Origin of the sequence: Fulvivirga sediminis (assembly GCF_016757215.1) — a bacterium.
Lineage (GTDB): Bacteria > Bacteroidota > Bacteroidia > Cytophagales > Cyclobacteriaceae > Fulvivirga > Fulvivirga sediminis.
In genome coordinates, this window is the sequence record NZ_JAESIY010000003.1 from 173,015 (window position 1) to 230,685 (window position 57,671).

The following is a 57,671-nucleotide window of genomic DNA, read 5'->3' on the forward strand; positions in this document are numbered from 1 at the left end:
TCATCTTCTGCCTTCTTTCTTATACGTACCTGATCTTCCAGGTCAGCATTTACTCTTTCCAGCTGTCTGATGGTATTGTCCAGGTCCTGTGTTCTTTTCGTTACCCTCTTTTCCAGTTCTGCGGCATATACAATCAGTTGTTCTTCACTTTTTTTAAGTGCTTCTTCTATTTTTTTTCTTTCAGAAATATCAATCACAAAGGCGAGAGTATGGTATACATCCTCTATCTGCGCCATGTTAAGACTGATTTCAACAGGAAATTCAGAGCCATCTTTCCTTCTTCCAGAAAGATCTCTACCACGGCCCATTTGGCGGGGCGATGGATGAGCTTCATAAGCTTTCCTATCTTTTACATGAGTATGTCTTACACCCGGAGGAACTAATAATTCCACAGACAAACCGATTAATTCGTTCTCCTCATACCCAAATAATTTATGAGAAGCTCTATTGGCCATCACTATTGTTCCTTCTTTGTTTACCACAAAGATACCCTCTTCGCAGGCTTCGAAAACGGCTTTGTAGGGGTCTGGGTGTTCGTTTTTCACTGCTTAGTTAAGTTTAGAAGTTTAGTCAATTGACCCAAAAGTATGATAAAAATCAGTAAACCGCTTGATTCACATGGGTAATAACGCCCAAAAAACAATTTTACTTTAGTGAAAAAATTATATGAATGAATAGCCAGAGCTATGTTTAAAAGAATAATATACCCGACTGATTTCTCGGAGTCATCGATAAGGTGTCTTTCTGTGGCATTAGACATTGCTATAGCTCATGGAGGTGAGTTAATTATACTACATGCTTATCGATTGATTACTGGTAGTGCCCAAGAGAGTATAAAGAGTAAAATTCAGTTTAAAAGAGAGCAGGAGGCCGCAGCGAATATTAAATTTGAACGATTAAAGTCGTTTATGCCTGAAATAGAACAGGTGAATAATACCTTTCTGGCTGAAGTAGGATTCGTAAAAGAAAGGCTATTTTCAGCTATTGATACGTTTGATGTAGATCTAGTGGTTCTTTGTGAGGATATTCAAAAGAAGCTGCAGGAAAAGTGGGACTTGAATGAAGATAATGATTTTAACAAATTCAAATGTCCTGTTATGTTTATTCCTAGCTCCAAAGTACTTGTGAAGTGATGATGCTAGTAGGTCATAAAACCTGATTATATGATTTAAATTATCTCTGTTTGGGAGATGAATATTTCATTATATAAACCTATACCAAAAACATTTAATGATACCGGGCTATAATTCGTAGCCCGGTATTTTGATTTATTTTAGTTTTAGTATAGTTTCAAGGACTCAATTAATTATAACCTTTCAAGAGATGAAAGGGTCGAGAAACCATGATTATAAAGACTATGAATACTAAACAAACAAAACTCAGTCTGCTACTTATCTTATTTATGATGAGCACTTTAATAGCGGAAGCCAGGGTCAAATTACCTCGGGTGCTGGCTGACCATATGGTTATTCAAAGAAATCAGCCTGTCACCATCTGGGGATGGGCTGATAAAGGAGAAAATGTAACGGTAGAGTTTAATGGAGAAAAAGCTAGTACTAAAGCGGGAAAAAATGGTGAGTGGAAGGTGGAGCTTCCTGCTATGACTCACGGCGGCCCTTATACGCTTACTGTAAAAGGTAAAGATGAGCCTATTGTTGTTAATGACATTTTGATAGGTGATGTCTGGATCTGTAGTGGGCAATCTAACATGGAGATGCCAATAGATGGTTGGGGTACTGTTGATAATGCAGCCACGGAAATAAAAAATGCTAATTATCCTAATATACGTTTGCTTACAGTAGAGCAAGATAGAAGCTTTTCTCCCAAAAATAATATTAAGAAGGGTGAATGGAAGGTTTGTACACCTGAGAATATTCCTTCTTTTTCTGCAGCAGGTTATTTCTTTGGAAGAAAAATCAATAAAGAATTAGATGTGCCTGTAGGCCTTATTAGTACTAACTGGGGAGGAACTTACGTACAAGCCTGGACCAGCTGGGATACTATGAGTAAAGATCCTGAGTATAAAGACCTTGATCCTGCTGAGTTTGAAAAGAGGCTTAAGAAGTGGGAAGAAAACAGAGTAGCTTATTTAAAAGCGATTGAAGATGAGCCAGGAATAAAAGAAAAATGGTATGCTCCTGAAACCAATACCAAAGGATGGGATGAGATAAAAATGCCGCGTACCTATGAGCATTCTGTAATAGGCAATGTAGATGGTATAGTATGGTATCGTTATGATTTTGATATAAATGGAGACCCTACCAACCAGAAGGCCATTTTGAGCCTGGGAGCTATTGATGATTATGACAAAACCTATGTGAATGGAAGGTTAGTGGGAGACCAGGGCGGATGGAATACGCCAAGGTTCTATGAGTTGCCTAAAGGCTTATTGAAAAAAGGGAAAAACACCATTGTTATAAGAATGTACGATACAGGTGGTGGCGGAGGTACTACTGCTTCTCCTGAGGAGTTTTACCTTTCTTTAGATGGTAAAAAATTAAGTTTAGTGGGAGATTGGCAATACAGGGCTACCGTAACTACTGCCATGTATGATGTAAAAGACTCAGGGCCTAATTCGTTTCCTTCTCAACTTTATAATGCTATGATAGCACCTCTGCTTAATCTAAACATTAAAGGAGCTATTTGGTACCAAGGTGAGGCAAATACTTATGAAGCCTATCATTACCGTACTATGTTTCCTGCCATGATACGCAATTGGAGAGAAAAATGGGGTAATGATTTTCCTTTTATCTGGGCACAGCTAGCTAATTATATGGCTGCTAAGCCTAAACCTACGGATAGTGAATGGGCAGAGCTAAGAGAAGCTCAACATATGGCATTATCATTACCCAAAACAGGAGAGGCAGTTTTAATAGATGTAGGCTTGGCTGATGATATTCACCCTACAAACAAACAAGATGTAGGTCTGAGGTTAGCCCTGGCTGCATTATCGGTAGCGTATAATAAAGAAATAGTATATTCCGGGCCTACTTATGAGTCTATGGAAATAAAGGGAAATGAGGTTGCTTTGAAGTTTACGAATACAGGCAGCGGCCTTACAACTAAAGATAAATATGGCTACGTAAGAGGTTTTGCCATAGCTGGTGCTGATAAGCAGTTTCACTGGGCCAAAGCCAGGATAGAAGGAGACAAGGTGATCCTATATAGCCCCGAAGTATCAGAGCCGAAGGCGGTAAGGTATGCCTGGGCGGATAATCCAGATGATGCTAATTTATATAATGAAGAAGGCTTGCCGGCATCACCATTTAGAACGGATAGTTGGAAAGGACTTACAGAACATTAATTTCAAATACTATTAGAATTAAATAAAATATGTAAATAAATATAATTATATAAGAGGTTCTTATTGTATTATAACAAGATGTTGATTATTTTGATCTAGAAAATTTCAATAGTTTCTTGCTAAATAGATACAATGGGAAAAAATTTACTGAAAATACTAGTTGTTGAAGACTCCCTAGACGATTTTAATTTAATCGAAAGGGAGCTTCAAAAAGAAGAGTTGGGAGGTAATATAAAAAGAGTAATTACTAAAGGTGAGTATATTCAGGCAATTAAGGAATTTCATCCTTGTCTTATTGTCTGTGATCATTCTTTACCTCAGTTTACAGGGATTGATGCCTTAGAAATATGTAGAAATATGGGGACTAAGGTGCCTTTTATACTGATTTCAGGGGCAGTGTCAGAGGAGTATGCCGTGAGTTGTTTCAAAAAGGGTATAGATGATTATATTCTAAAGAATAGCCTATTTCGCTTACCCGTATCCATTAAAAATATTCTTAAGAAGTATGAGAATATAAGGCAGAAAAAGGAATACCAAAAATCACTTGTGCGACAGAATGAGCATCTAAAAAAAATAAATAGCGAGCTTGATAATCTGGTATATAGCGTATCTCATAAACTGAGAGGGCCACTAGCAACCATTGGAGGTATTATTAATGTAGCACAGCACGAAGTGGAAGAGGCTAATTCTAAGGGCGATTTAGAATTGTATTTTAACCTCATTAAAGACAGGCTAAGTCTCATGGACAGAACCATCAAACAAATCCTCGAATATTCTAGAAATTCTAGAACCGAAATAGAGATAGAAGAGGTAAGTATATCACAGTTAGTAGGAGAAGTATGGACCAGTATTTCTTATTTACCTTTATGGAATCGGGTGAAACTAGAGATGAACATTGACCCTGAGCTTTCATGGAGGGGCGACAAGCATCGTTTTATGGTTATCATTAATAATCTTTTGGTCAATGCAGTGAAATTTGCTGATCATAAAAAGGCAATGAACCGCGTGAAAATAGAGGCTTTAGAGGATGAAAGTCGGCTGAAGGTATTTATTGAAGATAATGGAATAGGCATACCAGAAGAAAATATATCTAAAATATATGACATGTTTTACCGTGCTTCTGAGCAGGGAGAAGGGGCTGGCTTAGGTCTTTATGTAGTGAAAGAAGCGGTTAAAAAACTAGAAGGTAGTATTAAAATACAAAGTGAGTACAGAGATGGAACCAAAGTAACTTTGAACTTACCTATTCATTACAAAACGATTAATCCCACTGAGGCGGTTTTTGAAATTATCAGGTAATCAGAAATGGTAGCTCTTTTTGTTTCGATAAAAGAGTTTCTAGAATAACACTGAAACTTTTGAGGTCAACAGGCTTCAAAAAAAAGTGAGATGCGCCTAATGATTGAAGTTCATGGGCATTTCTAGGCTCAGCAGAGCTATAGATTATACATACTGATGATTCCATGCCAGGGAAAGAACGTATTACCTGTAGGCAATCTCTTCCGGATAAGAAGGGCATATTATGATCTATGAAAATAAACTCAGGTGGAGGTGTGTTGGATTTCTCTAGGAAAGAAAAAGCCTCTTTTCCACTATTAACCCCATAAACTCTTACATCCAACTCAGGCGATACTTTCTCCAAAGCGAAAGAAAATAAGTCATGTTCATCCTGGTCGTCATCTATCAACAACAGACTTAAAACGTTTTGCATATCCTTTCTGATATTTTTCCCTAGTTTATGAAAGTACCCCTTTTTGAGGACAAGTGGAACTCTAAAATGTTCAAATAAACACAAGATGTTACATGGATTATAATTGCGTTAAATTGACATATTGTTATGATTCTAATCTCGTCTATCCAATCAATATTCCACTTGTTTTGGTTTAATTAATGAATAATGCTCTTCAAAAGGTTATAGTTGATTTTTTGGAGATCAATTTTAAGTATGAATAGCTTTTATGCTTACATACAAAGCTCATTTGGAAACAATAGGAATAGTATAGATCTGAAAATGAAATTAATAGCGGATTTGTTTATTTTATACTGTTAATAGCTCTCTGACTATGAGTGTGGAAGAACCACAAGTTTTAAGTTGAACTAGTCCTTCTTTTAATAGAGGATTCTTACTTTTGAGCATGGTTTCTAGTCAATTGTCAAAAGCAATTCATTATTTTTTTGATTGTTACAGGTCAGATAATCGCGAGCTTTCCATTTTTGATTTTTTAAATAATAAGGTAGAAAATCGCTTAGTGATTGAGCGGAGAGAAGAGCTATTAACGGGAGATGCTCCTATCATTCCACTTGAAGATGAAGTCGCAGCAAACATTCGCAAAAAGCTTGAAGTTTACCAAAAAGAAAAGGAGTTGCTATATGCAGCTTTCTTCGTTTGTGGGTATTATACTAATTCTAATGGCGAACAAAAAAGATTATGCTCTCCTTTAGTTTATTATAGTGCTGAAATAGAGCAGCGAGAAGACTTTTTTTATTTGTCTGTAAAGCCAGATTCTCGTAAAATAAATTATCCATTAGTAAATTTGCTTACAGAAACAGGAGCTAATGACCAGCTTTACGATCACTTGCATGATCGCCTGCCACACGACCTGATACCTTTTGACAAGATAGCAGGCATTATAGAGCTTTGTAATACTTTTTTTCATCAGGTAGATGCGCAGCTCCTTTATGGTTATCCTGATAACCTTTCTCTCACGGAGGTGAAAAAGGTCATTTCAGGATTAAAAAGAAGCAAGAAGGGTGATTTAAAGTTAGTACCTGCCAGTATGCTGGGGGTGGTGCCTAAATCTAGCAATACCAGGGGAGTGCTTAATGAGTTGAAAGAAATGATTACTAGTCAAGAGTATTCTATTCCTCTTCAACATATGCTTGATGAAAATCCAGTCATTTCTTCAGCTTCTCATAATTATTCTAAGGGCAGAATTCCGGTAATCCTTAGTGAGGCCCAGCAAGTGATATTAAAGTCTGGAGCAGAGCATCCCATGACTATGATTGTAGGGCCTCCTGGCACGGGTAAAAGCTATACCATCGGAGCCTTGGCCGTTGAACATATGAGCAGAGGAGAGTCTGTACTTATAGCCTCTAGAACGGATGAGGCGGTAGATGTCATTATTTCTAAGGTAGCAGGTCAGTTAGGTATAGATAGATGTGTGATACGAGGAGGAAGGAAGCGGAGGTATCTCACCCCTCTTATGAGGTTTTTGAAGACACTGCTTACTCGTGCTAATAAGCTTAAATACCTGATGGATGAGTTTGGTATGACAGGCAGAATGGATGAAATACAGTTATCTGAGCGTATTAAAGAGCTTGAAGAAGAGCTGCGGTTGTTGGATGATAACACAAGAGTACTTGAAGATCACTTTATTCTAGAGGTAGAAAATGAAATGCGTTGGGGAGATTATCTCAGCAAAAAGAGAGAGGGACTATGGCACTGGCTTAAAACAGAATATCTTGATCTTAGAAATAAATATCAAACACCAGTATGGGCACTTAGTGAGAAGCTAGGTAAAGCTGATGCGCAGAAAATAGATCAGACCCTGGAGCTGATAAAACTGAAATATGTATATCAGATTTTACAAGTAGTAAAACATAATTGGAATGAAATAAAAGTCTTTAGGGAAGGACTGGGCCTGGCCAGCGATACTGAAACGCTCAAGCTATTTTCTACTATAGATTTTAATGCTATCCTTAAAGCTTTTCCTATTTGGGCAGTAAAAATGGCGGATGTAAAAGATGTTTTGCCATTCAAAAAAGAAATGTTTGATGTAGTCATTATCGATGAAGCTACACAGTGTGATATTGCCAGCTGTCTTCCGTTAATGCAAAGAGCGAAAAGAGTGGTTTTTGCAGGAGATCCGAGCCAGCTGAGGCATGTCTCTTTTCTTTCAACGGAACTTCAAAATATTTTTAGAGAAAAGCATGGTTTGGGTGATATCAATCCTGAGCACCTCAACTATAGAGGTAAGAGTATACTAGATTTGGTAATGAGCAAGCTGCAGTCAGGCGAGCAGATAGCTATGCTCGACGAGCATTTTCGTAGTGTAGAACCTATCATAGAGTTTAGTAACCAGCACTTTTATGATAATAATCTCCATATCATGACTAGTCGCCCTGATCACCAGCCAGATAGTCTGGTGGTGGAGTTTTGCAAAGGCAAGAGAGAGAAGCGCGGATATAATGAAAAAGAGGCTAAACTTATAATTGAAAGAGTAAGAAAGCTGATTGATGATGAGGTAAGTCTGGAAGCCGGTATTGCTACTTCCATAGGTATATTATCTCCATTCAGAGGTCAGGTAGATTACCTCGGAGATCTCTTAGTAGAGGCATTTAGCATTGGTGAAATAGAAAAGCATCAACTAAGGGTGGGTACAGCTTATAGTTTTCAGGGAGAGGAAAGGGATATTATGCATTTGTCTTTTACGGTAGATAAGAATACCCATCATTCCGCCTTTATTCACCTCAATAAAGAAGATGTATTCAATGTGTCTATTACCAGAGCAAGGCAAAGGCAATATTTGTATCTATCTATAGAACCAGAAGAACTTAAAAAAGAATCATTATTTAGTCAGTATATTCAGTCTATAAATGAAAAAAGACTAAGAGAGAAGACTGAAAAGATAGAGCAGCACGATCGCTTTCTTGAGGAAGTTTCAGAAGCATTAGCACAAGAAGGTATTGAAGAAATGTGGCCGAACTATCAGGTGGCCGGTATGAGTATGGATTTGTTGTTAAAAAAAGATAATAAATACATAGGTATTGATCTGATAGGATATCCGGGTGAGTATGAAGCTGCTTATGGTGTGGAGCGCTACAGGATTCTTCATAGGGCAGGCATTCAGGTTTTTCCATTGCCTTATTCTGATTGGCATTTCGAAAGGCAAGAAACCCTTAAGGTACTATTTGGTTTTATATTAAAATAGCGGCAAAGGTTAGTATTGGCAAATAATTATAGAAGAATATTACTATGAAAGTATTAGTGGTGGAAGACGAGCCAGATATGCTGGAGAGCATTACCGAGTCTTTGAGGCAGGAGGAGTACACGGTAGAAAATGCTTCTGATATGAGCAGTGCTTTAGTTAAAATAGGTGCTTATGACTACGACTGCATTCTTTTGGATATCACCCTTCCAGATGGTAATGGACTTAACTTGTTGGAACATCTAAAAAAAGAAGGCAAGGGAGAGGGCGTAATTATCGTTTCTGCTAAAAATGCTATTGAGGACAAGATACATGGGTTGGATTTGGGAGCTGATGATTATTTGCCAAAACCTTTTCATATGGCTGAGCTACATGCCAGAGTAAAATCAGTACTTAGAAGAAGAAGGTTTGAAGGTAATAAAGCATTGAATTTTAAAGGATTGTGTATCCATCCTGAAGAACATACGGTTGATTATAATGGTGAGCAGATAGAGCTGAACCGAAAGGAGTTCGATATATTATTGTACCTGGCTATGAATGACAAAAGGTTAGTGTCCAAAATGGCCATAGCAGAACACGTTTGGGGAGATCATATGGATGAAGCGGATGATTATGAGTTTGTATATTCACAAATTAAAAATCTAAGAAAAAAGCTCAAATTACACCATGCTCCTGTTGCTATCAAGGCTATATATGGGGTAGGCTATAAGCTCGACGTATTATGAAATTACTTAATTATACTACCAAATATCTGGCGGGAGTATTTTTTTTGATACTGATAGTGTGGGCCGGTTTGCTATATTATGCCTTGTTAGATGAAATTTATGATAGCATGGATGATGGGTTGGAAAATCAGAAGTTGCTAGTGTTAGAAAAAGCCTCCAATGATAAGTCTGTGTTAGGTCAGAATGAATTTGAAGATGGTTATTATACGATCAAACCTATAGTAGATCCAGGAGATAGAGCCTATCGGGATATATATTCAGATACTACTATGTTCATGCAAAATGAGCAAGATTTTGAGCCAGTGAGGCTGCTTACTACTGTGTTTAAGAGAGATGGTAAATGGTATGAGCTGAGGTTGATTACCTCCATGGTAGAGGAAGATGATTTGATTGAAGATTTGGCTTTTGGCCTGCTGTGGCTCTATGTCGGAGTATTAGCCACTATTCTCATTCTTAATAATCTTTTATTAAAGAAAATATGGAAGCCTTTCTATAATCTCATAAAACAACTTTCTGGCTTTAGGCTAGACAAGCCCGAGCAGATAAAAGGAGATTCTAAAATTGAAGAATTCAATGCCCTATATGAGTCGGTGAACACTATGCTTAATGCTAATATAGAGGCTTATGCCGCCCAAAAGCAATTTATAGAAAATGCCTCTCATGAACTGCAAACACCCATGGGCATTATTCGCAGTAGATTGGAGCTTTTGCTTCAAAAAGGTGACCTTAGTGATAGCCAGCTTAAGGAATGGAAAGTAATTATGGATAATGTTAACCGTATGGGAAGGCTAAACCGATCGCTGCTCTTGTTGGCCAAAATTGAAAATCGTCAATTTGAAGAGGCTCAAAAGATAACAGTTAATCAAACAATAGATGATATTCTACTCAATCTGCAAGCATTGTTTGAGCATAAAGAAATAGAGGTTGACAAAATTTATGCTAATGAAGTTGTAGTACATGCTAATGCCGAGCTGGTTTATACGCTGTTTAATAATCTTATCAAAAATGCAATAAACCACAGTGATAAGGAGGGGCACGTGAAAGTGATGATCTCGGGTAATATTGTTACTATAGAGAATTCAGGAGAAGCACCTTTACCAGTTACTGAAATATTTAAGAGATTCTATAAATCTAATGCGGCCAGTCAATCTACAGGGCTGGGCCTATCTATAGTAAAAGCCATAGCAGACCGATATCATTATGAAATTAATTACCGATTTGCCAATCGGCATATTTTTGAAATTGTTTTGATCAAATAGTTATTCCCAATTCTTTCCGGTTTCTCATTTTATAATTGTGGCAGAAACAATTAATAATGAAACTATGAAGAATTTAATGATGATGTTACTTGCCTCTATGGCAATGGTGTTTATGTCTTGTGATAGCGATGATGGTGACGATGTGAAACCGCAAGAGGTACCAGAGGAAGTAAAAACCACCTTTAATAATGAGTTTCCTAAAGCAGCTAAAGTAGAATGGGAGGCTTTAGCAAGTATTTATGAGGTAGAATTTGAGATCGATGCGGTTGATTATGAGGCTCAACTATCTAGTGATGGAATATTGATCCGCTATAAGTATGAGATCACAGTGAATCAACTTCCCGAGCAAGTAGGTAGAGCTATTAACGAAAGTTATCCAGATAAAATTATAGATGACCTTGATGTACTCGTGCAAGGTGGGGCTAACTATTACATGGTAGACTTTGAAAATTCTACACCTGACCATTTTGTTTTTGATGAAGCCGGTAAGGAAACGGATAGTGTAGAGTATTGGGATTAATATAATAGCTATGCGGAAACCGGTATTGGTTTTTTGCTCTAGTGTGATATTGGTGGCAGTATTTTTATGGATGAAGTATATGCCTACCATAGCACAGAGTAAGCCTGAAAAGATAAAGGTGGAGCAGGAGTGGTTGCTTCCTGAAGAATTAGATGAGATTTCTGGATTGGCCTGGGTAAATGAGCGTACCCTCGCTGCTATCCAGGATGAAGATGGTATACTGTATACTTTTGATACAAAATCAGGAGAAGTGAAAAATAGAATCAAATTTGGAGGGAAGGGAGATTATGAAGGTTTAGCTTGTGATGACAACATAGCCTATGTGGTAAAGAGTGATGGCACTATTTATCAAATCACTGATTGGCAAAATGAGCGCCATAAAACTACAACCATTTCTACCTTTTTGAATGAAGATCACAATGTAGAAGGGATATCTTTTTCTGAAGATAAGCAACGCCTGTTTCTGGTAGTAAAAGACGAGGATCCTAATGGAGATGAATACAAAGGGGTTTATGCTTTTGATATTCAAAAAGGCGAATTATTGCCTCAGCCTGTAGTAAAGCTTTATTTTAACGATCAAGTTTTTGCGGGAGATCATGACGAGGGTAAGTCTAAAGTTTTTAATCCCTCTGGTATTGATATTCATCCTATCACGGGAGAGCTCTATATTGTGGATGGCAGAAAGGCGAAGCTAATAATACTGAATAAGGATGGATCTATTAAAAAGTTAGTGAGACTTAATCAAGATCAGTTTAAGCAAGCAGAAGGAATTGCTTTCAGTGCTGATGGAAAAAGTATATTCATTAGTAATGAAGGTAAAAAAGGAACGGCTAATGTTTTCATGCTGAGAAACCTTTAGTCTGTATTGTAAATTAAAAAGGGAATAAAAAAACACTCGGTCTTGTATAGGCCGAGTGTTTCCTTATTTGTTTTTTGCTTTAGACATTGGTATTAGTCTCCAGATTCAAAGGCTCTTTTGATATCTTTATTACTACCAAATACCACTAAGATATCATCTTTATTGAGCATTGTCTCTGGTGACACCACGCCCAATGCCTGTTTTTTATAGGTTTCATGACCTAGCATATTCTTTTTCTTCACCTTTCTTATAATAGTGATTACGTTAAGATTGTACTCGCTACGGAAATCGCTTTCCAAGATGGTCTTGCCTACATAACGCTCAGGAATTTCAATTTCCAGAATATTATAATCAGGAGAAAGCTCAAAAGAGTCTATAACATCTTTTAATTGTAGCCTTTTAGCCAGCCTGGTGGCAGATTCGCTTTCCGGACTTACAATCTCATGCACGCCAATAGCGTCTATTACAGTACGGTGAAGGTCTGAAATAGCTCGGCCTATAATCTTTTTGGCTCCTAACTCTTTCAGCGTGGCCGTGGCTAGCACGGAGGCTCCAAAATCTTCTCCAATACAAACTATTACAGCTTCGCACTCTTTTAGAGGCAAAGTTTCCATGGCTGTTTTATCTCCAGAATCCATACGCATAGTGTGAGAAATGCTATCCTTAAAAGCATTTACTCTATCCATGTCTTTATCTATCCCGATTACTTCAAACCCCATCTCTGTAAGTGCTACAGATAAGGTTGATCCGAAATTTCCTAATCCTATAACAATGTAGTTCATAATTAAATGCTATTAAGTAATAAATACACTTTCGTGCGGATATTGATAAGTATGTGTTTTAGCCTTCCTTATCAAAGCAACAAGTATGGTTAAGGTACCTACGCGGCCTATAAACATGGTTACTATAATTACTATCTTGCTGAACATGTGTAAGTCATGAGTAATGCCCAGGCTTAAGCCCACTGTGCTAAAAGCCGAGAAGCATTCAAAAGCTACTGCTATCAGTGGCATTTCAGGGTTATAAAGTGTAACCAGAAATACCGATAATCCTATTACTAAGAAAGACATAATGATTACAGAAAAGGCCTTTCTTACAGATTCATTGGTTATTTCTCTTCTAAATAACTCTACTCTTGGCCTATGCTTCGCTATACTCAATGTGTTCAATACAGCTACCGCAAAAGTGGTGGTTTTTAATCCTCCTCCGGTAGATCCTGGAGATGCCCCAATCCACATGAGTATCAGGTAAACTAATATGGTAGGCATGGCTAATTGAGTCATATCTACGGTGTTAAAACCTGCGGTACGAGGAGTTACTGAGCCGAAAATAGATACTATTATTTTTTCATACCACGATAATCCCGCTAGAGTATTGTGTTGCTCAGACCACAGATAAGCAGCAAATCCTACTACTAGTAACGCTGTGGTGGTGACTAAAACTATTTTGGTGTGTACCGTTAAATGCCTGCCCTTATGTCGATATTTACTCTCTCCACACCAGTCATAAAACCTTTGAGAAAAGGTATACTTAAAGCTATTGTATACATCAAATATCACAGGAAATCCTATTCCTCCTAATATAATAAGTGCTGAAATGATTAGGTGTAGTGAATAAACTTGTCTTACTACAGGGTCGTATAATCCTTGAGCAAGAGTAGAAAATCCGGCATTACAAAAGGCAGATATTGAATGGAAAACAGAAAACCACACCGCTTCTCCGGGCTCTGACATTTGCTCATTAATGGTTAGAAATATAAGTATAGCTCCCAAAAGCTCTAAGAAGAGAGTAAAACCAATGATTTTTAGGGTAGTCCCTACAATTTTACTCATCCGCTTTTCATTAATAAAATCTTGGATGAAAAGGGTGTTTTCTATGCTAGAATTTCGCTTAAAGAAAAAGCCAAAGAAGCTGGTAAAGGTCATTATACCTAATCCGCCCACTTGAATGAGTATAAGTATTATTACCTGACCAAAGTGAGTAAAGTCTTTAGATGTATCTAGCACAGCAAGGCCGGTTACACATACTGCGCTGGTAGATGTGAAAAGGGCGTCTATGAGAGAAATGCCATTATTGGTAGCCTTAGGCAGCATAAGCAGCAAAGTGCCTATCAAAATCAGTAATAAGAAACTACCTGTAAAAAGTACTGCTGGGTTAAGATCAAGCTTTTGAAACTGCAATGAGCGCTTGGAAAATTCGATAATAAAAAGCACTATAACATGAAACCTGATAATAGAAAGGTCTGATGCGATGCCTCCAATGATCAGCTTACTTTCCTCTCCTTCAGGCACTAACCAGTGAAAGAAAAGAATAATCACCAATATGGCGAATAAAAAATATTCAGAAAATAGTATCTTTTTTGTCGACTTACCGTACAGAAAAGTAGTTATTACCCTTACAGACAAGGTGGCAATAAAACTGAAGATACAGATTAAGTAATAGAATTGGATACTGTCAGTAGCCCATTCTGGTAGCTTAAAGCCTGCTTCTACTATCACACTAATAAAAGCGATGAGGCTAATAAAAAACAGTCCCTTGTCAAGCATCCAAGCCAAGCATCTGGAAAATATGCCCGTAGGCTTATCAATGTCGATGTTGTTAAACAACTTCAATGTATAGAGTTTCTAAATTGCGGGCGCAAATATCGAAAGATTTGGCGCATGGTACAAGGGATGTTCAATTAATTATAAATTCAGACATAGTGGATAATAAAAAAAGAGACTGTTTGTTGATGCAGTCTCTTTTTCAGGGTGATAACTATATTATGTTAGAGCTTAATAGTAGCGAATTTGCCAGAAACAGTTCCGGTAAGTTTTTTTCCATTACTTAAAGTAAGATTATAAACAAGAGTGTAGTTGTCACCACCGCCAGTTACTACAATAGTGCCCCCTGTGGCCGAATAGGTGTTATCGTCTTCGTTAATTTTACCGTTTCCATCACTGTCTATAGTAATAGATGCAGAGTAGAAGTAAAAATCATCAGCTTCAGGATCATCAAAAAAAGACATGTATGTGAAGGTGCCTGTCTGAAAAGATGTTCCTGGCGAATATAATTCAGAGTAAACTGTTACGGTGCCCGTTACTGTCTCATCGGCGATATTTGCTGTGCCATCGTGTGCTGTGAAGTCAATATTGTAATGCCCGTCTTCAGCGCCGTAATCAAACATGAATCCATTAGTCAGGCTGTAATCTTTGCCGTCGTAGGTTACGGTGCCATTGGCTGTTGCGGTATCTCCGTCATCATCGGAGCCACAGGAGAAGAGTAGGGGCAATAAAACTACATAGCTAAAAAATAATACCTTTTTCATAATTCGTTTTTGTTTAGTGGTATGTTTTAAAATTATTAAAAAGGGTAATTGGGTTGATTATTAATAAGTTAGTTAAAATTAGATGGTTTTTAAACTAAGAAAGCCTGGATAATCATATTGCTATTACTTATGTGATAAAATAAGTTAAAATCAATGATGGCTATTAAATTATCATGTTCAATAATTATGAATTATAATTTAGATAAACCTAAAAAATAAATTAATTTTATTTAAAAATAATTTAAGCCTATTATATGAAGTGGTATATTTTATGTTTTTCAACGCTAATTGGATTTAGTGGATTTTCTCAAAAGTCGGTTATCAATGGGCAGGTTCAATCTGATGGCAAAGGGGTGGCTTTTGCTAATGTATATATACAGTCAATAGCTCAAGGTACCGCTGCGGATGCCTCAGGTAATTTTACTTTGCGAAATATTCCTTTTGGAGAGTACAATCTTCGCGTATCCAGTATAGGCTATGAAACTTACATTATGAATTTGCAAGTGAGTAGTGCCGAAGTAGTGTTAATGATAGAGTTAAAAGAGGATAAGGCAACGCTTGATGAGGTAGTAGTCACAGGCACAATGAAAGAGGTAAGCAGGTCAGAGAGTCCGGTGCCTGTTGAGATCATTACGCCGCAACTTTTTAAGAAAAATCCTACTCCAAACTTATTTGAAGCCATAGGCATGATTAATGGCGTGCGACCTCAGCTGAACTGTAATGTGTGTAATACCGGAGATATTCATATCAATGGTATGGAAGGACCTTATACCATGATGCTGATTGATGGTATGCCAATAGTAAGTGCTTTATCTACGGTATATGGACTTAGCGGTATTCCTAACAGTATGGTAGAAAGGGTCGAGATAGTGAAAGGGCCGGCTTCATCATTATATGGCTCTGAAGCTATGGGAGGCATTGTAAATGTAATTACCAAAGAGGTGGATAAGGCTCCTTTACTGAGTACCGATTTAATGGGCACCAGCTGGCAGGAACTGAATTTAGATTTGGCCCTGAAGCAAACAATTGGTAAAACTCAGGGGCTGTTAGGCATTAACTATTTTCATTATCAAAATCCTATCGATAATAATGATGACAATTTTACAGATATGACATTGCAAAAGCGGCTGTCAGTGTTTAATAAATGGAATTTTAAAAGAAATGCGCAAAAGGAGGCTACTGTGGCTCTTCGCTATGTGTATGAGGATAGGTGGGGTGGTGAGATGCATTGGGATAAAGCCTGGCGAGGTAGCGATAAGGTGTATGGGGAGAGCATTTATACCAAAAGGATTGAGCTAATAAGTAAATATCAATGGCCTTTGAAGGAGAAAGTTTATACCCAACTTTCTTATAATTGGCATAATCAGGATTCTTGGTACGGAAATACGCCTTACGAGGCTAAGCAGCAAGTGGCATTTTTGCAGACCTTTTGGGATAAATCTCTCTCAGATCAGCATAGCTTATTATTAGGAGCATCATTTAGATATACTTATTATGATGATAATACGCCTGCTACTGCTAGCGCTGATGGCTTAGATAATGATCCGTCAAACACTCCGCTTCCAGGTCTTTTCATTCAGGATGAATGGAGGCTTTCTGATCACCATAAGCTGCTTGTAGGGTACAGATATGACTATGATCAGGTGCATGGCAGTATTAATTCACCCCGGTTGGCCTATAAGTTCTCTCATAATAAAAGGCATATTTTAAGAACGAGCTTTGGTACTGGTTTTAGGGTGGTTAATTTATTTACTGAAGATCATGCTGCTCTTACCGGAGCAAGAGAAGTAGTAATAACTGAAGCACTTAGTCCAGAGAGATCAATTAATGGTAATATCAATTATGAAATAAAATTTCCAGCTGATAGCTGGTATCTTGGTTTGGATGTGACTGGCTTTTACTCCTATTTCACTAATAAGATTGTCGGTGATTTTGATTCTGATCCCAATAAGATTATTTATGATAATTTGGATGGCCATGCTATATCCAGAGGAGTGTCTTTAAATATGGACTTTTCTTTTAATGTGCCTTTTAAGTTAATGGCAGGGGTGTCTTTCATGGATGTCTACCAGGTGGAGGAAGATGATAATGGTACCGAAAGTAAAATTCAACAGCTGCATGCACCGAAGTGGTCAGGTACTTTTACAGGTACTTATACTTTTCCTTCTTATTGGGAGCTTGATCTTACTGGTCAGTGGAATGGCCCCATGAGGTTGCCTATTTTACCTCATGATTACAGGCCGGAGTATTCACCCTGGTTTGCAGTGGTAAATATACAGTTAACAAAAAAGGTGTCTCAGAAGCTCGAGCTATACGGTGGATTGAAGAACATTTTCAATTTTGTTCCTAAAGACCCTATTATGCGGCCATTTGATCCTTTTGATAGACAAGCGGATGACCCCATCAATAATCCTAATGGCTATACCTTTGACCCATCCTATAACTATGCTTCTATGCAAGGTATTAGAGGTTTTTTAGGGGTAAGATATCGTGTTTTAGATTGACATTATTCAGCTGGTTTGCTTGAGATGGAATGCATAAGAATAAATAATGGGTACAATAGCAAATATTGCTACGCCTGCTATACACAGCGGCATAGATAAGTTTGAGGGTGTGATAAGTACTAAAAGAAGAAAAAGAATACTTCCATATACCCATAATCTTGCTGTAACCCGGTGCGTTTTCTTCCAATTTTCTTTGCTGCGTAGCGTCCAGGGTGTTCTTATGCCTATAAAATAGTTCTGCTTTACAGATTGTAGGTAGTTGCCCAAAATGCAGAAAAGCATCAGAAGCAGGTAGGGGAGGTAGTCGTTTATATTTAGATTTTGGTTAATAGAGGAGAGTAGCGTGAAACACATCACGACGGAAAGAAGTACCAGGATAGAAAGCTGTACCCAAAAATATTTGTTTCCCATTTTCTGAATCTGTTGCTTTTTTTTTGTGAAAAGAGGCGCTAGCTTAAAGGTGGTGTAAGTGAGCAGTAAAATAGCTCCGAAAATATAGGGTACGGTAGTTTTTGAGGCCCAATCATCTGCCTCCCCATTAATGTTAAAATGTATGGGAATTTCTTCAGGCAGTTTGTTCCACAGATAGGCTAACAGGACAAAGGGTAGTGCTAATATAAATAAAAGGAATATTTCTTTTTCGATGGAGTGTTTCATGGTTTTTTGGTTTTTAGGTTAATCATCCAGGCTAATAAATCATCTATTACGGTAGTGCTCAGACTATAAATTACGAATTGACCCTGCTTTTCAGAATTTACTAATTCTGCTTGCTTAAGCAAGTCTAAATGGTGAGAAATGCTAGGTTTCCCCATATTAAAATGATCAGCGATTTCCCCAGCACTCATGTCTTTCTGCTTCAGTAGCTCCAGTATTTCTCTGCGCGTATGGTCATTTAGCGCCTTAAAAGCCTTGTTCATATTATTAATTTACTGATATTTAAATATTTTGACAAATATCGAAATAATTTTTTTGGTATAAGTTGGTGTTGTTTGTTTGCTTGTGTGAGGAGGATGATGTTGAATAATGGATTTTTCTAAATCAATATAATTTACAATTAAGTAGAAAGATCTTCTTTATAAGAAAGGAACCATTTTTCCTGCTTTTTAATAAAGTAATAATGTACATTGATTCCATTATCAATTCCTAATAACAAGATTTTAGCTGTGTCTGTAAAGATATTTACCTCTTGTTTGTATGCATCAATTTCTCTAGTGGCATAGTCTTTTTTGTATTCAAAACGGAGATGATGCCAATCTTTAAGAGCCTTTTCTTCTTCTATCATACTATCGTCATAAATGTCAAGATATTTTTCCTTGAATGGGAATAATGTTCTTGAAACTTGAAATAGGGAATCGGATTTAAATCTCTCAAAGAACACATTAAAGTCTTCTTTAGCTTGTGTATGGATTTCGATAGAAGTTAAAAAAGTATGCCTTTCGAATAATCTATAAATGAGAGCATGCCTAAGATGGCTGTTGTTAATATTAGGTGAAAGTGATGCATGGTTTAGTCTTCTGATTTTATGTAGCTGTAAATATGATAGATCGAATTGAATTTTGCGTACTGTTAAGAGTAACAAGTATATTCTGTTTAGTGGAATAGCTAAATCACAATTCTATTCTGATTGCACCCTCCTCTGGCATTTATAACACCCTGATCATGGATTACATAAAGGCTAGGCTTACAAATGGAGAATTTATAGATCCATATATACTTGATGGACGTGTCAAATGGTAGGTAGTGACATAGTTAGAAGCGGAATAACCAAATTCTATTAAGGTTTAATTATTGGAACTAACAATATTTATTATTCGTTTTTTTTACATATTTTATATTTTCGTAAAGCCATGAAAGTTGAAGTTTTTGCTACAATCGAAGAAATGAAGTCAGACAGAGTTCCTAGAGAATCATCTGAGAAGGAGATTATTGAGCAAAGACAATTCGTAAAAGGGTTTAAAAAGGCTAGAATCCGTAATATAAAAAGGAACAATTCACTTCCCCATTAATGCCATCTCTGACGTAGGATACATAAAAAGTCTTGAATTGCTAGATAATATTGTTGCTGAATTAGAAAGTAACATGGTGGGTTACATGATTGTTGGTGGTACAGCGGTCAATATTCATGGGTTTCACCGATTATCAATTAACCTTCCAAAAGATATACTTTATGATTTTGATATTTGGTATAATCCCACAATTGATAATTTTTATAGGCTAACTTCTGCACTTGGTAACATTCAACCTGAGAGTAGAAAAGAGTTAAAAGCAATAATATTTGATCCTAAAAGAGCATTTTTAAGAATCACTAAAAAGCCTTTTAAGCTTGAATTATTGCCTGAGATTGCAGGGTTCGACAAAAGGAACTATAAAGAGGTGAAAAGTAGATCAATAAAGTTTGTGATTAATAAAAGCGAAGCCACCATTATAGGCTTTGATGATCTTATTTATGTTAAAAAATCTACTAATAGAGAAATAGACAAGAGAGATGTAGAAGAGCTGGAGAAAGTGAAGAAGAAGAACACAAAATGACGTTTCTTCATTATATCGTTGATATAGTTAATTTTTTGGTAATCGAGGGTTAATTAATTCTGATTAGAGCAAACTTCACAAACATTTTCCAATACGCACTTGATAGATTTTAAAACATTAAAAAAGAATCTCCCAATAAAGACCTTGACCAATAACACTAAATGATGATTATCAAAAAGCTATTATTCATAGCCATAGCATCGCTTACAGTATTTTTGATTTGCTCATTTGTATTCTTAAATCAGACAGTGGATATTACTTGTACAGATCATAATTGTTCGGGGGAATATCAGGGGGAAGAGTTTATAAATGGTGATGATATTGCGCATCAATTCTCGAATAAAATGTCTCGAATTGTAGGGGATAAGCTTAAAGAGCTTTTCAAAAATGAAAAGTACTCCAAAGTGGATTTCGATAACATTGAAATGAGTACATTAGGTATGGGATCAGGAAAGGTTATTTATTATCTCAAAATACCATTTATTAGAGTAGAAAATAAGTGCGACGCTTATACCTCATTCGATCATGTAGGAGGGTGGAATCATGCCCCTGCTCTCTCACAAAGAAAACAACAATTACAGAAAGCATTAAAACCCAATCATATACTTGACATTAGTGATCTAAAAACTACTCCAGAAGGCTTGCAGGAGCATTGGATTCAATGGAAAAATAAAATCACTCAATCAATGTGTGATTGAAAAATGGCGTAAAAACTAACTAACTCTCGTTGGTACGCATTTGATCACAGCAATAACGGCTCTGTACCTGCAGGCTGGTTAGCTAGTATTTATTCATTAGGTTTGCGTAAACATGCTAAGGCATATTATTTTTTCATGTGCCATTCATGATAGAAACTTAAAAATCGATATCAACGATGCTTGCTATCATTCCTAAAAAAAATATTTCTACAGGAGACTTGAAAACGCTCCGAAGCATTTCTAATGTATCAATTTCTGAAATTAAACAAGCTGCTGTTGATCAAAAGCCTATTAAATTATTTAAAGAATTTGAAGGTTCATGGGAGGTTGATAGGTTAGAATTAGCCCGACTAGTGAAAGAGATAAGTGAAGTGCAGGATTTGCCATATCAGCTGGCTTTAGTGGAAGATTTGGAAATTATGGAATTTTTGTCTGCAGAGAAGCTGTACGACTATTTAAGGCATTTGCGCGAGATCGAATTAGAAACTCAAAGAAATTCGGATCTCGAGAATGGATATATTTCAAGTCCGGATGATTTTGAGCCACATGATGAAGATTGGGTAGTTGTTTAGCTACCAAAAGCCTATCATCTTTAACAAGGTTGCTTCACAAAACTAACATTATATAAAGCCTTTTTTATCTCCGCTTGGCATATTAAACCCAATCTATCCAACATAGCAATAGCAGAGTCTTTAAAATATGCTCTATCCTGATCTTGAGGTTTCAGAGTAATTTAAAATGGACATTAATGTGGAGTTGCTCTAAACTTTTGTGGATTTAGTTACACACTTGTTGTCCGTCAAAGCCGGGTAGTGTAGTGAAGCAAGGGGCCGATGATGGACAGCTGGGGTACTCAGTTTATGTAAACGGTTGTTTTTAACTTACCTGTCAGCTGTATAGAAAATTTGGCATAGCCTATTTTGTTAAAAATCAATAAAAGACGCATTTCTTACATGCAAATCATGACACCTTTTCAGGTTATTATGTCATGAGAGATTTCACTATAAGTTCATAAAAATATACGTAAAATTAAATTAGTGCATAAAATGAGGCATTATGTCATGGCGTTTATTTACTGACATAATTTCCTATTTCTGCCTGAATGGCACATTTCATGCACATTTGTCAATAGCAATAAAAAATGTCAGTAATTTTTTTTATCAGCCATTGGAGAGAGATAGGGCTATACTTTAGCCCTCTTTCGGATCTAATGACAAGATTATTTTCTGAAAAAGGCCGAAATGCACAATGGTTGTATTATATAAGCTGATTTTTTAAACACAAAACCTTAAAATTAACATTTAAGAAATGAAAGTATTAGTAATAGGAGCGGGAAATATGGGGTTAGCTTATGCTAAGGCTCTGGTAAAATCAGAGCTTTTGTCTAGCGATAACCTAATGATTTCAGACACTGATGAAGAGAAATCAAAGCAGCTGGAAACTATCAGTAGATTTGATGTATATACAGATCTTGCTGAGTGCTTGCCTGCGGCCGACATTATTTTTATCGCAGTAAAACCCTATCATATTGATGACCTTTTTGGTAACATCAAATCAAAAATTACCGAAGATCAATTGGTGATTTCACTTATGGCAGGTGTTACCATTCAAACTATTCAAGATGGCCTTGGAATTTCTAAGGTAGTGAGAGCTATGCCAAATCTACCTGCGCAGGTAGGAAAAGGACTTACCTCTTTCACCGCTTCTGAAACAGTATCTAGATTAGAACTATCTACAGTAGAGAACTTGCTTAATACCACTGGTAAATCAGTAAGATTAGATACTGAAAATGATATAGATGCCTCTACAGGTATATCTGGTAGTGGACCAGCCTATGTATTTTACTTTATGCAGTCTATGATGGATGCTGCTAAAAAAATGGGCTTTTCAGACCACGACTCTAAAGTACTGGTAAGTCAGACTTTTGAGGGTGCTGTAGAGCTGTTTAATAAATCTGACCTATCACCTCAATCATGGATGAACCGTGTAGCTTCTAAAGGTGGAACCACCAGAGCAGCATTAGATTCTATGGATGATAATAATGTGAGACAATTAATTGAGGATGCCGCATATGCCGCATTTGATAGAGCAGTTGAACTAGGTAAATAAGTATATGGAAGTTGAAAAACAATATAAAAAGAGAATTGTAATTAAAGTTGGTACCAATGTGATGACCAATAAAGATAATCGCATAGTGGTGCCTATATTGAAGAAGTTAGTAGACCAAATAGCCCGATTATATGAGGAAGATATCATTTGCGTGTTGATATCCTCAGGATCGGTAATTGCCGGAAAAGAAGTTTTGGATGGCAATACAATATTAGACCCCACTACACGCCGACAGGTATATTCTGCTGTGGGGCAGCCACGTATGATGCGTCATTATTACAGTTTATTTCATCATTATGGAATGCGCTGTGCACAAGTATTGGCCACTAAGAGGGATTTTGCGCCAGGTAAATACCGTGACAATATGATTAATTGTTACGAAGGATTGCTTAACCAGGGTATTGTTCCTATTGCCAATGAAGATGACGCCGTATCATTATCAATGTCAATGTTTACAGATAACGATGAGCTGGCCAGTTTAGTGGCAGAACTCATTCATGCTGATGCACTTATCTTATTAACAGATACAGATGGTGTGTTTGACGGACATCCTGATGATGAAGATTCTAATTTGATCAAAACGGTTACCACCGATCAGGCAGTGGAGCAGTTTATACAATCGTCAGGTAAGAAAGAAGGAGAGGGCCGTGGAGGTATGGAATCTAAGATAAATGTAGCTAAGAAAACGGCTGCTAAAGATATTCCTACTTACATAGCTAATGGTAAAAAGGAGGATGTAATCGTTGACATCGCTCGCGGAAAGAATGTCGGTACACGCATATATCAGGAAGAAGATTAATTTTTCTTGTTACAGTAAATTCTGAACAATTAAAAGAAGTAATTAAAATTAAAATTCAAGAAGATAATTTATGCTATTAATAGACACAGACAAAAAGAATGCAGTATTAAACTCTATGGTCAAATATTTAGATAGTGACCGTGAAGAGATTATTGCTGCGAATAAAAAGGACCTCGATGCTTTTGATCGTGATGATCAGGCTCTTTACGATCGATTGGTGGTGAATGATGCCAAAGTAGATGATATGATCAGAGCAGTAAAAGAAGTATTGGCGCAGGAGGACCCTGTAGGCCAAGTAATAAGCAAAGGTACTTTAGATAACGGACTCAATATTACCAATAAAACGGCTCCTTTCGGTACTATTATGATCATCTATGAATCTAGACCGGATGTAACCATAGAAGCAGCTGTGTTAGCCTTTAAAGCGAACAATAAGATTTTGCTTAAAGGAGGTAAAGAGGCTCATCATAGTAATGAGGCACTGGTAGAATGCTGGCACAAGGCATTAGCAGACAACGGCCTTGATAAAGATTGGATACAGTATCTGAAAATGGATAGAGCCACTACGCAGGAGTTTTTAAGAAACCCTGATCAGCCCCTTGACCTGATTGTACCAAGAGGAGGTGAGAGACTGATAGAGTTTGTAAAACAACATGCTAAGTGTGCAGTATTAGTGAGCGGTAGAGGTAATAACTTTGCTTATGTAGCTCCTGATGCTGATATGGAAAAAGTGATTCCTGTTTTAGTGAATGCTAAAACAGATAAAATATCTGGTTGTAATGCCTTAGATAAAATATTAGTAGATAGAAATCATCCTCAGCTAGACGATGTGCTTTTAAAAATTGAAGGTGCATTGAAAGAAAAAGGGGTGCATATTGTGGCAGGTGAAGAAGTGTTAGATACGCTTTCTGCTACAGACAAGATAGAGAATGATGAAGTATGGTATGAAGAATTCTTGGCTATGAAAGCAGTAATTTCTACTGTCGATGGTCTTGATAATGCCATTTCATTCATTAATAAGTATTCTGGAGGTCACTCCAACATTATACTTACCGAAAACACTGATGATGCTATGAAATTCATGGAAGGAGTGGATAGCGCAGCGGTTTATCATAATGCTTCTACCAGGTTCACAGACGGTGGCCAAATGGGTGTAGGCGCAGAGCTGGCCATCAGTACAGACAAGTTGCACCACCGCGGGCCTTTAGGGCTTAAGCAGCTTGTAACTAATAAATATTATGTTTTTGGAAGCGGCCAAGTGAGGAAATAGTTAATTATTGATATATAGTAAAGAAGGCTGTATCAAAAGTAAATTTTAGGGCAGATTGAGGTCTTCGAAATATTCATTCTTTAAATGGAAGAATCCTTCGAGTCCCTCAATGTGATATTAACTAATGATGTAATTACTTTTGATACAGCCTCTTTTTTGTTTCTCCGTAGGAGATGAATATAAAATAAGGATTAAACTAAGAATGATTCGAATTTAGTTTGTGCCTCAATTGGCCAGCTAAGGACTCAATTAATACTGACCAATGAGGGCTTCAAAATCAACTAGTTACTGGCTAGCTGTATATCACTTTTAATATAAGGTTGTATTACTTTTTTTATGGCAGCCTGAGCCTTTGCGGAGTCATGCTCTCCTTTATACTCTTCTTGCAAAGCGAAGAGTTGCTCGTATAAAAATTGGTCTTCTACCTTAGTTTTTAAGGCTAAAGTCTTCTTGCTTTCATACACTTCATCCCATACTGCACGCACGTCAGCCCAATAAGCAGAGTAAGTATCCCACCAGGCTTTGGCAGCACTACATTTGCTGTCTTCTACTTTGGTATAAGTATTCCAACCTTTTTCCTGAGCAATGAGTTGATCTTCACTATCTCTCAGTACTTTGTCATTGTCTTGTTCGTGAATCCAGCCTTCTTCAGTAATTTCCTGGCGGTTTCTTCTTTTCATCACGTTGTAGTCATCACGCTTGGTGTACTCTCTTCTTGGTAGAGGAGCATCGGCAGTGTTTTCCCAATAGTCTCTTCCATCAGCATGGATCCAAGTAGCAGAACCTTCATACCTTGGGCCATCATCTACCTGATATACTTTTTGAGACCACTGTCCTTTCACTTCATTTTTATTTAATGACACTGGTTTCCAGGTTTTGTCTTTGTCATAAGTGTATAAATCAGTGTTTTCATATAACCAGTCTTGTCTCCAGTGTTTTATAATCATGGTATCTCTGATTACTAATAGATGCTGTAACGAGAGCTTGTCGTCATCTTCTTCTGCCATAGTAACCCACTCGTAGGCATGAGACTTATAGTTTTCATGAAACTCATAATCTCTTTTGGGAGAGAAGGTTTCGGCAAAATTGAAATATACTTTGTAGCAGCCACACATTGACTTTATAGACGCTACATCTTGTTTCTTTTGCTTTTGAGCCCATAGTAGGGCAGGGCTCAAAAGCATAATAATGAGAAATGTCTTTTTCATAATTATGGTTAGTTTAAGTGCTCGTATTGGATCTCAGGAGCTTCAGTACTTCCATCTTTAGCAGAGAAGTAAGCGGTAAAGTGCAACTTAAATATATTGCCATCTTCATCTTGAATAATGTAAACCTGCTGATCATTAATGGTATACTGCCCCATATTGCTATCTCTCCAGTTTACACCGATGGTATTGAAACCGTTATCCGTAGCATTTAATGCTTCTGTAGCTTGCTCCAAGGTTACATCTTCAAAACCTTGTTCTGTTGCACTAATATCTATCAATGCTACAGTGCTTCCACCATAGTAGTTGTGGTAAGCTCCCAAAGTATTGTAAATCATAGAATAATTATTAGAAGATACTTCATAAGTTACAGCCCTTACCAAAATGTCCCAATTGGCAGGTTCTATTTCTGCTTCGCCATTATTGAAATGCACGTATTTAAAACTAGCATCATCTGATTTGTTTACTGTGAAAGTGGTTTCTGCACTGCCATCCAGGTTAGCAGAGTGGATGGTGTACTCATCTCCTGATTTTGTTAATTGCACTTTGCGATAACCTCTACGAACGGGATCTACATCGCGGGGTACCGATGCCTCAATACCTCTGTCTACTATGTAAACATTACTGGTGTTACCATTGGCGTCCCAGTTATAAAAAGCGGTCTCGTCAAAAGAGCCTTGATAAAACGAGTTTCCAGTAACTACATCTGTAGAGAATGAAGCATTTTCTAAGTCTTCTTCAGTTACATTTTCGAAGTCAGCTTCATCAGTAGCAGCGGCTCTCATAATAGTACTGGCATTAAGAAGTATATTGAAACCCTCACCAGCAGATTCCAGCGCTAAGTCATAATTATTTCTATTTACAGTGGTGGTTTCCAATCTATCAAGATCCAGGTAAAAATGCTGATCTCTGCTCGATCCTTCGCCTACATGAGCTATAACAGTGGCAGATGGAGTCACGAAATTTTCTGAAACGGTAACGGTTAAGGTGTTATTAGTTCCTGCCATAAAACTTTCCACATTAGAAGAAAGTAGGAAACTGATAGTTTTATCCTCTTCGATATTTAACGCAGTGCCAGGAGCAATAGAAAATGAAATTTCTGTGTCTCCAACACTTACAGGTATGGTTACTATGTTATCTTCAGTAGCAGGTTCAGTGTAATAGTCGTTATCTTCTCCATAAACTAAATCTGAAGAGCTGGCAGTAATCATTAGGCTACCGGCACTTTCAGCGGCTCTTGAAAAGACAATAGATACTACAGTAGCATTGTCTCCTGAAAGGCCTACTTCGGTGTTATTAAAATTCACATTTACTGGTGCAGGACTACCATCATCATCTCCGCAAGAGATCATCAAAGTAGCGGCGCACAGCAGTACTATGCACGTCATAATAAAGGTATACGGTCTGTTCATTATCATTATTTATAGTTATTGTTTTGATTGTAGTTTAAAATTCATTCTAAGAAAGTAGGAGCGTCCGTAGCCTACTGACGTCTGGCCGGAAGTATCAGCGTGTGCACCACCGGTAGTTCGGTTGTTTTTTACAAAGGTTACGTTCATCAGGTTCTTAGAACCAATAGAAAGGGAGGCCCATTCTGTGAGTTTTTTTTGTATTGTCAGGTCGAGTAGGTGGTAGCCTTCTCTTTTTTGGAGTTCGGGAGCAGTACTTCCATCTTCCTTAGTTATTTCGAAGTAATCTTTAGAGGTACCGTTGTATTTATAGTATAGGCTAAAGAAAAGTTCAGGTCGTGCCCAGTGGTATGAAAAGGAGCCATTCAGCTGAGTGCCATATACAAATTCCGGTATAGCATAGGCATCTTGTAGTTCTTGATACAGGCCAGTATAGGCTAGCCCGGTAGAAATATTAAGATTTTTGTAATGATATTGTAAGGTAAGCGTACTTCCTATTGTCTTGTATCGGCTGATGTTTCGGTAAGTGGTTATCATGTCACCACTGGCAGTTTCGGGGCTAATATAGCCGATGCGATTTTTTATGTTGTTGTAAAAGCCAGCTAATACCACTTGCATATTTTGCAGAGGGAAGCTTTTAGTAAAGTCAGCATTGAAAGAATGAGAATACTCAGGCTCAAGATCTTTATTTCCTTCTATATGATGATTGCTATCTATAAACTCATGGTATAGCTCTCTTAAAGAAGGAGCCCTGAACCCCCTGCCATAACCCAATCGAACTTGAGAGCTAGTTGTAATTTGGTATTTAAAATTGATGGCAGGGGAAGGCTCAGTTTTGTAAATGCTGTTATAGCCATAGCGTATACCCGGGCGAATGAGTAACTTTTCGCCTGCTTTTATCTCTGTAGAAGCAAAGAAGGAAATGTCAAAGGCAGATTTTTCTCCATCACTAAGGGTGGTGCCTGCGGTTCGTTCATAGTTACTGTCAAAACCTAGCTGGGCACTTCCCCAGCTCCATTTTAGGTGACTTAATGTGTTTCTGAGAAAGAGGGTTTTGAAGTAAATGGTGTCTTGTTCGTAATCGTCAGTGGTAGTTTCTCTATCGGTAGCCAGATTTTTAAGGTATTGACGGGTGGTACGCTCATAATTTGTATAAGAAATTACAGGCTGCATATTGAGCTTGCCTACTTTTATTTCTGACTGTAGCTGGTGGCTCCATCTTTTGGTGGTATATTGCTCATCTGTAGCAATAGGGTCATACAGCTGATTAGCTGATGGCTTTCCTAAATTTTCAATATTTTCATTGAGGTAATTCAGCCGATAGAAAATAGAAAATCCATCGGTGTTATAGCGAGTAAGTCCTCCCAGGTTATATTGACTTTTTGGGTACCACTGTCGGTCTCTGTCAGAGTATTTTTCAGGGTCTCCAATCCAGCCTCCAAAATCATTGTATCTTCCTTCGGCTTGGACATACCACTTTTCTGACGGTTTGTAGGTGAAGGTAGCTGCTGGAGAATGAATACCTTCATCGAAAGCACTATATTCCTTTTCTACACTTTCTTCATGTAATGAGAGGTTAGCGCTCCATTCATAGCCACTGTCTTTATTAGTAATAATATTAATTACACCAGCCAGGGCATCAGCACCATAGTTTACGGCCATAGGACCTTCTATAATTTCTATTTGCTCTATGCTATTTACATTGAGCTGACCCATGTCTATTTCATTGCTAACACCGCTTCTTCCGGAAATTGGAACTCCATCTAACAGTACTTTTACATTCTGACCAGAAAGACCTTGTAAAGTTATGCCTGAGCTGCCAGTGGCATTGTCTCTGGAAAAACTTATGTTGAGCTCATTTTTGAGGACTTCCTGAATGTTGGTAGCACCTTGCTTTTCTATCCTTTGTTTACTGATAGTCTTTACCTTGTATACAGAATTTTTGGCTGACTGTGGCGCATACTGAGAGGTGACTACCAGCGGATTAAGCAAAGTGATGGCAGGGCTAAATGTTATGGTCTGGTTATTCTCATCTATAGTGATAGACTTAGCATTATACTCTATATGAGTGAGTTTTGCAGAAAGAGGAGTGCTCCAAGAGGTGGAAGCTTTCCCTTTACTATCAGTGACAGAGGTTTGTTGTATGCCATTTTTTATAAAAGTGACCTGCACACTTTCAATAGGTTTATTGTTGGTACTGTCAACACAAATAATAGTAGTTTGCGCGTAAGAACTGGTGCCAATGATTATGAATAGGAATATATTGAGTATTTGCTTCATTAATTTAGACTAATTCTAAATAATGCAAATGTAGGTTTGTGCTACTTTGTTGGCAATCGCTCTAATTAATGAATTAAAGTAGCTGATACTGGTAGGTCTCTAGCTAATATTAGTGATGTAGAATTAGTGTAAGTGATGTAGAATTAGTGGACAGGTACCCTCGCTAAATGAGTTGCAGTTCAAGTGCATGAGTTACAAACTCTACAGGGGATTGTATGTCTAGTTTTTTGATGATATTTTTCCGATGTGAATTGACAGTATGTATACTCAGATTAAGTTCATCAGCTATTTTTTTAGTGCTTTTCCCTTTGGCTACCAGTATCAGTACTTCTTTTTCCCTCTGAGTTAGGTTGGTTTCTTGAGATTGGCCTAATAAAAGATCCATGAATTGATGACTATAAAATTTGCTACCCTTCAGACATTGTTCTATGGCTTGTAGTATTTCATGAGGTAAGGCGTGTTTATGAAGTATGCCTGTAACCCCTATTTTATAGAATTGCTTAAGACTAATTTCATCAATATACCTTGTAGTAAGCAATATGCTGTTAGTCCATTTTCGCTTAAGAAAACGAGAGCATACTGAGGGGGAAGAAATAGCTTCTTCATATTCCATGATGAGCAGGTCTGGTGTATGCTGCCTTATGGAATCTTCTACTTGGTCTAAATTGTATAAATTTTCCGCTATAATGACCTCACTGTTTTTTTGCTTCAAAATATTCTCCAGCCCCAGGTGTACTAAAGGAGATTTATCTGCTACTACGAGTTTTGACATTTTATATTAATTTAGACTAAATATAAACAAATATAATTAGCTTCTTTTAAACTTCAATTTACATCGTCATTATGTTTTCTCTCTTCAGGTAAGGTTTGTCCTATATTTGGAATGATTTGTTAATATATGGAAAAAATTAGTCTTTAAATGATCAAAAAACACTGCAGGAGAGCTTTGGCACAGTAATGGAGTAATGTATTTCGAATATAATTAGTGAAGAGGTTTCAGATAAAGACTTTCGTTTTGTTTAGTTTTCGAAATTCAGAATCTGAATCAGGTAGTGGAGGTTATAGTTTAATAGTAGTGTGTGAAGTTAGATGAATGAGGAAGATGTCCGGAAAAGTGCTATGTACCGGGTCATCTTCCTCATTTCATTTTATGGCAATTCAGGAGGTGTAACTCTGTATGTTCGGGATGACAAAGTTTTCATAAAGGCCACCAGGGCCGCTTTTTCCTGAGCATCTAATTCTAATGGTTTCAATAAATGTGAGGTAGTCGGAAATAAAGGGTCATCCATCTGATCTTTTTTACGTTTCGGATGCGGCATACCCGTGTTATAAAGATTCACCACCACTTCTAGGCTTGTAAAAAGGCCGTTATGCATGTATGGACCGGTTTTTCCTACTTCTCTGAGTGTTGGAGTTCTAAATTTGCCCACATCAGCTTTGTTCTTAGTGATTTCATATTGTCCCAAATCTTCAAAAGGTCTACCATAATAGGTAAGACCGGTATTATGAAATTGATTATCAGAAAAATAGCCTGTGTTATGGCAGTTAATGCACTGTGCTTTAGTTCTGAATAAGTGTAACCCAAGTACTTCTCTATCTGTAAATGCTTCAGATTTTCCATCAATGAACAAATCAAAACGTGAGGTTCTGCTTACTATGCTGCGTTCAAAGGTGGCTATGGCCTTTTTTATTCTTTCTTCAGTAACCGTTTCATCTCCAAAAGCCGCTTTAAAATGAGGTGCATAGCCTTGAGTTTTGGCTATGGTTTCCGTAGCTAAAGAGATATGAGAATTCATTTCTAGTTTATCTTGTATAGGCAGGGCGGCTTGCTCTTCCAGCGTTGCAGCTCTACCATCCCAAAAAAGGCTCGAAGCATAGCCGCTGTTTAATATGGTCATAGCATTTCTTTTTCCTAGTTGTCGGTTATGGCCATAGCTGTTACGCCTGCCATCACCCCAGCCCAGTTCAGAATCATGACAGCTGGCACAGGCTATTTGTCCGCTCTCTGAAAGACGAGGATCGAAAAAAAGCATTTTTCCTAATTCCTTTTTTTCGTCTGAATAGGGATTGTCTGCCGGATAAGTCATTTCGGGTAAATGTCCAATATCTTGAAAGGTAGACCTGTCTATAGAAGAATCTAATGCCGCTTCTGGCCATTTTTCGGTTAATCCACTGCTATATCTTGCTCGTAGGTCATCTAAGTCGTATTGATCTTTCAACACTTGAAAGCCAGACAGGGTAATGAATAATAATGTGGTAATTATAAAAAAATGTTTTTGCATGATTAATAGTAAAAATTAAGAGAAACTGATCCGAAAAGGCGATGAGCTTTATCATTAGAAGAAAAGGCTATACGCTCCAATGCCTTGCTATAGCTCAGATGTAATTTAATACTTGTTTTTAAATCGGATTCTTTATAAAAATTGAAAGCGGTGCCAGCCTTCAAGCTACCGGTGTTAGTGCTATAAAGATCTACATCATGGTAGATGATTTGGTTGTAATAGGCTTTAAGGCTTTGACCTAAATAATCGTCTTCTTTAATATTATTCAGATAATTTTCATTACCATTGAAGAAAGTGGAATTGATAGAAGTGCTTATTTGCGCTGCTAATGAAGGTTGAATATTAAGGTTTTCATTAATAGGAAAGGTTTTGCTTCCTGATACTGATGCTTCAAGTTTAGATAACTCTGACTTTGTGGTGGAGAGTACATCTTGTTGAGTTACCTGCCAAAGGTTTATTTGAGCGTTGAGTTCCCATTGTGTAATGTTATTATATTGCCTGAGATAGCCTAGGTCAAGTTTAACTTCTTTTTCTTTAGCATTATAATTTTTCCCTCCTTTGTCAAAAAGATAATTAGTAGCATCAAATTGAGATAAGTTTAAGCCGAGTTTCAATAATTTATCAGTAGAAGCATGATGCAGCCATAAGGTATTTAACCTCCAAGTGGAAGGGGAGTAGGAGCTTACGGGATCTATTTCTGAATTGTTGATATTACTAGTATCAAAACTCTCTTCACTTTTATTAGTGAATACAATATCAGCTATTATCAGGTTGACTTTATTTTGAAAAGTATACCCGATGTTAAAACCACTGAGAGAGGCAGTCATTCCCGAGTTGGCAGAAGAGGAACCACCATGGTTTAGTAAAGTGCCATATCCTGCCATCCACTTTATATAGGTATCATGGCTGTAGGGAATGTTATTGCTGGCGTTAGAATACTTTACATCGTTACGGAAATGGCTAAAGCCATAGGTGCCTGCGGCTTTTATATAACTAGTTTCTGATAGTTTATAACTAGCTCCCAAATCTAAGACTATGCTATTGTTAGTGACTTTAGAACGGGGATCATATTCTGATCGGAAGCGATTCGATACCTTAAAATCTCCATTTACACTAAATGCCCAGCGGTTGTTTTTAGTAGGAATGATCATACCGCCTGATAGCTCATAGTTCTGGTTGCTCCAATCGCTGCCTTTTTCGGCTGTCATAAACTGATGTGTAGGCATTAGGCCTCTATGGTATAATTCACCATTTAAGTCCCATTTCAGGTTTTGATAATACTCTTTCTCAGCTTTAAATTTTCCATAAAAGAGAATATTCTGTTTGCTATGATAAAGGCCGGTGGTAGTTAATCCTACCTGTTGAATGTTTTCAGGAATAGCGCCTGCTCGTAGGTCTCCATCTTCATAATTATAATAAAGTGATGAAGCGGTATAATCATTTACTGGCAAGAATAATAAGTTTTGTTGGTTAGCATAGTCATTTTGCAAAACCGATTGTAATAGTTGATTATCCATTGCCTGGAATGTGTGTGTAAGGCTATCCTGTCCATTAGCGAAGATGGGCAGGACTATTAAGATCCATAAAAAATTATACCGCTTCATGTCTATTTTGTCTATTGTATAATCACTTCAGGGTGCGAAAGCACTTCAAAGTCATTAGCAGAGTTATTAGTGTCTTGATAAAAAACTTTATCGCCGTCAGTAGATTTTACTTTTCTAATGATTGATTCTGAAGAAAGAACTCCTTTAATTACAGCTTTGTCGCCAGCGTCTATCGTGTTTGGTAACCTTGAAGGAGTTTGCTTGCTTGGATCTGTATTTTGACACATAACGCCATCAGTTATAAAACTGGCAGGGACTTGCATATATGTTGCCGTAGTTTCAGATACGTTTGAAACAGTGGGCAAAGGAATTCTATTCCATGAGTTCAGCTCCTCATCAGTTGCGGAGAATATAACAATAGCCTCTCTGCCATGAGTATCCAGAATCAAATCATTGCCTTTGAACGTTTTGAAAATAATATTCAGGTTAACAGAATTAGGGTTGTCTATGTCAGAAGTTAAAGGGTTTTTACCTATACTGGTTTGGTAATCAGCGTAATATCCTTCAAACTGAGCTTGGCTAAGGTCTACTGTAAGGTCAGGGTTTTCAACTTCATAAGTTACTGTTTCACCATTTTTGTCTTCCGCAACTAATGGAGCTTTGTGGTTAACTGCGGTGGCAGCTACTATCACACTTTTACCGGATTCTAATGGATAATCAGATCCATTACCAGGTATTTGAAGTACTTCTTCTAAATATACATAACCACTATTAGCATTTGTTTGGTCTGTCTGACCTACGGATAAGCTCCAGTCGTATTGCCCATTAGCAGTAAAGTTTTCCTCCCCGGCTTTGCTAGTATTAGCGGCGCCTTTTACCTGACCTATATAGAGACCATCAAGATAGATGACGTCATTACTATTATTGTGAATTTCAATGAACTGATCTCTGAAAATAGCTCCTAATCTCGCATCAGATCCTGCAAAATAAATTTGCTTGATCAGTAGATCACCTACCTGACCAGACTCTAGTATCATGTCAGTGCTGGTTACTCCGGTTTCGGAGATGTTTATAGTGGTTGAAGTGTTGAAATATACTTCTCCGGTTATTTGTTTATTGAAAGCCTGTTCGTAATCATCAGCAGTCATGGTGAGGCTTGCGTTAACAGTATAATTACCTGGGGTTACTTCTATTTCTGCAGCTCCTGCCGAGGTAGTGGTAGCGGTGTAGCTTCTTCCATCTTCAATGTTATTTAAAGTCAGAGTTACACCTCCGGCGGCTATACTGCCGTATTCTTCATTAAAGTTTACATTAATAGTATGTGTTACCGGAGTTATAAATTCTCCATCATCATCTGAGCAAGCCCAGAATAGAAGTAGTGCGCTTAGTATATAAAGTTTTTTCATTGTTAAAATAAGTGTGTATATGTTTAAAATTGATATTTGATTTGAGCTCCGAAGCTTATAGGATCATTTTTCGACATCTTGCCGGAAATAGTAGATTCCACCATTGGCTGATAATCCAGGAAATTATAAGTATAGAATGAAAAGCTAAGTCCGTTAGACAGTTCTTTGGAAATTCTTAAATGAAAGTTGTGATAGATGCTTGTTCTGTTGTCGGTTGAATTGCTTTCAGGCAGTACTATGCTGCTATATTTTTCTGCTGTTCTTTCTTCAGGAGCAATTTCTATTCTTTTGCCGGCTCCATTAAGATAGGCATGGGGGTATAAGTCTATAATGGAAGGGTAAATAGTGCTAAAAGTAAATTGCTCAGCAGTTAATGAAATGAGTAGGCCAATTTCTGAGATATGGTGCGTAATAGTTGCTGTGAGTTTTAGTTGATCGCGTATATCTGGTTGCGTTTTGTTAAAGCCATACAGATATTCAGTCTCCAGAGGATCTTTGCTTTTTTTGAATCGCTCAGATGAATTGAAGGTAGTAGAATGTGTGTAGGATCCATTCAGGGAAAATGAGGTGTTGATAGATTGTATTTTTTTAAAATTTAAATAAAATTCTATCCCTTTGTCTTTGGTTTTCGAACCATTATAAGCCTGGCTATAGGTGAGCAACATGTCTCGATAACCACTTATCTGATATGTAGGTGCTTGGTTTGGATTTTCAAAGTTAAAATCTACGTTGGGTACTGAAACTGATGTATATTTATCATCAGATACTATTCCATTGTAAGTGAAGTTGTAGTACGCTGTAATAGCCAGAGAAGCGATTTTTGCATTATAATTGGTGCCTATCTCGTACTTCCAGCTTTTATTCGGACTTAAGTTCAGCTTGCCAATCTCTTGCTTGTAGGTTTGAATAAGGTTGAAGGAGTATTCATTAGTTCTGAAATCAGCTATGAGCATGTCAAAATATTGATCTCCCGGATATATTTGTGATAGGGAAGGCGCTTTGGAGGCGAAGCCTATCCCACCACGAACACTCCATTTTTTCGTAAGCTCGTAACCGAAATTAGCCCTTGGGCCAAAGCTTGCAAATCCATTTTGCATGTCCATGCGGAAGCCAATGTTAGCGTAGAGCTCTTTATTGTTTACAAAAGTATGAGTGATATTATCTTGAAGGTAAATACCATAATTGACACGAGGTTTTACATAAGAATCAAAATCCAATGGTCTGGTGGAGTTGCCATCACTATCTCCAGCGCTGGATAGGGCAATATTAGTGAGCGCATTTTCTGAGGATACCACTTTTCCTTTACCACTATTATCAGTGTAGGATAAGTTGGTGCCTAGAGATAAGCTGTGATCTGTATGGTTTGTTTTTAATACTTTATTTAAAGATACGTTAGCACTTATGTTTATAGGTTTACCAAATACCTCTGATTTTTGAAGATAAGCTACTGGTGTATATTCACCAGGGGCCAACCCCGTTTCTGTGCTTGTAGGTAATATTTTGCCTCCATTATTTATGAATTTTTGTTTATATGACCTTTGTGATGCATAGCTATAGGCTGCATTGAGGCTGATATTATCGATAATTTGCGTGTTAGGTTTCCAGCTAAGGCGGTTGCTCACTCTAAAGCCTATGTCTTTTCTACTGCTGGCATCTTGGCCGCCATCATCATTATCCTTGTCATAGTTGATGTCATCAAAATTATTATGGAATGTAAATGATAAGGTGTTTTTAATGGTGTTGTCATTATTATGAGTGCTCCAAATAGCTGAAGTGTTAATACGGTTGAATTTTTTAAGGCTTTCTCTGGGATCAGTATTAGAATTTAAATAATCAAAGGAAAGGCTTAAGGCTCCTCCTTTATCATTGATTTTGAAACCTTTGTTGAGAGACATTGAAGTAGTCCCTTGTCTTAAGTTAGCGCTGAGTGTATAAGGTGTTACTCCAGCTTTTCTGTTGATCTTTACTACTCCTGAGGTAAGGTTGCCATATTTGGCGTCAGGAATACCAGTTATCACTTCCACCTCTTCTATGTTAGAAGCCGGAATAGTACGCAGGTCTATGCTGGAATTTACATTGTCAGTATCAAGTAAACCGTTACTATCGTCATAGGTTTGCATGTTAGCATCATTAGATAGCGCAACGCCGTCTAATACAAATGAAACGCCAAATGCATTTACATTAGTAGTGTTAGCGCTTCTAAGCGTAATGGCCTTGGATCTGGTAAAGTCAGGTGCTGAAATGGTTTGGCCTGGCAACTGTTGCAAAATATCACCTACGCTAAAGGATTGTACCTGATCTACAGCATATTCATCTAGTTTAATAGATGAGCCTACTTTAGAAGTAGTAGGGGTGGCGGTTACAGTTACTTCATTAAGTTCAAGGTTCTCGTCTTTTAGCTTAATAAGTACTTGAGAGGTGTTGCCGATGTCGCTGGAGCGAAGTATATATTCTTGCTTGCCTAAAAAATGAAATTCTAACTCAAAGGCCTTGGCGTTTAAGGTGATGCTAAACTGCCCATTAGTATCGGTATAAGTCCATTGGTTAGTATTTATGTTTTGAATACTTACCCCAGGTAATGCTACAGAATCTTCAAAAGAAATTACTTTTCCACTAATGGTAGTTTGAGCATGAACTGAAAAAGAGAGACAGAATAAGATCAAAAAAAAGTATAACCGCATGTTTTTCCAATTGAGCTACAAACATACTAATCTTATTTAGATTAATTAAAAATAAGAAGAAAAATTAATTTTTGTCTCTTTTATTACATTCATGTATCTATGTTAATTTTAATGATCAGTGATTTATTAGATTTTTATATGTTTTATTTTGACTGTAGGTTTGGAAATATTACATCAAAAAGATAAGGATATGAATGACTATAGATGTCATCTTATCCCATGGACTATAGGTAATTGTAGATTATGAAAATAACGCCAGGCTGGTCTGATGATTCCTATGTTAAAGGTTTGTGAATGTTTCAAGCGCCATAAGCATGGTTAGGGGAAAGTCCAATTCCTTTTTTAAACATCATTGCTGTAGCCCTGCTTTTCGCTAGTAGCTCTGCCGCCTTATGCAAAGTTATTGATGTCAAAGCCATCACATCTAATGATTTCATTGATCAAGTTGGCATTTGACAAATGGTTTGTTCAGCACTTGCGGTGAGAAGAATTGCAGTCTTTAATAAAAAAATGTATGATTGAGTTTAGTTGATTATCAAATGCTTACGAAGAATAATAGATTTACTATATTAATGGCTTTTGTATGTGCCATAGCTACTACTTTTCCATTCATTACTAAAGCTCAAAATCATAACAGTGGTTCTAATAATACTAAAGAAAAAATAGCCTCAGCTATAAATGGCTATTTAGGAATCTTGGCTGTAACTACGGGTAAAATAAGAAAACATGGAGAATTGCTTAATAGTTATAATCTTCGGGTTAATGATAGGTACCTTTCAGGCGGACGGGTTAGCAAGTTTACTCCGCTCCTTAAGCAATTACCAGAAAGAGAAAAGGAACGTGGTATAGTAGGCTTGTCAGATATTCCAGAAGCCCATAGGGCAGAGGTAGATAAGCTGTTTAACTCTATATGGTCTAAGCTGGGCGAAAGGCTGCAGTTAGAATTAATATTAAATGATTTAACCAAGGATTACCCACCTGCCACCAATGTAGCACGGTTAGATAGCATTTATAGTTATTTAGAGCAGATAGATCATAACTATAAGGAATATTATGCTCTTACCATGAGGTTCGAAGAGCTGGCTGCTGATATATACGCTCAATATTTGGCCGATGATAAAAACAGTGCATGGAAAGATACGGCAGGTGAGATGAAAGTGGTAATCGATTCCGTTAGGAACTATATCTATAATGCTAGAGAAGGATATTATTCCGACGAGTCACCGCTAGATACTCTTTATTTGAGCCAGGCACTAGAGCATCTTGCAGTTGATAAAACGAAAAACCTTGGAGCTATAAAAAGAGTGAAAGGAAGCGACGGTAGCAATGCTCATCAGTATTATGATCTCTTTATACACCACATGCAAAGGGCTATGAGAGAATTTCATAATCCGTATAAACCTTTGATGCCATATGCTCCACAACCCTATTATTATGTAGTGAATGAATTTGATTATGCTATCGATGATTATAATAAAATCATGACTCTTAGCGGACGCTCTGATCTTACAGAGCCGCCCGCATATTTGGTAGGATTGGTTAAGGAAATTGGGCTATATAACTTTTCGGGCCCCAGAAAGGCTCCTGAGCCAGAAAGTGTTAATCTAAGTAATGATGCAGATCCTTTACCCATTAATGTATCAATGGAAGGCTTTGCCTATACGCACACGGTTTTACTTTTAGATGTTTCTGGCAGTATGAACGACCCTGTGAAACTGCCCTTGCTGAAGCAGTCTATTATGAGATTAGCTCCCTATATGAGAGAGTATGACCGCGTTTCTGTAGTGATTTATTCAGATGATGCTCAGGTGATTTTTGAAAATGAGCCTTTCAGTAATCAAAAGGCCATGAAAAAGATGGAAACGTTAATATCAAAAGGAAATACTGATGCTCAGAAAGGGCTTAAAGAGGCTTATAAATTGGCTGAAAAGGAATTTATCACCCAAGGTAATAACAGAATCATTATAGCTACTGATGGCGATTTTCATATAGATGACAAAACGGAAAAGATGGTGCAGAAAGGCTATGAAAAAGGAGTTTTTCTTTCAGTTTTTGGCTTTGGTCATAAGATTTATGATGAAAAGCGCTTTGAAGCACTAACCGCGATGTCAGGAGGAAATTACCTACATATAGATGAAGATAATAGCCTACAAGCTTTAGTGGCTGAGCTGCAAGCAGTGAGAAAATAAGGCCTTTTTTTATTTTAACTTTTGGATTATCGCGCCCTCAATAGGGCTAGTATAGAGAACCTCTGCATTATTCAGTATGTCAGCACTAATAACCACATCATTCTCCTGTGGTTGGTAAGTGGAGTCCATATTCTTGGTGGCTTCCGGGAACTTTAACTTTGAGTAGAATAAGTGAAAGTGAAGGTCTCTTGCAATCCAAATCTGCTTGGTGTTAATCGTATTTACCATTTCTAATTCTTGGTTTAAGGCATAGTAAAAGTCTTTGTCATAAACGTAGCCTTTTATTCTATGTAGCCATGTATAGCTGAAGTTAAGCCAAGTGTTGATGGCTAGTAAGCCTATCATAATCGTTAAAATAAGTAGCTTAAATGAGTGATGCCTGCTCGCCCAATCGTACATCATACTTCCTGTTAATAAGGTAAAAGTGACATTCATGTAAATCAGCGACCTAAAAGGAATGTAAGTATGCATAATAAGTGAAAAGAGAATAGGCATTATAAGCTGCACCGTAAAGTAATAAAAGAGGTGAGTGGTGGGGGAAGATAGGTGTCTTTTGAATAATAGGAACAGAACTAATGGCAACATTAGCAAGAGGTAGGCTTTGTTATTGGCGTTAGTAATCACACTTATGTTTTTGAGTATTTCCATGTGAATGAGAGTCCAATCTAGCAATTCGGTGCTTAATGAATGTAAAATGATGTTGCGCCATCCGCTTACCAACAATACAGGGAAGTAGAAAATAAGAGTCATTATGGATGCTAATAAAACAGAGTTTAAAAGCAGAACTTTTTCCTTATGTGTAAAGCATTTGATATGAAAAATGGCATAAATAAATAATGCACAGCAATGAATTATAAACATTTTATTAGTGGCTAGGCCCATACTGGTTACCCATGCGCCAAGTAGTAAGTAAAGACTGTTTTTATCCTTTAGATAACTTTCAAAACAAAAATATGAAGCTACAGAGAAGACGGCCAGCAAATGGTAGGATCTTCCTTGAATACTATAGATACCAGACCAAAATGAAAGTGCTACTGCTGTGGTAATAAAAAAGGCTTTTGAAAAACCTTGATTAGCAAACCAAAGGAATATCATAGCCAGTAAGCAGAATTCACCCAATATGGAAGGAATACGAATGGCTAACTGATCACCAGCTCCAAGATTTAGCGCGAGGCTAGATAAATCCGTGTATAAAACATGGTTGTTTAGCCATTGTACGTTATCATTAAACTGATAAGTGTGCCTAACCATTAAGTTTTTCTTGCTATAGTAAATAAAGTCAAACACTTCATCTATATGCAGGGGGAAGTGGAAAAACAAAAAGGCTTTATAGCCAACCCAAGCGATGCCCAGCGCATAGAGCAATAGGAGTTGGTTTTGGGAAAAGGTCTGTGCTTTAAAAGTTAAGGGTGCTGACTTTTTGAAGAGGTAATATATACCAGCACAGGTTAGAGCTATTAATGATATAAAGAGAGCTAGTATAATGTGCAGTTGATGAGAAACGGATAAGTAATGTTCTTCAAAGATGAAGAATTCATCTAGCTGATTATCCAAATAAACATCCTGAAATTCTGAAATAATAGCGGCTCTGAAATCTTCAAAACTATCAACCGAAAACAATGTATAGAACCAATAGCATGATGGTATAGAAATAAATACTATCCATGAAATGATACCAATAAATAGAAATTTAGAAGATCTACTGAGAACCATTGCTGAAGCTTATAAAGAGTCGTTTCAGCCCCTCAAGGTACGGATATTATCAATTATTAGTATAAGACTTAGTCTACTTTTGTGGATATACTAAGTCTTTTTAATGATAAGCATTTGCTTAAAGTATAACCACTTCAAATGTCTTAAGGCTGCCACCTATTTTTAGATTGATATAATAAGTGCCTTTGGTAAGGATAAAACAGTTGCATGTTTAAAATTTCACTGATAAGTAAGCTTAATAAATGTATCAAAAACGATTTCCGTTTTCTCCATAGGGTTACCCACTATAAATTAAACTTGTTTCATAAGTATTATTATTGTTTTTTTAGAATCAATTTAAATCTCAAATACTTATGTTAAAGTCTTCAATCTTTTTTAATTGGGCTAGCAAGGCTGTGATTTTAGGTTTTGCTCTCTTTGCTCTACAATCATGTGATGATGATGATGGAACACAAGCTCCACCAACGGATAGTACGGCCCCATCAATAATCTTTAAAGAGCTTACCGATGGTCAGACCGTTTGGAATACTATTTCCCTGACTATTGAAGCTAGTGACGATGGTGAAATGGCAGAAGTAGAATTGTTTATTAATAATGAAAGTGTGGCTCAAAATAACGGAGCTAGTTTAAATTATGACTGGAATACTTTTGAAGAGAAAGATGGCAACTACACACTTAAATCCGTAGCTACTGACTCAGAAGGAAATGTTGCTTCTAAAGAAATTACGGTTAGCGTGCTTAATACTTTAATTACCACGTCTGTTCCGGCTGATTTCTTTGAAGAGGGTAAAACCAGTGTGATTTTTCTATCTGATGCCGATGGTGCATTAATTACCTCTATCGAATGTGGCAATGGAGATAACATCACTTTAAAGTCAGAGGCCTTTGAAGGAGAAAGTTTCTTTTTAAGCGAGGCCAAGAGAGATGATATAATGATCATTTACACCTTTGCACAAATAAAAAGAGGAACTAGCTGGAAACTTAGTAGAGACTTAGAAGATGATCCCGATGTAGTAGACAAGGATCCATTGAGAGCCAGTGTAGAACTAACTGGCGCCAGTTTGGATGTGGGTGAATATTATAACTTGTACACTTTTGGCCGCAAAACAGGTGGTATTACTGAAAATAAAACCCTTGATTTAGAATTATCAGAGGAAAGTAGCCCCTTATATGTGGTGAAGTATTCATCTGAAGGGGAAAGATTACAGTATCACCTCTTTGATGAAGTGATTGCAGGAGGGGACAATATCATAGATCTGAGCATGGTAAATAATAATTTCTCTTCTGTGATGGTGGAATTTCCTGAAGAAATAAAATCATTGGAATATTCGATCTACGGATATACTTCAACGGATTCATTTAAAAGATCATTTGCTATCGATGAATATTATGCCAATCCATATAATGGAGATAATGTAACTTTACACTATCCAAATACCTCCTTTGCAAATTATTATACTCGTATTTTTTACAGAACTGAAGGTTCTTCTTTTGATCAAAGAGGTTATGGGGTAGAGGGAATAACGCCACGTACGATAAATGCTTCGATTGACATTGAGGTACAAGATGATGGTGTTACTTATTCATCCTCAGGTAATTATGATTTTTTGAGATTAGCAATTTTAGGTGAAAATTGTTACAACTTATTTGTGCTTCCCTCTGGCGACAATCAAAAAGTCCCGTTACTTACCTTTCCTGCGTCTTTAAATGAGTATAAGCCTACTTTAAATTTATTGCAATATTCTTTTTCAGACCTTTTTCTAGTAGAAGGTTACGATGAGTTTAGAGATGTTCTAACAAATGCAGAAAATGGCTTTGGTAGTATATTTTCTGAAGGTAGTAGCTATGCTAACTTGAATTTTGAAATAGAAAACCCATCAGGTAGAAAGGCTATAGTGCCAGGCATATTTCAATAGGTTATAAAAATTGATAGTTTCAAAGAGGCCATTTCTAGAAGGAATGGCCTCTTTTATTTATTATGAATAGAACCAGTCATTTCATTGACATTTAAATGCGTATGGTATTTGGTTTACGCTCGTTTTGATGCCTGTTTTTTTATAAACCGGCAGTGTTACCATAAACAGGAGTGGGCGAAAGTTTTTTATCGTTTTATTTTAGCCCCTATACTCTCTTTCTGGTATGATTTAAAGATATGGAGAATTTTTTTTGTAATTTTTCTATATGTCAGGCAACCTTTTTTTGAATAGCATAGGTATAGGTAGTTAAATCTCGGAATCCGAAAATTGTCGATAAATAGTAAACATATTGATTCGCTGATCAAAGGCTGTATAAAGCAGAAGCGCGAAGCACAGAAGATGCTCTATGAAGAGTATCATGGCTACTGCATGAGTATTTGTCTCAGATATGCGGAATCAAGAGAAGATGCTGTAGAAATGATGAATGACGGATTTTTAAAAGTATTCAATTACATAAAGTCTTATGACCATGCTAGGCCATTTAAGACTTGGTTGAGAAGAATTATGATTAACAGTACTTTGGATCATATAAAGAAATACCAAATTAAACTGGAGCAGCAAGAGATAGAAGAGGGGATCAGAGAATTGATAAGTGAAACGCAGCTCGATCAGCTATCATATGAAGAGTTACTAGGCCTAATCAGAGAATTACCGTTGGCCTATAGAACCGTGTTTAACCTGCATGCTATTGAAGGATATAAACATGAGGAGATAGCCGAAATGCTCAATATCAGCACTGGGACATCCAAATCTAACTACTTTAAAGCTAAGAAGAAACTGCAGGAGCTTTTGAGAAAATATTTTGAAGTAGAATATTGATGAGTGACGAAAATAACCATATCGAACAGTTCTTTAAGAAGCATCTCGATGTTGAACATTCTTCTTTTATAGAAGAGGATTGGGCAAAAATGGAGAAAATGCTTGATGAGCAAGATTTGGCGGCAGGTGTGCCTCCAAGGTCTGGTATGGGCTGGAGAAGAGGCTTGACAATGGTGGCTGTGGTAGCCTTAATCGCCTTTCTTTTAGGTTGGTATGGACATTCATGGTCAGGAAAAGAAGATAATAACAATGAGCTGGAATCTCAGGCAGAGCAACTTGAGGAGGTGATTAAATCAGAAGTATTAGGAGAGGCGCCACCAAATGATGGATCCACTTGGAGTGATAATATCATCAGTCAGACCGAGGATCAGAGCCAAGACTTTGATCAGGTCAGTATTAAGGCTAGTGACAAGAAAAGAAGAAATACTCCTGATAATGATCAGATTGCTTTGTTAGGACCTGAAGATAGCCCATCAGATGAATATGCTTCCGAGCCAAAAGAAATAGATAATTATAACTATAAGCTTGCAGAGGCTAATGCAGGCAAAGAACAACCCGCCTATGGTGGAAGTCAAAGGCAAAGCCCGGTTAAAGAAGCTATTGTAAATCCACCATTAGCTTCAGAAGAGAATAACTCTACCGTTGATAATCCAAGTAATGAAGAACGGGAACAAGGAAATGATTTGAAAGAAGCCGGTGTACATCATTTTGTTTACGAATTAAAAGAGAATCCATTATTAGATAAACAGGAGGGAAATTCTTCAGAGAAAAAACCTTTAGGTGAAAGCAGAATGAAGAACCCTGAGGAGACAGGCGTGAAAGCCGGCCATAAAGAGGATGACTTACTGGTGAATGACAAACCAGAACATGTAGAAACGAAAGAGGTAGATAAGAATAAAGCGGCGGCTATTATGGGCAATAAAGCTGAAAGTACAATTGACTATAATGGCGGTTATGTGTATGATAGCGAGTCAAATAATCAGCATACTTCTGCTATGGGTAGTGATAATGACCATAATAGCGAATCAAATGAAATTGATGTTTCTTCTATGATTACTGAGCAGGAGCCGGAATACCTTGAAGGTAAAGATGGTTTGTTAAGTGTGCCATATCGTTGGTCATTTGCTCCTCAAAAAGTAGAACAAGAAATAATAGAAGAAGATATTATTAAAGAAGAAAAATCAGGTATACAATGGAAGGAATGGTATGTAGGCCTTTCTGTGGCGCCAGATTTAAATAGCATTGGTTTAACCAGTAGTAAGCAGGTTTCAGGTAAGGTAGGGCTGAGGTTTGATTGGGATTTTCTTCCCAAAACATCGTTACGCGTAGGTGTTTATTATAACCGAAAGAGATACACGGCCATGGGATCTGATTATAACCCACCGGAGGGCTACTGGGAGTACCAAACAGATGGTGTGATTCCATCTACTATTAATGGTAAATGTAGGGTAATTGATATACCTATCACCTTGAGCTACAATTTTCTTAATAAAGGAAAGTGGACTTTTGGTGCCTCTACCGGCATTAGTAATTATATTCTTTTGGACCAGGACTATTGTTATGAGTTTGATCAGCCATATAGTGGACCTGCTACCAGATGGGTGACCGATGAAAAGGAAACTGCAAAATGGTCAATAGCTAACCTTTCGCTTATTGCGCAATATAGCTTAGGAAGGCAGACCTTTATACAGGTAGAACCTTATGTTCAGGTGCCTTTGCAAAAAATAGGTTGGGCACAGGTATCCTTGTACGGTACCGGTGCTATGTTAACCATTAAAAGAAAATTGCAGTTTTAAAAACACTATTTCCCGAATTTTAAACTAATCAAAATGAAATCTTGTAAAATTTTTAAGCTCCTCATGGGGTGCATTGGAATTGCTATGTTCTTTTCCTGCTCAGATGATAACAAAGATAACCCTAAGCCTGTGGCTAAGGGATCAGTGATTATTACTGATAATTCAACTTATGGTAACATTCTCACAGATAATAAAGGCATTACTTTGTACTTCTTTTCTAAAGATACCAAAGGAGCTAGTGTTTGTGAAAACGGTTGCCTTGCTGCCTGGCCCACATTCTATGATGAAGAGCTTACCGTGGGCAGTGGCCTTAGTAAGTCTGATTTCGGAACGATTACCCGAGCAGATGGAAAGAAACAAAATACCTATAAGGGATGGCCTTTATACTATTATGCACCTTCAGAAGGGATAGAAGACCCCGGAGAAACGAAGGGTGAGAATGTTGGGGGAGTTTGGTTTGTGGCCAAGCCAGATTACAGCATTATGATAGTCAGCGCTCAGCTGGTGGGAGCTGATGGGAAAAATTATACTTCTGATTATAAAGAAGGAAATGAGGAGGCTGTTTATTTTGTAGATTCCGAAGGAAAGACCTTGTACGCCTTCAAAAATGATGAAAAGAACACTAATAACTTTACAGCGGATGATTTTTCAAATAATAGCGCCTGGCCTATTTATGAGCAGGCCAGTTTAGGTGCTATTCCGTCAGTATTATCTAGCAATGATTTTGCTGTAATTGAGGTTGCCGATAAAAAGCAGCTTACCTACAAAGGCTGGCCATTATATTACTTCGGTCAGGATGCTGCCCGTGGAGATAATAAAGGCGTGAGCGTGCCATCACCAGGAGTATGGCCAATAGTGAACAGCAACACGGTAGCTGCACCACAACCAACCGTGCGACCCACCATTATGATTTCTCAAAATTCAGAGCATGGAAGTATTATTACTGATGCGCAAGGAAGAGCCTTATACCTTTTCTCTAGTGATGTAGATGGTACGAGTACATGTACAGGTGGCTGCCTTAATGCATGGCCTGTATTTTATACAGAAAAGGTTGAGCTTGCACAGGAAACGGCGTTATCTAAAGATGATTTTGCGACTATTACCCTTGCTGGTGGTGGAAAGCAAACAACTTATAAAGGCTGGCCATTGTATTATTTTGCTCCCAATGCCGATGGCAAAATAGAATCTGCAGGAGAAGTTAATGGAGATGGAATAAACGGGGTGTGGTATGTAGCTAAGGACTATGATTTAATGATTGGTTTTGGTCAGTTGGTAGGTATTGATGGTAAAAACTATAATTCAGAATATGAGGAAGGCGAGGGAACTACCAGATTTTTTACCGATGCTAATGGACGTACTTTATATGCCTTTATAAATGACAATAAGGATAAAAATAACTATACTGCCGATGATTTTGGAAACAATAGCATTTGGCCTATCTATAACACAGAGCTGTTAGTGCTCCCTTCATCTATAAATGTCACAGATTTTAAAGTGATAGATGTTTTTGGAAGGAGTCAGCTGAGCTATAAAGGTCAACCTCTTTACTACTTTGGATCGGATACAAAACGTGGACATACCAAGGGAGTAAGTGTGCCTATACCAGGTGTATGGCCTATTGTAAATGAGGATACATCAAATTAACCTAAACCTAATATACTATGAAAAAAACAATTAATTTATTATTAGCAGGCCTGCTGCTGGGGTGTACTCCTGATCGGGTTACACCGCAGGTAGATTGTACAGGTAGTGACCTGGAACTGGCTTTCACAGTGAAAAAATCTGGTTGTCAGGAAGATTCTGGAGAGATACAAATAACAGGAACTGGTGGGGAACTACCGTACCAGTTTTTCATCAATGACAAATCATCGGATTCAGGCGATTTTAATGGATTGTCAGCAGGTGTTTACTCAGCTAAGGTTCAGGATGCGAAGGGATGTATCGTAGAGGGACAGGTATCTGTGGACAATGAGGATGGGGTGAATATTGTATCTGTAAAATCAGAAAACACACCATGTGGTAAGGATGGAGGTACTATTACCATAGCGGCTACGGGAGGATCTCTTCCTTATACTTTTAAAATGGCTGATGGAAAGACTTCAGACACGGGCGAATTCAGTGGCTTGGGTGTAGGTAATTATGATATATCAGTTACTGATAATAACGGATGTTCATCTCAGCAGCAGGTAAGCATTATTGCTGACATATCATTGATTAATGATATTATGCCCATTATTAAAAGCAACTGCGTTGGCTGTCACTCAGGTCGTGTGTCACCTAATTTAAGCACAGCTGAGGGTGTTATTGCTAATGCTACCAGGGTGAGAAACATTACAAAGGCAGGGGATATGCCTCCAAGTGGACCCTTAAGTGACGATAAAATCGATGAAATTGCCTGTTGGGTATCTAGTGGAGCATTAAATAATTGATAATCATGAAGATAGGAAAAATTGTAATGGTAATCGCGATAATTAGTATAGTGACAATAGTACTCAGCCTGACCTTAGACTTTGGAGAAGCTGATGCAGAAATAAAGGTGCCAGCCACAGAGTTAGCCACTGAATATTTGAATAATGAAGATAGTGCTAATCAGAAGTACCTGGGTAAAATTATAGAAGTATCAGGAGAGGTTCAATCTTTTGAAGAAGGGGAAAACCCAAGTGTAGTTCTTGGTAGCGGCAGTGATCTTGTGAGGTGTATTTTTAAAGATAATAGTACCTCTTTCAAAGTAGGTCAAAAGGTAACCATAAGCGGCAATTGCTCTGGCTATTTGCTGGAAGTTGTACTTGAAGATTGTAAACAAATAAAAGAATGAATTGGATGAATAAGAAACATATATTTCTGCTATTGATTTTATTGCCTTTTGCCACGCAGGCCCAGCGCCTGATGGATAGGCATGGTAAAGTGAAGTTTTTTTCTGAAGCACCTCTTGAAAATATTGAGGCAGATAATTCACAAGCATTAGCCGCATTGGATCTTTCTAATGGTAATGTGGCTGTTACTATGCTTATGAAAAGCTTCCATTTTGATAAATCACTTATGGAAGAGCATTTTAATGAAAATTATATTGAATCTGACAAGTTTCCTAAGGCTACTTATAAAGGCGTGTTAAAAAACTTTAAAAAGGAAAACTTAAACAGCATACAAGATTCTCTAAAATTATCATCACAAGGTGAATTAAGCCTCCATGGAAAAACTAATAAAGTGAGCCCTGATGTAGTCTTTTACAAAAATGGCAATAAGCTAATGGCTAAAACACAGTTTGTGATAAAGATTGATGATTATGATGTTAAAGTACCTAAAATGATGATTCAGAATATTGCTGAAGAAGTATTGGTCACGGCTATATTTTCCTTTGAAACAGAAACTAACTAATGAAGAAATTAACCTTTACCCTAATTTTATTATGCCTTATGGCAATGAAAGGCTACAGTCAGGATGATTTACTTTCTGATCTTGAAGCAGAACAACCAGAAGGCCCGCAGATAGTAACTTCTACCTTTAAAGGCACCAGGCTTATTAATGGTCATAGCGTGGAAACACGTAAAGAAGGAACACTGGAGTTTATGATCTCTCATAGATTTGGTACGCTTAACTCCGGCTCCTATAACTTTTGGGGACTAGACCAGGCGAGTATTAGAATTGCACTCGAATATGCAGTGTTTGACAGGTTTATGATAGGAGTAGGAAGAAGCTCTTATCAGAAAACTTATGATGGTTATTTGAAATATAAACTATTGCAACAGCAGAAAGGGAGTGTCAATATGCCTATAAGCGTAGTTTTGTTTAGCTCATTGGCTATTAAGACACTGAAGAGAACTGATGATTTTCCTGTCACTTTTGACGATAAACTAGCCTCTACCTACCAGATGCTGATAGCCAGAAAGTTTAGTGATCGATTATCATTACAAGTGTCTCCAACGTTCGTGCAATATGGCCTTATTGAGGCAAATGAAACCAGGGGAGATGTATTAGCTATAGGTGTAGGTGGCAGACTCAAGCTTACCAATCGTCTGGCTATTAATGCAGAATATTTCCCTCAATTGAGAGATAAGGGTGACCAATTTCAGAATGCTTTCGCTATAGGAGTAGATATAGAAACCGGTGGACATGTGTTTCAATTACAATTTACCAATGCTACTTCTATGATAGAGAAAGGGTTTGTAGGGGAGAGTACCAATGATTTCTTTGATGGCGATATTCATTTTGGGTTTAATATTTCTCGTGCATTTCAGCTGAAATAGCCTTATTGGATAGCTTATCGTTATCAATGAAGTTGTTATAAAACGGTAATGGTAAAAAGGCTGACGAAACTATATCGTCAGCCTTTTTTAGTGGGCAGGTATTTGCTCCCAGTTCACTTCTGAAAATGTGTTAGTTTAATCATTCAATTAATTCCAACACTTTGGCCATTCTATAGGCTTCAATAGAATTTTTCACCCTTAATTTTTGTAAAATATTTTGGCGGTGTCTATTCACAGTATTGAGGCTGATGTTTAATAATTCAGCAATTTCCTTACTCATTTTACCTTGGGCGATTAGCCGCAGTACTTCCTTTTCTCGGCCAGAAAGTATATCAACATAGTTAAAATCATTGTATGGGCGTGTGCTGCCATTGGTGGAATTGATAATCAGACCTTTTTCGTGAATAAGCGTGTTTAAACTTTTACCAGAGAGGTTATAAATGCATAATGCCAGCCTTAAACTATCTCCTTCGGTGGCATAAAACATTCTATGCAATAGCTTTATAAATTCTCCTGAATTGTTACGTATTCGTAAGTGAATAGCGGTATAATAATTCTTCCATTCTGTGGTAGGTAGATCTTTAAGAAAGTAGATGAAATAGTATTCTAAGGCCTGCTTTTTCTTTAAATCTTCTGGGTGTAACTTATCTAAGATTTCATCTTCCCAAATAGAATGAATTTGCTTTTCTATGTGGTTAGTTGTTTTAGTTATTAATGAACTGATGCCACCATAGTAAATGAGACTTTTTTTCGTTTTCAAATCTGAAAGTACTGCGATAGCATTTTCAACCTCAGCATACATTTTTGCTATAGACTGGTACCTTAAGCAGAGGGAATCTTCATCTGTATTTTCAAAGGTTTGACCTAACAAGGCTTTGTCAAGTTTGGCTTTTATATTCACATTATGGTTATTAATGACTATTGAATTAGCTTTTGAGGCGAGTTAGTTTTGCTAAGGTATAATTTTAATAATGATAAAGGTTAACGGCATGTAACTATTCAATATTGCTTTAATAAGAATTGTTAGCACGCTTTTTCCCTTACTATGATCTATAATGAATATGATAAAAAAACTAATGCTCATGTTTGGGATTGCTTTGATCCCCAACTTATTTCAAAATGTGATGGCACAACGGTTAGAAAAAATGACATGGTTTAATGAACCAGAAGAATGGCAAATTAAAGATAATGCGCTTTTGATGTCAGTTACACCGCAAAGTGACTATTGGCGGATTTCTCATTATGGTTTTACTGTAGACGATGCGCCATTTTACTACGGCACCTATGGGGGCGAATTTGAAGTGAAGGTGAAAATAACGGGAGAATATAAAGCTCGTTTCGATCAAATGGGGCTAATGTTACGTGTTGATCATGAAAACTATATTAAGTTTGGTATTGAATACGTAGATGGTAAGTTTAATTTGAGTACCGTAGTAACTCACAAAACCAGTGACTGGAGTGTAATTGAATTGAAAGAAAAGCCAAAATTCGTTTGGATTAAAGCCATTAGACGATTAGATGCTGTGGAAATTTTCTATTCATATGATGATAAAGATTATGCGATGATGAGAAATGCACACCTGCAAGATAATACGCCTGTAAAAGTAGGTTTAATGGCAGCTAGCCCAGATGGTGATGGCTTTAAAGCAAAGTTTGAAAATTTTCAGGTAAAACACCTTCCAGATCAAAGAAGGCTCGACTGGCTGAAGAAGCATTAAAAGTAAAAATCCCATGAATCTCACTCATGGGATTTTTACTTTTTAAATCATTTAGTATATCAAATGTATTAGTTTTTTATAATTCTTTCAGTTTTGATTACTTCACCTTTACTTTTTATTCTAATTATATACATACCTGGCTCCAGGCCTGTTAGGTTAAGTGAATGTGTCGATTCAATGGATTGTGTATTAAGTATTTTCTTTCCAGAAAGATCAGATACACTCACATCTATTTCTTTTATGTCTGATGACATGTGAATGTTTAAGAAATCACTAGTTGGGTTTGGTGAAATATTGACTTTATTGTCAGTGACTTCATCTATTCGGGTGGTGACTTCATCTGACGTATCAGGAAGGTTAACATTACTTTGTGCGCTGTTTAAATTATTGATTTCATTTACTGAAATTTCGTAATTATACACTCTGAAGTCATCAATAAGACCATTAAATAAAGGGTCAGGATATTGACTGCGGCCTATATAGTTACGCACGGGCTTGAAGTCTAATGGAGTAATAGAAATTGAACTGGATTCATCCACCAATAGGCCGTTTACATACATTGAAGCCCCTGCCTCACTGAGTGTTATTACTACATGAGACCATTGGTTAACAGGTAGTGCATCGGCACTTAAAGTCTGCTCTTCACCTCCATTTTTTATGCCGAATCGTAACTGTCCTGAGCCAGATGAAGGCGTTAAGAACATGTTTTCCTGTTCGCTATTTCCAAAATCAAAAATACGTTGCCAGGCATTTCCTCCTTTCCAATATACCCAGGTCGCTATGGAAATCTCCTCGTGATGAGGTAGGGTGGAGGGTAGTTGAAGAAAGGTATTTGAACCATTTAAAGAAATAGCTTGTGATTTTTTCCCTTCTACAAAAGGTGTGTTACTGAAAGCCGCTGCGTGGTTAAGGTTTACAGTGTGGTCTCGTGTGTTGGCATCGAAGGAGTAGTGAGCAATCATCTCCTCTGCATTAGATATGGTAGCAGAAACCGTGTTGGAATATATGGAACTATTAAGAGACTTGTCTGTCGCTTTTATTTTATAAAAATAGTTAACATTCTTTCTGGTAGTATTATCCACAAAAGAATTGGCAGTAACGTTGCGCCCAATGGTGTTATATGGACCATTGTTGCTTTCTGCCCTATAGATATTATAGCCTCTCAGGTCTTGTACAATATTGGCTGTCCAATCCAGCTTAATAGAAGCCGCATTAGCCTTAGCTTTGAGGTTTTGTGGTTTGCTAGGAGCGCTAAACTCAACGGCAGCGTCTAATGGAAGTAAACGCCATTGCTGATTCTCAGAATTAGTAGGTTCCCATTGTACTATGTTACTGCCATCAGTGGTGATGCATTGTGCACTATGCCTACTTCTGATGTAAAACCACCCATCTCCAGCGTAATCAAGATACCATTGTTGATTTCCTCCTTTGGTATTATCCCAAACAATAATATCGGCACCATTGTCTAGAGACCAATTTAAAATGTCTGGAGACTTACCACTATGAAGGGCTGTAATGGTGAAATAGCTAAAATCTCCACCTATTCGTGAGTCTACAGGTGTTACATTCCACTTCTGGTAAGCATTACCACTATAAGAACCTTGCTGTAGGTTAGCCCCCGCTTCGGTAGAGCCGCCCGCCACTTCCATTACCTGACCGCTGGCTTTGTTTACCAAAATGTACTGGCCGTTGATTGCGGGCTGAATGTCATCTCCCCAGGTAATGTTCACCACTCGCTCTGCATTTGTCTGACCTTGCTGATATCCGTTGCCACCAGGCATTACCATAGTGTATTCGCGTTGTGGGCCATAGCCGTCATAGTATACATCTCTATCTTTTGAAACGAAACTATAAGTAGTAGTGGCTGCTTGTCGTTCAGAGGTGCCTCCAAACGCTTGAATTTTACCGTCAGGTGCTTTATATACCGAAGCAGCTGTCCAGTTAGGCCTATGCTCGGCATAAGCCAGGCGTTTGCCATCACTGGCTTTTACAAACTCACCTCTGGCTAGCTCGGCGGTACCCCACCAGATACCTGTTTGCATGCCGTATTCTACACCTACCATGGCTTCCATTACATTATGTAGTTCATCATTAGTAGCATGGTGTCCATTGGCTCTCACTGTTTGGAAAAAGTTAGCGTAGCTGTCAAAGCTGCCGGCTAGTTGATGGGTGTTGCCTTCATCTAGCCTATCGTTCAGGAAATTATACCATGGAAGGGCCTGGTCTGCATTGAGGGTATTGCCACCGGAGATACGAATCTGATCAAAGCGCGGATAATTTTGCCTCAATTCGCCAGCTACATTATAAAAATCCTCTATAGTTCCCTGACCTGTGGCGCTATAGTCTGGTTCATTGAATGGCGATACTGTAATTACTGTTCTTCCCCTGTTTTGATGATGTGCAGTGGTAACATCTATAAGTTGTGCCCAGTGCGATGCATTACCCTGAAACCAGGCATCCACCCTGGGGTGATCACTATTGAGCACAACCTGAGTTGAAGGGCTGAGTAGGTCAATAATATTCAGTCTTTGATTGAGAATATCCATTTCTTCAGGGGCCAAGTCACCGTTTATAAGAGGTGAGGTAGGGGTGAAGGATGATCTCACCACGTCTACGCGGTCTTTGCCCATAAAAGCGATTCCTCTTCTTATATTACCTTCACTGAGCCAGGCTAGGTCTAGCCCCCAGGTAATGGGTTTGTTTTCCCCGGCATCAGATACACTATAATATAGAGTTCGGTCAGGAATAGGCTGAGCCTCTAGGTAGTCACTAGAGCTCGTTTGTGCATGTGCTTGGAGTACGGCCATTAATAGCAGTATTACTCCAAATCGAATAATGGTTTTGATTTTCATATTGTAGGCGTTTAAGTTTGTTAACCCACCGAAAACTTCCACATAATTACATCATAAGGGAATGATAAATGGTAGCGTTGGTGGTTGAGAAATTTAAATTTGAATTAACATATAATTATTCTTTTGGGAGAGGGGTGCATCATTCATTATTGAGGGCACTATCATTAATATATTTGTGAGATACTTTTTAGAAGTAGCTCATTTAATAGCTCAAAGTGAGTCCAGACCAATAAATGAATAAGTAACAACAGCGGGTGAGTAGGAAAAAATAAGAGAGGAATGAATTGACTCTCAGAATGTGTTTTAAGGCCATTTATTGTAGTTATGCAAGTAATATTGATTGATTACCCCCCTTATTTCGAATGATCTTTGCCTCCTGTAATTAATATGTAATTCATTAATTGCAATAGATTAAATTTTACTGGTAATGAAGAACCTCGTTTCATTGCTCATTCAATTTATACTAAACGCTAACTTAAAATTAATAATATGAGATTAATTCTACTGGAAAAAACTGGAGGGCTGTGCCGACTCGTCTGTGGTCTGGTGCTCTTTGCTATAACGCTGTCCTCCTATGATTCTTTTGCGAAGGATTCAGCAATGAATTATCAAACAGAACGCTTATTACTAAAAGGAACAGTTTTAGATGAATTTGGAGATCCTTTACCCGGTGCCACCATTATAGAAAGTGGAACTCAAAATGGTACAATAACTGATGTTGATGGACAGTTTCAAATAAGAGTGCCAGAAGGAGCGGTGATTAACATATCCTTTGTTGGTTACAGTGTTCAAGAGATACCTGTAGGTAGCCAAACTCAAATATCTGTAACACTGGAACCCGATGTTGAAAGTTTGGAAGAGGTTGTAGTGGTGGGCTATGGAACTCAAAAGAAAGAAAATGTTACTGGAGCAGTAAGTACCGTTAAGTCTAAAGAACTTACCCGGTCTACATCTACAACCACTGCTGGAGCCTTGGCTGGCCGTGTTCAGGGTGTTACAGTAAGGGCAAAGGATGCAAGGCCGGGAAAAGGAGCTGCTATTGAAATCAGAAACATGGGTAATCCCTTGTACGTGATCGATGGAATTGCTTATGGAGGGCAGTCTGGCTCTGACTGGTTAAATTCTTCCAATGTATCGGGAGCAGATATGTTCAATTCATTAAATATGGAGGATATTGAGAGTATTTCCATTTTGAAGGATGCTTCTGCAGCTATTTATGGATTAAGAGCTTCTAATGGAGTAGTATTGGTAACTACTAAGAAAGGAAAAAAGGGAACGCCCCGCGTAAATATTAATGGTTACTACGGATGGCAAAACCTTACTAGATTTCCTGACTTGGCCAATGCTGCCGCCTACACCCGAGGACAGGTAGAAGCCGCTCAGAACGAAGGTATTGATCCTTACAGTATTTATACTCCTGAAGAATTAGCAAAATGGCAGGCAGGTACTGAGCCAGGCTATAAGAGCTATGATTACTATGACCTTACTATGAGGAAGAATATTCCTCAATATTCCCTTAATGCAAACGTTTCAGGAGGCTCAGAAAATAGTAATTATTATCTATCTATAGGTAACACCAGCCAGCAGGCACTTATGGAAGATTTTGATTATAAAAGAACTAATATTCAGGCGAATATGGAGACTAACCTTTCCAGACGTTTTAAAATCGGTTCGCAAATCAGTGCAAGACATGAGAAAACAGAGGACGTAGGTTTACCAGGTGGTGATGGATATTTCTCAGCTATCCTGGGTATGTTGAGTAATATCCCTACCGTAGGGCCATATGCTAATGATAATCCTAACTACGTGAATCATACCCGAGATTTCTCCAGAAACCCGGCCTTATTCTCTAGAGACAAAGTGGGATATAAGGATAATATCAATAGAAATGCTAATATTAATTTATATGCAAAATACGCCTTTGATTTTGGTCTAAGTGCAAAAGCTACAGTTTCGTATAACTATACGCATAACAATTTTGACGGATTTCAATATACCTATGATGTATATACTTATGACCCTGTAGAAGATACTTATAATGCAACAGCAGGCTCTGATGCAGGCTGGAGGTATCAATCTGAACGTGAAGTAGTGGCTAGATATGGTCAGTTTCAGTTAGATTATGAAAAAGAGCTGGGAAACCATTTGTTTTCAGTAATGGTAGGTTATGAACGCTCTGATTATGACAAGAATTACTTAATGGTAGGTACCGTACCTTCTAATAATTATTTGCCGCTATTAGAGTTTGATAAAATGAATGGCTTTGGTGATCAATGGTCTTATGAGGCTCGTGCCGGATATGTGGGTAGAATAAATTATAACTATGATGACAGGTACCTGGTAGAATTATTAGGAAGGTATGATGGCTCTTATTTATACCCCAAAGGTCATAGATGGGGCTTTTTCCCTGGCGTGTCCCTGGCGTGGCGTGTATCTAATGAAGCCTTTTTTGAAGGGATGAAAAAATATATTAGTAGCTTAAAGCTGCGTGTTTCATCAGGACAAACAGGTAAGGAACAAGGAGTGGATATGTTCGGCTATTTGGCAGGATATAACTGGAATAGCGGAAATGCAGTTTTGGACGGTAAATATTATACAGGTATACAGCCAAAAGGGTTGCCCGTAACTCAGCTTACTTGGGTAAAGAACCGTACCTCTAATATTGGTATAGATGCGGGCTTCTTTGATGATAAACTAAAGCTTACTGCTGACGTCTTCCAAATAAGAAGAACTGGAGTGCCAGCTC

The 57,671-nt window shown here is 37.6% G+C and carries 45 protein-coding genes (2 of these 45 running past the window's edge); 26 read left to right on the plus strand and 19 right to left on the minus strand.

The genetic code is table 11. The features are described from left to right. On the minus strand, positions 1 to 545 hold the 5' portion of the coding sequence (locus tag JL102_RS23970; protein WP_202243474.1) for a PAS domain-containing sensor histidine kinase. Its footprint begins 715 nt before the window's first position; 545 of the gene's 1,260 nt are visible here — the first part of the coding sequence; it begins with the start codon at positions 543 to 545; the stop codon falls past the left edge of the window. A 141-nt stretch (positions 546 to 686) separates the two neighbouring features. On the opposite strand from JL102_RS23970, the gene JL102_RS06605 reads away from it, so the two are divergent. The 3 genes from JL102_RS06605 to JL102_RS06615 all read left to right on the plus strand — a co-directional run bounded on the left by JL102_RS06605 (position 687) and on the right by JL102_RS06615 (position 4,603). Further along, complete coding sequence (locus JL102_RS06605) at positions 687 to 1,133, plus strand: universal stress protein (RefSeq protein WP_202243475.1); 447 nt, start codon at positions 687 to 689, stop codon at positions 1,131 to 1,133. 224 nt (positions 1,134 to 1,357) lie between these two features. Further along, positions 1,358 to 3,304 (plus strand): sialate O-acetylesterase, encoded by a 1,947-nt coding sequence (locus JL102_RS06610; RefSeq protein WP_202243476.1) that lies wholly within the window; start codon positions 1,358 to 1,360, stop codon positions 3,302 to 3,304. A gap of 132 nt (positions 3,305 to 3,436) precedes the next feature. After that, a complete protein-coding gene (locus tag JL102_RS06615; RefSeq protein WP_202243477.1) occupies positions 3,437 to 4,603 on the plus strand; it encodes an ATP-binding response regulator in 1,167 nt (388 codons plus the stop codon). On the opposite strand, the gene JL102_RS06620 is transcribed toward JL102_RS06615, so the two are convergent. Then, entirely contained in the window at positions 4,596 to 5,015 is a 420-nt protein-coding gene (locus JL102_RS06620) for a response regulator (protein WP_202243478.1), read from the minus strand. The two genes, JL102_RS06615 and JL102_RS06620, sit on opposite strands and share 8 nt — an antisense overlap. 538 nt (positions 5,016 to 5,553) lie before the next feature. Here JL102_RS06620 and JL102_RS06625 point away from each other — a divergent pair. The 5 genes from JL102_RS06625 (at position 5,554) to JL102_RS06645 (ending at position 11,595) form a co-directional block, all read left to right on the plus strand. Further along, entirely contained in the window at positions 5,554 to 8,235 is a 2,682-nt protein-coding gene (locus tag JL102_RS06625; protein ID WP_202243479.1) for an AAA domain-containing protein, read from the plus strand. Between the two features lie 44 nt (positions 8,236 to 8,279). After that, the gene (locus JL102_RS06630; protein WP_202243480.1) at positions 8,280 to 8,957 is read left to right on the plus strand and encodes a response regulator transcription factor; all 678 of its coding nucleotides are present in this window, start codon (positions 8,280 to 8,282) and stop codon (positions 8,955 to 8,957) included. After that, positions 8,954 to 10,216, plus strand: coding sequence for a sensor histidine kinase (locus tag JL102_RS06635; protein WP_202243481.1), 1,263 nt, complete (start codon positions 8,954 to 8,956; stop codon positions 10,214 to 10,216). The genes JL102_RS06630 and JL102_RS06635 overlap by 4 nt, the downstream gene beginning before the upstream one ends. A 64-nt stretch (positions 10,217 to 10,280) precedes the next feature. Beyond that, a complete protein-coding gene (locus JL102_RS06640) occupies positions 10,281 to 10,736 on the plus strand; it encodes a PepSY-like domain-containing protein (RefSeq protein WP_202243482.1) in 456 nt (151 codons plus the stop codon). 10 nt (positions 10,737 to 10,746) lie between these two features. Further along, positions 10,747 to 11,595, plus strand: coding sequence for an SdiA-regulated domain-containing protein (locus JL102_RS06645; RefSeq protein ID WP_202243483.1), 849 nt, complete (start codon positions 10,747 to 10,749; stop codon positions 11,593 to 11,595). A gap of 92 nt (positions 11,596 to 11,687) precedes the next feature. Here JL102_RS06645 and JL102_RS06650 read toward each other — a convergent pair whose 3' ends face one another. The 3 genes from JL102_RS06650 to JL102_RS06660 all read right to left on the minus strand — a co-directional run bounded on the left by JL102_RS06650 (position 11,688) and on the right by JL102_RS06660 (position 14,902). Further along, complete coding sequence (locus JL102_RS06650) at positions 11,688 to 12,377, minus strand: potassium channel family protein (protein WP_202243484.1); 690 nt, start codon at positions 12,375 to 12,377, stop codon at positions 11,688 to 11,690. A 12-nt stretch (positions 12,378 to 12,389) separates the two neighbouring features. Continuing rightward, positions 12,390 to 14,207, minus strand: a complete 1,818-nt coding sequence (locus JL102_RS06655; RefSeq protein ID WP_237390451.1) for a TrkH family potassium uptake protein — start codon at positions 14,205 to 14,207, stop codon at positions 12,390 to 12,392. A 155-nt stretch (positions 14,208 to 14,362) separates the two neighbouring features. Next, the gene (locus JL102_RS06660; RefSeq protein WP_202243485.1) at positions 14,363 to 14,902 is read right to left on the minus strand and encodes a hypothetical protein; all 540 of its coding nucleotides are present in this window, start codon (positions 14,900 to 14,902) and stop codon (positions 14,363 to 14,365) included. Positions 14,903 to 15,156: 254 nt separating this feature from the next. Here JL102_RS06660 and JL102_RS06665 point away from each other — a divergent pair, with 254 nt between their 5' ends. Then, a complete protein-coding gene (locus tag JL102_RS06665) occupies positions 15,157 to 17,406 on the plus strand; it encodes a TonB-dependent receptor (RefSeq protein ID WP_202243486.1) in 2,250 nt (749 codons plus the stop codon). Between the two features lie 6 nt (positions 17,407 to 17,412). Here JL102_RS06665 and JL102_RS06670 read toward each other — a convergent pair whose 3' ends face one another. From JL102_RS06670 to JL102_RS06680, 3 genes are all read right to left on the minus strand, one after another. Beyond that, the gene (locus JL102_RS06670; protein WP_202243487.1) at positions 17,413 to 18,063 is read right to left on the minus strand and encodes an SdpI family protein; all 651 of its coding nucleotides are present in this window, start codon (positions 18,061 to 18,063) and stop codon (positions 17,413 to 17,415) included. Continuing rightward, positions 18,060 to 18,323: an autorepressor SdpR family transcription factor gene (locus JL102_RS06675; RefSeq protein WP_202243488.1), complete on the minus strand. Its 264-nt coding sequence runs from the start codon at positions 18,321 to 18,323 to the stop codon at positions 18,060 to 18,062. The genes JL102_RS06670 and JL102_RS06675 overlap by 4 nt, the downstream gene beginning before the upstream one ends. Before the next feature lie 137 nt (positions 18,324 to 18,460). Beyond that, complete coding sequence (locus tag JL102_RS06680; RefSeq protein WP_202243489.1) at positions 18,461 to 18,985, minus strand: DUF4348 domain-containing protein; 525 nt, start codon at positions 18,983 to 18,985, stop codon at positions 18,461 to 18,463. 464 nt (positions 18,986 to 19,449) lie between these two features. On the opposite strand from JL102_RS06680, the gene JL102_RS06685 reads away from it, so the two are divergent. The 6 genes from JL102_RS06685 to JL102_RS06710 all read left to right on the plus strand — a co-directional run bounded on the left by JL102_RS06685 (position 19,450) and on the right by JL102_RS06710 (position 24,811). Beyond that, complete coding sequence (locus JL102_RS06685; RefSeq protein ID WP_202243490.1) at positions 19,450 to 19,935, plus strand: hypothetical protein; 486 nt, start codon at positions 19,450 to 19,452, stop codon at positions 19,933 to 19,935. A 161-nt stretch (positions 19,936 to 20,096) separates the two neighbouring features. Then, positions 20,097 to 20,633, plus strand: a complete 537-nt coding sequence (locus JL102_RS06690) for a hypothetical protein (RefSeq protein WP_202243491.1) — start codon at positions 20,097 to 20,099, stop codon at positions 20,631 to 20,633. A gap of 176 nt (positions 20,634 to 20,809) precedes the next feature. Then, the gene (locus JL102_RS06695) at positions 20,810 to 21,205 is read left to right on the plus strand and encodes a hypothetical protein (RefSeq protein ID WP_202243492.1); all 396 of its coding nucleotides are present in this window, start codon (positions 20,810 to 20,812) and stop codon (positions 21,203 to 21,205) included. 736 nt (positions 21,206 to 21,941) lie between these two features. After that, positions 21,942 to 22,742, plus strand: coding sequence for a pyrroline-5-carboxylate reductase (proC, locus tag JL102_RS06700; RefSeq protein WP_202243493.1), 801 nt, complete (start codon positions 21,942 to 21,944; stop codon positions 22,740 to 22,742). Between the two features lie 4 nt (positions 22,743 to 22,746). Further along, positions 22,747 to 23,541 carry a glutamate 5-kinase gene (gene proB / locus JL102_RS06705; protein WP_202243494.1) on the plus strand — a complete coding sequence of 265 codons (795 nt, stop codon included), beginning with the start codon at positions 22,747 to 22,749 and terminating at the stop codon, positions 23,539 to 23,541. Positions 23,542 to 23,611: 70 nt separating this feature from the next. Then, on the plus strand, positions 23,612 to 24,811 hold the full coding sequence (locus tag JL102_RS06710) for a glutamate-5-semialdehyde dehydrogenase (protein WP_202243495.1): 1,200 nt from the start codon (positions 23,612 to 23,614) through the stop codon (positions 24,809 to 24,811). Positions 24,812 to 25,092: 281 nt separating this feature from the next. On the opposite strand, the gene JL102_RS06715 is transcribed toward JL102_RS06710, so the two are convergent. The 8 genes from JL102_RS06715 to JL102_RS06750 form a co-directional block, all read right to left on the minus strand. Then, a complete protein-coding gene (locus JL102_RS06715; RefSeq protein ID WP_202243496.1) occupies positions 25,093 to 26,019 on the minus strand; it encodes a DUF6607 family protein in 927 nt (308 codons plus the stop codon). Between the two features lie 8 nt (positions 26,020 to 26,027). Beyond that, positions 26,028 to 27,404: an HmuY family protein gene (locus JL102_RS06720; RefSeq protein WP_202243497.1), complete on the minus strand. Its 1,377-nt coding sequence runs from the start codon at positions 27,402 to 27,404 to the stop codon at positions 26,028 to 26,030. Positions 27,405 to 27,443: 39 nt separating this feature from the next. Next, positions 27,444 to 29,705: a TonB-dependent receptor plug domain-containing protein gene (locus JL102_RS06725; RefSeq protein ID WP_202243498.1), complete on the minus strand. Its 2,262-nt coding sequence runs from the start codon at positions 29,703 to 29,705 to the stop codon at positions 27,444 to 27,446. Between the two features lie 163 nt (positions 29,706 to 29,868). After that, positions 29,869 to 30,477, minus strand: a complete 609-nt coding sequence (locus JL102_RS06730) for a response regulator transcription factor (protein WP_202243499.1) — start codon at positions 30,475 to 30,477, stop codon at positions 29,869 to 29,871. A 376-nt stretch (positions 30,478 to 30,853) separates the two neighbouring features. Beyond that, positions 30,854 to 31,987 (minus strand): cytochrome-c peroxidase, encoded by a 1,134-nt coding sequence (locus JL102_RS06735; RefSeq protein ID WP_202243500.1) that lies wholly within the window; start codon positions 31,985 to 31,987, stop codon positions 30,854 to 30,856. Between the two features lie 2 nt (positions 31,988 to 31,989). Next, the gene (locus tag JL102_RS06740; protein ID WP_202243501.1) at positions 31,990 to 33,591 is read right to left on the minus strand and encodes a DUF6850 family outer membrane beta-barrel protein; all 1,602 of its coding nucleotides are present in this window, start codon (positions 33,589 to 33,591) and stop codon (positions 31,990 to 31,992) included. Positions 33,592 to 33,602: 11 nt separating this feature from the next. Further along, the gene (locus JL102_RS06745; RefSeq protein WP_202243502.1) at positions 33,603 to 34,937 is read right to left on the minus strand and encodes a DUF4876 domain-containing protein; all 1,335 of its coding nucleotides are present in this window, start codon (positions 34,935 to 34,937) and stop codon (positions 33,603 to 33,605) included. A gap of 23 nt (positions 34,938 to 34,960) precedes the next feature. After that, positions 34,961 to 37,618 (minus strand): TonB-dependent receptor, encoded by a 2,658-nt coding sequence (locus JL102_RS06750; protein WP_202243503.1) that lies wholly within the window; start codon positions 37,616 to 37,618, stop codon positions 34,961 to 34,963. 539 nt (positions 37,619 to 38,157) lie between these two features. On the opposite strand from JL102_RS06750, the gene JL102_RS06755 reads away from it, so the two are divergent. Beyond that, on the plus strand, positions 38,158 to 39,807 hold the full coding sequence (locus JL102_RS06755) for a vWA domain-containing protein (protein ID WP_202243504.1): 1,650 nt from the start codon (positions 38,158 to 38,160) through the stop codon (positions 39,805 to 39,807). Positions 39,808 to 39,816: 9 nt separating this feature from the next. Here the strand turns inward: JL102_RS06755 and JL102_RS06760 are convergent, their stop codons facing one another. Further along, positions 39,817 to 41,520 (minus strand): hypothetical protein, encoded by a 1,704-nt coding sequence (locus tag JL102_RS06760; RefSeq protein ID WP_202243505.1) that lies wholly within the window; start codon positions 41,518 to 41,520, stop codon positions 39,817 to 39,819. 353 nt (positions 41,521 to 41,873) lie between these two features. Between JL102_RS06760 and JL102_RS06765 the strand changes: the two genes are divergently transcribed. From JL102_RS06765 to JL102_RS06800, 8 genes are all read left to right on the plus strand, one after another. Next, complete coding sequence (locus tag JL102_RS06765; RefSeq protein WP_202243506.1) at positions 41,874 to 43,436, plus strand: Ig-like domain-containing protein; 1,563 nt, start codon at positions 41,874 to 41,876, stop codon at positions 43,434 to 43,436. Between the two features lie 327 nt (positions 43,437 to 43,763). After that, on the plus strand, positions 43,764 to 44,315 hold the full coding sequence (locus JL102_RS06770) for an RNA polymerase sigma factor (protein WP_237390453.1): 552 nt from the start codon (positions 43,764 to 43,766) through the stop codon (positions 44,313 to 44,315). Further along, positions 44,315 to 46,111 carry a hypothetical protein gene (locus JL102_RS06775; RefSeq protein WP_202243507.1) on the plus strand — a complete coding sequence of 599 codons (1,797 nt, stop codon included), beginning with the start codon at positions 44,315 to 44,317 and terminating at the stop codon, positions 46,109 to 46,111. Before JL102_RS06770 ends, JL102_RS06775 begins: the two co-directional genes overlap by 1 nt. 33 nt (positions 46,112 to 46,144) lie before the next feature. Further along, the gene (locus JL102_RS06780; RefSeq protein WP_202243508.1) at positions 46,145 to 47,755 is read left to right on the plus strand and encodes a hypothetical protein; all 1,611 of its coding nucleotides are present in this window, start codon (positions 46,145 to 46,147) and stop codon (positions 47,753 to 47,755) included. Positions 47,756 to 47,772: 17 nt separating this feature from the next. Further along, the gene (locus JL102_RS06785; RefSeq protein ID WP_202243509.1) at positions 47,773 to 48,540 is read left to right on the plus strand and encodes a c-type cytochrome; all 768 of its coding nucleotides are present in this window, start codon (positions 47,773 to 47,775) and stop codon (positions 48,538 to 48,540) included. Between the two features lie 5 nt (positions 48,541 to 48,545). Continuing rightward, entirely contained in the window at positions 48,546 to 48,926 is a 381-nt protein-coding gene (locus tag JL102_RS06790) for an OB-fold protein (protein ID WP_202243510.1), read from the plus strand. A gap of 5 nt (positions 48,927 to 48,931) precedes the next feature. Then, a complete protein-coding gene (locus JL102_RS06795) occupies positions 48,932 to 49,486 on the plus strand; it encodes a YceI family protein (protein ID WP_202243511.1) in 555 nt (184 codons plus the stop codon). A gap of 44 nt (positions 49,487 to 49,530) precedes the next feature. Further along, positions 49,531 to 50,355, plus strand: coding sequence for a DUF5777 family beta-barrel protein (locus tag JL102_RS06800; protein ID WP_237390455.1), 825 nt, complete (start codon positions 49,531 to 49,533; stop codon positions 50,353 to 50,355). 139 nt (positions 50,356 to 50,494) lie between these two features. On the opposite strand, the gene JL102_RS23975 is transcribed toward JL102_RS06800, so the two are convergent. Next, positions 50,495 to 51,256 carry a response regulator transcription factor gene (locus JL102_RS23975; protein WP_202243513.1) on the minus strand — a complete coding sequence of 254 codons (762 nt, stop codon included), beginning with the start codon at positions 51,254 to 51,256 and terminating at the stop codon, positions 50,495 to 50,497. Positions 51,257 to 51,416: 160 nt separating this feature from the next. On the opposite strand from JL102_RS23975, the gene JL102_RS06810 reads away from it, so the two are divergent. After that, complete coding sequence (locus JL102_RS06810; protein ID WP_202243514.1) at positions 51,417 to 52,073, plus strand: DUF1349 domain-containing protein; 657 nt, start codon at positions 51,417 to 51,419, stop codon at positions 52,071 to 52,073. Between the two features lie 68 nt (positions 52,074 to 52,141). Here JL102_RS06810 and JL102_RS06815 read toward each other — a convergent pair whose 3' ends face one another. Continuing rightward, positions 52,142 to 54,925 carry an RICIN domain-containing protein gene (locus JL102_RS06815; protein ID WP_202243515.1) on the minus strand — a complete coding sequence of 928 codons (2,784 nt, stop codon included), beginning with the start codon at positions 54,923 to 54,925 and terminating at the stop codon, positions 52,142 to 52,144. A gap of 489 nt (positions 54,926 to 55,414) precedes the next feature. Here JL102_RS06815 and JL102_RS06820 point away from each other — a divergent pair, with 489 nt between their 5' ends. Further along, positions 55,415 to 57,671 carry the 5' portion of a SusC/RagA family TonB-linked outer membrane protein gene (locus JL102_RS06820; RefSeq protein WP_202243516.1) on the plus strand. Its footprint extends 935 nt past the window's final position, so the window shows 2,257 of its 3,192 coding nt (coding positions 1-2,257); it begins with the start codon at positions 55,415 to 55,417; its stop codon lies beyond the right edge, outside the window.

Excerpts from the sequence above, each read along its gene's own strand:
- JL102_RS06630 (WP_202243480.1), top strand. The coding sequence starts at position 8,280 with ATGAAAGTATTAGTGGTGGAAGACGAGCCAGATATGCTGGAGAGCATT.
- JL102_RS06610 (WP_202243476.1), top strand. The coding sequence starts at position 1,358 with ATGAATACTAAACAAACAAAACTCAGTCTGCTACTTATCTTATTTATG.
- JL102_RS06665 (WP_202243486.1), top strand. The coding sequence starts at position 15,157 with ATGAAGTGGTATATTTTATGTTTTTCAACGCTAATTGGATTTAGTGGA.
- proC (WP_202243493.1), top strand. The coding sequence starts at position 21,942 with ATGAAAGTATTAGTAATAGGAGCGGGAAATATGGGGTTAGCTTATGCT.
- JL102_RS06755 (WP_202243504.1), top strand. The coding sequence starts at position 38,158 with ATGCTTACGAAGAATAATAGATTTACTATATTAATGGCTTTTGTATGT.
- JL102_RS06645 (WP_202243483.1), top strand. The coding sequence starts at position 10,747 with ATGCGGAAACCGGTATTGGTTTTTTGCTCTAGTGTGATATTGGTGGCA.
- JL102_RS06800 (WP_237390455.1), top strand. The coding sequence starts at position 49,531 with ATGAAAGGCTACAGTCAGGATGATTTACTTTCTGATCTTGAAGCAGAA.
- JL102_RS06725 (WP_202243498.1), bottom strand. The coding sequence starts at position 29,705 with ATGAAGCAAATACTCAATATATTCCTATTCATAATCATTGGCACCAGT.
- JL102_RS06635 (WP_202243481.1), top strand. The coding sequence starts at position 8,954 with ATGAAATTACTTAATTATACTACCAAATATCTGGCGGGAGTATTTTTT.
- JL102_RS06675 (WP_202243488.1), bottom strand. The coding sequence starts at position 18,323 with ATGAACAAGGCTTTTAAGGCGCTAAATGACCATACGCGCAGAGAAATA.
- JL102_RS06760 (WP_202243505.1), bottom strand. The coding sequence starts at position 41,520 with ATGGTTCTCAGTAGATCTTCTAAATTTCTATTTATTGGTATCATTTCA.
- JL102_RS06740 (WP_202243501.1), bottom strand. The coding sequence starts at position 33,591 with ATGAAGCGGTATAATTTTTTATGGATCTTAATAGTCCTGCCCATCTTC.
- JL102_RS06695 (WP_202243492.1), top strand. The coding sequence starts at position 20,810 with ATGCTTGCTATCATTCCTAAAAAAAATATTTCTACAGGAGACTTGAAA.
- JL102_RS06730 (WP_202243499.1), bottom strand. The coding sequence starts at position 30,477 with ATGTCAAAACTCGTAGTAGCAGATAAATCTCCTTTAGTACACCTGGGG.
- JL102_RS06710 (WP_202243495.1), top strand. The coding sequence starts at position 23,612 with ATGCTATTAATAGACACAGACAAAAAGAATGCAGTATTAAACTCTATG.
- JL102_RS06745 (WP_202243502.1), bottom strand. The coding sequence starts at position 34,937 with ATGAAAAAACTTTATATACTAAGCGCACTACTTCTATTCTGGGCTTGC.
- JL102_RS06650 (WP_202243484.1), bottom strand. The coding sequence starts at position 12,377 with ATGAACTACATTGTTATAGGATTAGGAAATTTCGGATCAACCTTATCT.
- JL102_RS06715 (WP_202243496.1), bottom strand. The coding sequence starts at position 26,019 with ATGAAAAAGACATTTCTCATTATTATGCTTTTGAGCCCTGCCCTACTA.
- JL102_RS06795 (WP_202243511.1), top strand. The coding sequence starts at position 48,932 with ATGAATAAGAAACATATATTTCTGCTATTGATTTTATTGCCTTTTGCC.
- JL102_RS06605 (WP_202243475.1), top strand. The coding sequence starts at position 687 with ATGTTTAAAAGAATAATATACCCGACTGATTTCTCGGAGTCATCGATA.
- JL102_RS06750 (WP_202243503.1), bottom strand. The coding sequence starts at position 37,618 with ATGCGGTTATACTTTTTTTTGATCTTATTCTGTCTCTCTTTTTCAGTT.
- JL102_RS06660 (WP_202243485.1), bottom strand. The coding sequence starts at position 14,902 with ATGAAAAAGGTATTATTTTTTAGCTATGTAGTTTTATTGCCCCTACTC.
- JL102_RS06720 (WP_202243497.1), bottom strand. The coding sequence starts at position 27,404 with ATGACGTGCATAGTACTGCTGTGCGCCGCTACTTTGATGATCTCTTGC.
- JL102_RS06780 (WP_202243508.1), top strand. The coding sequence starts at position 46,145 with ATGAAATCTTGTAAAATTTTTAAGCTCCTCATGGGGTGCATTGGAATT.
- JL102_RS06615 (WP_202243477.1), top strand. The coding sequence starts at position 3,437 with ATGGGAAAAAATTTACTGAAAATACTAGTTGTTGAAGACTCCCTAGAC.
- JL102_RS06735 (WP_202243500.1), bottom strand. The coding sequence starts at position 31,987 with ATGCAAAAACATTTTTTTATAATTACCACATTATTATTCATTACCCTG.
- JL102_RS06640 (WP_202243482.1), top strand. The coding sequence starts at position 10,281 with ATGAAGAATTTAATGATGATGTTACTTGCCTCTATGGCAATGGTGTTT.
- JL102_RS06690 (WP_202243491.1), top strand. The coding sequence starts at position 20,097 with ATGATGATTATCAAAAAGCTATTATTCATAGCCATAGCATCGCTTACA.
- JL102_RS06765 (WP_202243506.1), top strand. The coding sequence starts at position 41,874 with ATGTTAAAGTCTTCAATCTTTTTTAATTGGGCTAGCAAGGCTGTGATT.
- JL102_RS06815 (WP_202243515.1), bottom strand. The coding sequence starts at position 54,925 with ATGAAAATCAAAACCATTATTCGATTTGGAGTAATACTGCTATTAATG.
- JL102_RS06790 (WP_202243510.1), top strand. The coding sequence starts at position 48,546 with ATGAAGATAGGAAAAATTGTAATGGTAATCGCGATAATTAGTATAGTG.
- proB (WP_202243494.1), top strand. The coding sequence starts at position 22,747 with ATGGAAGTTGAAAAACAATATAAAAAGAGAATTGTAATTAAAGTTGGT.
- JL102_RS06775 (WP_202243507.1), top strand. The coding sequence starts at position 44,315 with ATGAGTGACGAAAATAACCATATCGAACAGTTCTTTAAGAAGCATCTC.
- JL102_RS06785 (WP_202243509.1), top strand. The coding sequence starts at position 47,773 with ATGAAAAAAACAATTAATTTATTATTAGCAGGCCTGCTGCTGGGGTGT.
- JL102_RS06670 (WP_202243487.1), bottom strand. The coding sequence starts at position 18,063 with ATGAAACACTCCATCGAAAAAGAAATATTCCTTTTATTTATATTAGCA.
- JL102_RS06620 (WP_202243478.1), bottom strand. The coding sequence starts at position 5,015 with ATGCAAAACGTTTTAAGTCTGTTGTTGATAGATGACGACCAGGATGAA.
- JL102_RS06810 (WP_202243514.1), top strand. The coding sequence starts at position 51,417 with ATGATAAAAAAACTAATGCTCATGTTTGGGATTGCTTTGATCCCCAAC.